The sequence below is a fragment of the Pseudarthrobacter sulfonivorans genome (genome assembly GCF_014712225.1).
Classification (GTDB): Bacteria; Actinomycetota; Actinomycetes; order Actinomycetales; family Micrococcaceae; genus Arthrobacter; species Arthrobacter sulfonivorans.
On sequence record NZ_JACXBW010000024.1, the window covers coordinates 1 to 52,136 of the forward strand.

At 66.3% G+C, this 52,136-nt stretch carries 53 protein-coding genes; 22 read left to right on the forward strand and 31 right to left on the reverse strand.

The genetic code is table 11. From position 1 onward, the window contains the following. The 7 genes from IAQ70_RS21065 to IAQ70_RS21095 all read right to left on the reverse strand — a co-directional run. The coding region (locus IAQ70_RS21065; RefSeq protein ID WP_190991904.1) for a hypothetical protein at positions 1–207 on the reverse strand (207 nt) is incomplete at its 3' end. A gap of 85 nt (positions 208–292) precedes the next feature. Continuing rightward, positions 293–1,609 (reverse strand): ATP-binding protein, encoded by a 1,317-nt coding sequence (locus IAQ70_RS21070; RefSeq protein WP_190991905.1) that lies wholly within the window; start codon positions 1,607–1,609, stop codon positions 293–295. A 165-nt stretch (positions 1,610–1,774) separates the two neighbouring features. Continuing rightward, positions 1,775–2,023: an SCO4226 family nickel-binding protein gene (locus IAQ70_RS21075; RefSeq protein WP_190991906.1), complete on the reverse strand. Its 249-nt coding sequence runs from the start codon at positions 2,021–2,023 to the stop codon at positions 1,775–1,777. Positions 2,024–2,186: 163 nt separating this feature from the next. Next, positions 2,187–3,707 (reverse strand): amino acid permease, encoded by a 1,521-nt coding sequence (locus tag IAQ70_RS21080; RefSeq protein ID WP_190991907.1) that lies wholly within the window; start codon positions 3,705–3,707, stop codon positions 2,187–2,189. Between the two features lie 36 nt (positions 3,708–3,743). Then, the gene (locus tag IAQ70_RS21085; RefSeq protein ID WP_190991908.1) at positions 3,744–5,177 is read right to left on the reverse strand and encodes an aspartate ammonia-lyase; all 1,434 of its coding nucleotides are present in this window, start codon (positions 5,175–5,177) and stop codon (positions 3,744–3,746) included. 64 nt (positions 5,178–5,241) lie between these two features. Further along, entirely contained in the window at positions 5,242–6,354 is a 1,113-nt protein-coding gene (locus IAQ70_RS21090; RefSeq protein ID WP_190991909.1) for an asparaginase, read from the reverse strand. Positions 6,355–6,388: 34 nt separating this feature from the next. After that, positions 6,389–7,147, reverse strand: a complete 759-nt coding sequence (locus IAQ70_RS21095) for a FadR/GntR family transcriptional regulator (RefSeq protein WP_407682608.1) — start codon at positions 7,145–7,147, stop codon at positions 6,389–6,391. Between the two features lie 376 nt (positions 7,148–7,523). On the opposite strand from IAQ70_RS21095, the gene IAQ70_RS21100 reads away from it, so the two are divergent. Both IAQ70_RS21100 and IAQ70_RS21105 read left to right on the forward strand, forming a co-directional pair. Then, positions 7,524–7,823, forward strand: coding sequence for a helix-turn-helix transcriptional regulator (locus IAQ70_RS21100; protein WP_190991910.1), 300 nt, complete (start codon positions 7,524–7,526; stop codon positions 7,821–7,823). Continuing rightward, the gene (locus IAQ70_RS21105; RefSeq protein ID WP_190991911.1) at positions 7,820–9,064 is read left to right on the forward strand and encodes a type II toxin-antitoxin system HipA family toxin; all 1,245 of its coding nucleotides are present in this window, start codon (positions 7,820–7,822) and stop codon (positions 9,062–9,064) included. Before IAQ70_RS21100 ends, IAQ70_RS21105 begins: the two co-directional genes overlap by 4 nt. 104 nt (positions 9,065–9,168) lie before the next feature. On the opposite strand, the gene IAQ70_RS21110 is transcribed toward IAQ70_RS21105, so the two are convergent. Next, positions 9,169–9,786, reverse strand: a complete 618-nt coding sequence (locus tag IAQ70_RS21110) for a uracil-DNA glycosylase (RefSeq protein WP_164204097.1) — start codon at positions 9,784–9,786, stop codon at positions 9,169–9,171. A 120-nt stretch (positions 9,787–9,906) separates the two neighbouring features. On the opposite strand from IAQ70_RS21110, the gene IAQ70_RS21115 reads away from it, so the two are divergent. Then, complete coding sequence (locus tag IAQ70_RS21115; protein ID WP_190991950.1) at positions 9,907–10,413, forward strand: hypothetical protein; 507 nt, start codon at positions 9,907–9,909, stop codon at positions 10,411–10,413. Positions 10,414–10,420: 7 nt separating this feature from the next. Here IAQ70_RS21115 and IAQ70_RS21120 read toward each other — a convergent pair whose 3' ends face one another. The 9 genes from IAQ70_RS21120 to IAQ70_RS21160 form a co-directional block, all read right to left on the reverse strand. Next, a complete protein-coding gene (locus IAQ70_RS21120; protein ID WP_190991912.1) occupies positions 10,421–10,801 on the reverse strand; it encodes an RNA-binding S4 domain-containing protein in 381 nt (126 codons plus the stop codon). Positions 10,802–10,845: 44 nt separating this feature from the next. Then, positions 10,846–11,844, reverse strand: a complete 999-nt coding sequence (locus IAQ70_RS21125; protein ID WP_190991913.1) for a sensor histidine kinase — start codon at positions 11,842–11,844, stop codon at positions 10,846–10,848. Continuing rightward, positions 11,837–12,505, reverse strand: coding sequence for a response regulator transcription factor (locus IAQ70_RS21130; RefSeq protein WP_190991914.1), 669 nt, complete (start codon positions 12,503–12,505; stop codon positions 11,837–11,839). Before IAQ70_RS21130 ends, IAQ70_RS21125 begins: the two co-directional genes overlap by 8 nt. Positions 12,506–12,509: 4 nt before the next feature. After that, entirely contained in the window at positions 12,510–13,220 is a 711-nt protein-coding gene (locus IAQ70_RS21135; RefSeq protein ID WP_190991915.1) for a DedA family protein, read from the reverse strand. Next, positions 13,190–13,951, reverse strand: coding sequence for a phosphatase PAP2 family protein (locus IAQ70_RS21140; RefSeq protein ID WP_190991916.1), 762 nt, complete (start codon positions 13,949–13,951; stop codon positions 13,190–13,192). Before IAQ70_RS21140 ends, IAQ70_RS21135 begins: the two co-directional genes overlap by 31 nt. Before the next feature lie 95 nt (positions 13,952–14,046). After that, the gene (locus IAQ70_RS21145) at positions 14,047–14,706 is read right to left on the reverse strand and encodes a GntR family transcriptional regulator (protein WP_190991917.1); all 660 of its coding nucleotides are present in this window, start codon (positions 14,704–14,706) and stop codon (positions 14,047–14,049) included. A 118-nt stretch (positions 14,707–14,824) separates the two neighbouring features. Next, on the reverse strand, positions 14,825–15,844 hold the full coding sequence (locus tag IAQ70_RS21150) for a transketolase family protein (RefSeq protein ID WP_190991918.1): 1,020 nt from the start codon (positions 15,842–15,844) through the stop codon (positions 14,825–14,827). Continuing rightward, positions 15,841–16,707 (reverse strand): transketolase, encoded by an 867-nt coding sequence (locus IAQ70_RS21155; protein WP_190991951.1) that lies wholly within the window; start codon positions 16,705–16,707, stop codon positions 15,841–15,843. The genes IAQ70_RS21150 and IAQ70_RS21155 overlap by 4 nt, the downstream gene beginning before the upstream one ends. Before the next feature lie 50 nt (positions 16,708–16,757). Continuing rightward, a complete protein-coding gene (locus IAQ70_RS21160) occupies positions 16,758–18,095 on the reverse strand; it encodes an MFS transporter (protein WP_190991919.1) in 1,338 nt (445 codons plus the stop codon). A gap of 188 nt (positions 18,096–18,283) precedes the next feature. On the opposite strand from IAQ70_RS21160, the gene IAQ70_RS21165 reads away from it, so the two are divergent. From IAQ70_RS21165 to IAQ70_RS21180, 4 genes are all read left to right on the forward strand, one after another. Then, positions 18,284–19,108 (forward strand): sugar phosphate isomerase/epimerase family protein, encoded by an 825-nt coding sequence (locus tag IAQ70_RS21165; protein ID WP_190991920.1) that lies wholly within the window; start codon positions 18,284–18,286, stop codon positions 19,106–19,108. 91 nt (positions 19,109–19,199) lie between these two features. Further along, on the forward strand, positions 19,200–19,973 hold the full coding sequence (locus tag IAQ70_RS21170; protein ID WP_190991921.1) for an SDR family NAD(P)-dependent oxidoreductase: 774 nt from the start codon (positions 19,200–19,202) through the stop codon (positions 19,971–19,973). 41 nt (positions 19,974–20,014) lie between these two features. Then, positions 20,015–21,799 carry a dihydroxyacetone kinase family protein gene (locus tag IAQ70_RS21175; RefSeq protein ID WP_190991922.1) on the forward strand — a complete coding sequence of 595 codons (1,785 nt, stop codon included), beginning with the start codon at positions 20,015–20,017 and terminating at the stop codon, positions 21,797–21,799. Beyond that, the gene (locus IAQ70_RS21180) at positions 21,796–22,302 is read left to right on the forward strand and encodes an RpiB/LacA/LacB family sugar-phosphate isomerase (RefSeq protein ID WP_190991923.1); all 507 of its coding nucleotides are present in this window, start codon (positions 21,796–21,798) and stop codon (positions 22,300–22,302) included. The genes IAQ70_RS21175 and IAQ70_RS21180 overlap by 4 nt, the downstream gene beginning before the upstream one ends. A gap of 141 nt (positions 22,303–22,443) precedes the next feature. Here IAQ70_RS21180 and IAQ70_RS21185 read toward each other — a convergent pair whose 3' ends face one another. The 5 genes from IAQ70_RS21185 to IAQ70_RS21205 form a co-directional block, all read right to left on the reverse strand. Beyond that, positions 22,444–22,857, reverse strand: a complete 414-nt coding sequence (locus IAQ70_RS21185; protein ID WP_190991924.1) for a DUF4282 domain-containing protein — start codon at positions 22,855–22,857, stop codon at positions 22,444–22,446. A gap of 185 nt (positions 22,858–23,042) precedes the next feature. After that, positions 23,043–23,903 (reverse strand): SDR family oxidoreductase, encoded by an 861-nt coding sequence (locus IAQ70_RS21190; RefSeq protein WP_190991925.1) that lies wholly within the window; start codon positions 23,901–23,903, stop codon positions 23,043–23,045. Between the two features lie 9 nt (positions 23,904–23,912). Further along, positions 23,913–24,917, reverse strand: a complete 1,005-nt coding sequence (locus tag IAQ70_RS21195) for an aldo/keto reductase family protein (protein WP_190991926.1) — start codon at positions 24,915–24,917, stop codon at positions 23,913–23,915. A gap of 106 nt (positions 24,918–25,023) precedes the next feature. Further along, complete coding sequence (locus tag IAQ70_RS21200; RefSeq protein ID WP_190991927.1) at positions 25,024–26,088, reverse strand: aldo/keto reductase; 1,065 nt, start codon at positions 26,086–26,088, stop codon at positions 25,024–25,026. 177 nt (positions 26,089–26,265) lie between these two features. Next, the gene (locus tag IAQ70_RS21205) at positions 26,266–27,147 is read right to left on the reverse strand and encodes a hypothetical protein (protein ID WP_190991928.1); all 882 of its coding nucleotides are present in this window, start codon (positions 27,145–27,147) and stop codon (positions 26,266–26,268) included. 245 nt (positions 27,148–27,392) lie between these two features. On the opposite strand from IAQ70_RS21205, the gene IAQ70_RS21210 reads away from it, so the two are divergent. Continuing rightward, positions 27,393–27,791: a YchJ family protein gene (locus IAQ70_RS21210; protein ID WP_223860488.1), complete on the forward strand. Its 399-nt coding sequence runs from the start codon at positions 27,393–27,395 to the stop codon at positions 27,789–27,791. On the opposite strand, the gene IAQ70_RS21215 is transcribed toward IAQ70_RS21210, so the two are convergent. The 3 genes from IAQ70_RS21215 to IAQ70_RS21225 form a co-directional block, all read right to left on the reverse strand. Continuing rightward, a complete protein-coding gene (locus IAQ70_RS21215) occupies positions 27,788–28,630 on the reverse strand; it encodes a YIP1 family protein (protein ID WP_190991929.1) in 843 nt (280 codons plus the stop codon). The genes IAQ70_RS21210 and IAQ70_RS21215 overlap by 4 nt on opposite strands. Positions 28,631–28,681: 51 nt before the next feature. Further along, positions 28,682–30,709 (reverse strand): acyl-CoA dehydrogenase family protein, encoded by a 2,028-nt coding sequence (locus IAQ70_RS21220; RefSeq protein WP_190991930.1) that lies wholly within the window; start codon positions 30,707–30,709, stop codon positions 28,682–28,684. A 61-nt stretch (positions 30,710–30,770) separates the two neighbouring features. After that, the gene (locus tag IAQ70_RS21225; RefSeq protein ID WP_190991931.1) at positions 30,771–31,070 is read right to left on the reverse strand and encodes a hypothetical protein; all 300 of its coding nucleotides are present in this window, start codon (positions 31,068–31,070) and stop codon (positions 30,771–30,773) included. 310 nt (positions 31,071–31,380) lie between these two features. Between IAQ70_RS21225 and IAQ70_RS21230 the strand changes: the two genes are divergently transcribed. Genes IAQ70_RS21230 through IAQ70_RS21240 form a run of 3 tightly spaced genes read left to right on the forward strand, consistent with a single transcriptional unit; the run spans position 31,381 to position 37,027 of the window. Then, entirely contained in the window at positions 31,381–32,838 is a 1,458-nt protein-coding gene (locus IAQ70_RS21230; protein WP_190991932.1) for a DUF3375 family protein, read from the forward strand. Then, a complete protein-coding gene (locus tag IAQ70_RS21235; RefSeq protein ID WP_190991933.1) occupies positions 32,835–33,599 on the forward strand; it encodes a DUF4194 domain-containing protein in 765 nt (254 codons plus the stop codon). Before IAQ70_RS21230 ends, IAQ70_RS21235 begins: the two co-directional genes overlap by 4 nt. Then, positions 33,596–37,027: an ATP-binding protein gene (locus tag IAQ70_RS21240; protein ID WP_190991934.1), complete on the forward strand. Its 3,432-nt coding sequence runs from the start codon at positions 33,596–33,598 to the stop codon at positions 37,025–37,027. The genes IAQ70_RS21235 and IAQ70_RS21240 overlap by 4 nt, the downstream gene beginning before the upstream one ends. Before the next feature lie 152 nt (positions 37,028–37,179). Here the strand turns inward: IAQ70_RS21240 and IAQ70_RS21245 are convergent, their stop codons facing one another. After that, entirely contained in the window at positions 37,180–37,728 is a 549-nt protein-coding gene (locus IAQ70_RS21245; RefSeq protein WP_190991935.1) for a TetR/AcrR family transcriptional regulator, read from the reverse strand. After that, complete coding sequence (locus IAQ70_RS21250; RefSeq protein WP_190991936.1) at positions 37,725–39,695, reverse strand: MFS transporter; 1,971 nt, start codon at positions 39,693–39,695, stop codon at positions 37,725–37,727. The genes IAQ70_RS21245 and IAQ70_RS21250 overlap by 4 nt, the downstream gene beginning before the upstream one ends. A 240-nt stretch (positions 39,696–39,935) precedes the next feature. Between IAQ70_RS21250 and IAQ70_RS21255 the strand changes: the two genes are divergently transcribed. From IAQ70_RS21255 to IAQ70_RS21280, 6 genes are all read left to right on the forward strand, one after another. Next, positions 39,936–41,039, forward strand: coding sequence for an ABC transporter substrate-binding protein (locus IAQ70_RS21255; RefSeq protein WP_190991937.1), 1,104 nt, complete (start codon positions 39,936–39,938; stop codon positions 41,037–41,039). A 10-nt stretch (positions 41,040–41,049) separates the two neighbouring features. Then, positions 41,050–42,162 (forward strand): FecCD family ABC transporter permease, encoded by a 1,113-nt coding sequence (locus IAQ70_RS21260; RefSeq protein WP_190991938.1) that lies wholly within the window; start codon positions 41,050–41,052, stop codon positions 42,160–42,162. A gap of 131 nt (positions 42,163–42,293) precedes the next feature. Further along, positions 42,294–43,277, forward strand: coding sequence for a FecCD family ABC transporter permease (locus tag IAQ70_RS21265; RefSeq protein WP_407682610.1), 984 nt, complete (start codon positions 42,294–42,296; stop codon positions 43,275–43,277). A gap of 1 nt (position 43,278) precedes the next feature. After that, positions 43,279–44,094 carry an ABC transporter ATP-binding protein gene (locus IAQ70_RS21270; RefSeq protein WP_190991939.1) on the forward strand — a complete coding sequence of 272 codons (816 nt, stop codon included), beginning with the start codon at positions 43,279–43,281 and terminating at the stop codon, positions 44,092–44,094. Then, entirely contained in the window at positions 44,091–45,131 is a 1,041-nt protein-coding gene (locus tag IAQ70_RS21275; RefSeq protein ID WP_190991940.1) for a siderophore-interacting protein, read from the forward strand. Before IAQ70_RS21270 ends, IAQ70_RS21275 begins: the two co-directional genes overlap by 4 nt. A 134-nt stretch (positions 45,132–45,265) precedes the next feature. Beyond that, positions 45,266–46,108, forward strand: a complete 843-nt coding sequence (locus tag IAQ70_RS21280) for an SGNH/GDSL hydrolase family protein (protein ID WP_317983734.1) — start codon at positions 45,266–45,268, stop codon at positions 46,106–46,108. Here IAQ70_RS21280 and IAQ70_RS21285 read toward each other — a convergent pair. Continuing rightward, positions 46,105–46,392, reverse strand: coding sequence for a YciI family protein (locus tag IAQ70_RS21285; protein ID WP_190991942.1), 288 nt, complete (start codon positions 46,390–46,392; stop codon positions 46,105–46,107). The two genes, IAQ70_RS21280 and IAQ70_RS21285, sit on opposite strands and share 4 nt — an antisense overlap. A 69-nt stretch (positions 46,393–46,461) precedes the next feature. Between IAQ70_RS21285 and IAQ70_RS21290 the strand changes: the two genes are divergently transcribed. Next, positions 46,462–46,941 carry a MarR family winged helix-turn-helix transcriptional regulator gene (locus IAQ70_RS21290; RefSeq protein ID WP_190991943.1) on the forward strand — a complete coding sequence of 160 codons (480 nt, stop codon included), beginning with the start codon at positions 46,462–46,464 and terminating at the stop codon, positions 46,939–46,941. A gap of 39 nt (positions 46,942–46,980) precedes the next feature. Further along, entirely contained in the window at positions 46,981–47,742 is a 762-nt protein-coding gene (locus tag IAQ70_RS21295; protein ID WP_190991944.1) for an SGNH/GDSL hydrolase family protein, read from the forward strand. A 33-nt stretch (positions 47,743–47,775) separates the two neighbouring features. On the opposite strand, the gene IAQ70_RS21300 is transcribed toward IAQ70_RS21295, so the two are convergent. Genes IAQ70_RS21300 through IAQ70_RS21310 form a run of 3 tightly spaced genes read right to left on the reverse strand, consistent with a single transcriptional unit; the run spans position 47,776 to position 50,601 of the window. Continuing rightward, positions 47,776–48,597 (reverse strand): FAD:protein FMN transferase, encoded by an 822-nt coding sequence (locus IAQ70_RS21300; protein ID WP_407682609.1) that lies wholly within the window; start codon positions 48,595–48,597, stop codon positions 47,776–47,778. After that, positions 48,581–49,120, reverse strand: a complete 540-nt coding sequence (locus IAQ70_RS21305) for an FMN-binding protein (protein ID WP_190991945.1) — start codon at positions 49,118–49,120, stop codon at positions 48,581–48,583. Before IAQ70_RS21305 ends, IAQ70_RS21300 begins: the two co-directional genes overlap by 17 nt. After that, entirely contained in the window at positions 49,117–50,601 is a 1,485-nt protein-coding gene (locus IAQ70_RS21310; RefSeq protein ID WP_190991946.1) for a ferredoxin reductase family protein, read from the reverse strand. Before IAQ70_RS21310 ends, IAQ70_RS21305 begins: the two co-directional genes overlap by 4 nt. Positions 50,602–50,928: 327 nt before the next feature. Between IAQ70_RS21310 and rpmB the strand changes: the two genes are divergently transcribed. Genes rpmB through rpsN form a run of 3 tightly spaced genes read left to right on the forward strand, consistent with a single transcriptional unit; the run spans position 50,929 to position 51,642 of the window. Then, on the forward strand, positions 50,929–51,165 hold the full coding sequence (gene rpmB, locus IAQ70_RS21315; protein WP_190991947.1) for a 50S ribosomal protein L28: 237 nt from the start codon (positions 50,929–50,931) through the stop codon (positions 51,163–51,165). After that, the gene (rpmG, locus tag IAQ70_RS21320) at positions 51,165–51,332 is read left to right on the forward strand and encodes a 50S ribosomal protein L33 (protein ID WP_013602737.1); all 168 of its coding nucleotides are present in this window, start codon (positions 51,165–51,167) and stop codon (positions 51,330–51,332) included. Before rpmB ends, rpmG begins: the two co-directional genes overlap by 1 nt. Positions 51,333–51,336: 4 nt before the next feature. Then, entirely contained in the window at positions 51,337–51,642 is a 306-nt protein-coding gene (rpsN, locus tag IAQ70_RS21325; RefSeq protein ID WP_190991948.1) for a 30S ribosomal protein S14, read from the forward strand. Positions 51,643–52,136: the final 494 nt, after the last annotated feature.

Sequence of the window (52,136 nt, forward strand, 5' to 3'; positions counted from 1 at the left end):
GAGCCGGGAGATTACGGCCAGGCGGTCCAGGGAGTTGTCCACACCCCGGCGCAGCGGATCCGGCCCGGCGGGGTCCTCACGCTGACGACGACGGAGCTCGGTCAGTTCGGCAACGCCAGCCACGACGGCCTCAAACGCCGCATCCGCTGACGCCGCGTGGACTGGCACCGCCCCTGGTGACCGCCCGTCCGCTGCTGTGCTTTCCATACCTCCATCATGTCGAGGGGGTACGACATTTAAGGCGCCCGGAAGCTACTCTTCAAAAACTTTGGGAAAGTCTTTGACGCCCTGCCTAGACCCGCCCCAGCGCGTCGATGTCCTCCAGGAAGTCTTCGTGGACCTCGGCGCTGACGGTGGTCCGCGTCTCCCCGATGGCGTCCAGATAATCCTCCGTGGAGGGCCCCTTCCGGACCGCCTCGCGAACCGAAACGCTGCCGCCGGAAGCCGCGCCGCCGTCGTCGTACACTGCCTTCTCCAGCGCACGCTGGGAGGCGCTGCGGGCGGCGTACTCAATGTCCGCTGGCGAGAACCCCTCGGTGCGCTCCACGAGAAGTTCCACATCGACGTCGTCCACCACGGCGGCCGGGATGAAGCGCTGCCACATGGCTTCGCGGGCTTGGCGGTCGGGGAGGCCGATGGGGATGACGTAGTCGAACCGGCCGTGGCGTAGGAAGGCAGTGTCCAGCGCCCGGATGAAGTTGGTGGCGCAGACCAGCAGGCGGCCGGGCTGTTCACGGAATGCCGGGATGATTTTCAGCAGCTCATTGGTGACGCCCTGCAGCGGCGACGGCGGTTCGCCCGAGCGCTGTGAGGCGATCTCCTCCACCTCGTCAATAAACACCACGCAGTGCTCCAGCTCGGCGATCTCCAGGAACGTCTGGCGCAGCGCGCCGGCAAGCCCCTTGGGATCGGAGGCAAGGCGGGACGGGAAAACCTCCACAAACGGCCACTCCAGCCGGGACGCGATCGCCTTCGCAAAGGTGGTTTTGCCGGTTCCCGGAGGACCAAACAGCACCACGGCCCGCGGCGGCACCACACCGTATTCGTCAGCGAGGTCGGCCTCCGCGAGCGGCAGGACCAGGCGCCGTTCCAGGAGCTCCTTCTCCTTGCGCATGCCCGCTACGTTTTCCCACAGGTCCCGTGCGAGGATCCGGCCACCCAGCTGGCCGAGCGCGCCGAGCTCCTGCCGTTGCACAGGGATGGTCCGCTCGAAATACCGCAGGTTCTTTTTCAGCGCGAAACCGCGGCTGAGGAAGGCCTCCACGCGGGTTTCAGCCTCGGGCATCAGCGCGGAAAGTTTGTTAAGGCCGTGCGGTGCCATGCGGTTTTCGACGGCGGCGAGCAGCGAGGTGCCGATGCCCCGGCCGCGGTATTCCGGCAGCGTAGCCAGGAAAACGATCCAGCCCTGGTCGTGGGCGGCCCGTCCGACGGCGGCTCCGACCACCTGCTCGCCCTGCACCGCCACCACTGCGTGGTCCTTCTCGCACGACGCCAGCACTTCCGAGAGGGCATAAACGGGCTCGACGTCAGAAGCTTTGAGGGACTCCCACAGATGCAGGATGCCGTCCAGGTCTGCTGAGTGGAAATCCCTGATCCGCCAGTTGGTCATGCCGTGTCTCCCGGGTGGTTCGTCGTTGAACTGCAGGTCGTAAAGTGCACAGTGCAGCGCGGTGAGGCGCTCTGCTGAGCATAGGCGATCTGCCCGCGACGATGGGTTGCGGGAGCGTTGCATTACAAGGCGGCCCCTGCGTGCCGCGATGGGGGTGGGACCGAATCAGACTTTGATCGGAACGGGGTGGACCTCGTCGGCGGGGTGGCCTGCGCGCTCATGTATACGCCGGACGGCATCCGCTGAAGGGGCCTCCGACAGGCAGTAGACCAAGCCCGACTCGGGATCGGCCCAGGCTGATTTGAAGTCAACTTTCTCGTCGTCCTGGATGGCAAGATCGGCGTTGTGGGCCTCCATCAGGGCTTCCTGGGTGATGCCAACCATGTTGCGATGAACATCCATGAATTCCGGCATGATGCCAATCTCCTTAACTCGGTTTCGCCGTTGAAACAGCAGGATGCGGCCGACGTTAGACCTGCGCCCTTCTGCAGTCAAGAGGATTGTGGAAGCGACGACGGCGGCACCCGGGTTCCGTGGAAACAGAACCCGGGTGCCGCCGTCGGGCGTCACCGGCGCCTTACTTCCTGAACGTGTCCGAAGGCGGGTTGGCGATGACGGGGGCGGTGCCGGTGAAGCCTTCTCGGGTGGCCGCGATTTGTCGGATGCGGGTCCGGCAGGCGTACCAGCCCATCACCATCAGCACCGAGGCGATGGCGGTGACGAGCATGGTGAGCGGTGAGTCGATGAAGACCATGATGAGGACGCCGGCGAGGAAGAGCAGGGAGAGGTAGCCGGTGTAGGGGGCGCCGAACATGCGGAAGGAGGGGCGCTCGAGCCAGCCCTTGTCGGCCCAGCGCTTGAGCTGGATCTGGCACAGGACGATGGTTGCCCAGGTCATGACGATGCCCACGGAGGCCACGTTGAGCACAATTTCGAAGGCCTGGGCGGGGACGAGGTAGTTCAGCGGGACGCCGAGGAGGGAGACGCCGGCGGTGATGGCGATGCCGCCGTAGGGGACGCCGGCCTTGTTCATCCGGGACGCGAACTTCGGCGCCGAGCCGTTCACTGACATGGAGCGAAGGATCCGTCCGGTGGAATACAGGCCGGCGTTCAGCGAGGAGAGCGCGGCGGTGAGGACCACGAGGTTCATGATGACGTCCACGCCCTGGATGCCGATGGAGCCGAAGAACGTCACGAACGGGCTCACGCCCTTCTCGTAGGACGTGTAGGGCAGGAGCAGGGCGAGCAGGATGACGGAGCCGACGTAGAAGACGGCGATGCGGAAGACCACGGAGTTGATGGCTTTGGGCATGATCTTTTCCGGGTTCTCGGTTTCGCCGGCGGCGGTGCCGACGAGTTCGATGGAGGCGTAGGCGAACAGGACGCCCTGCATCAGGATGATCATGGGCAGCAGGCCGTTGGGGAAGACGCCGCCGTTGTCCGAGAGGAGGCTCAGGCCCACCTGCTGGCCGTCCACGGGGGTGCCGAAGATAACGAAGTACGTGCCCACCACGAGGAAGATGACGAGGGCGGCGACTTTGATGAGCGCGAACCAGAACTCGAGTTCGCCGAAGACCTTCACGGAGACGAGGTTCAGGGCGAGGACCACGAGCAGGGCGATCAGGGCCCAGGCCCACTGGGGGACCGCGGCCATCCAGGGGATGTAGTGGCCGAAGAAGTGCATGTAGAGGGCGGCGGCGGTGATGTCCACGATGGTGGTGGTGGCCCAGTTGATCCAGTAGAACCAGCCGGACACGAACGCAGCTTTCTCGCCGAAGAACTCCCGGGCGTAGGAGACGAACGAGCCCGAGGAGGGCCGGTGCAGGACCAGTTCGCCCAGTGCCCGGAGGATGAGGAACGCGAAGAATCCGCAGACCGCGTAGGCGATGACCAGCGACGGGCCGGCGGCGTTGAGCCGGCCGCCGGCACCGAGGAACAGGCCGGTGCCGATGGCGCCGCCGATGGCGATCATCTGGATCTGCCGGGGCTTGAGGTTCTTGTGGTAGCCCTTGTCCTCGGCGTGGAGGGACGATTCGGTGGCGTGCGCGTGGCCGCCGTCAATGATGTGGTCAGGGATGGGAGTGGGGGGATTCGACATTGGGGGTGTCCTTTGAAATCCGGGGGCGGTTGGGGACTACTTGCTGAGGTCGGCCAGGCGTTCGGGGCTGAGGAGTTCCTGGAGTTGGCCGGCCGTGAGCAGGCCGTGTTCCAGCACGAGTTCCGCGACGCCCTTGCCGGTGGCGAGTGCTTCCTGGGCGATGGCGGTGGCAGTGGCGTAGCCCAGCTGGGGATTCAGGGCTGTGACCAGGCCGATGGACTGTTCCACGGTGAGGCGGAGGTGCTCGGTGTTGGCGGTGATGCCCCGGACGCAGCGGGCCGTGAGGGTGCGGCAGGCGGCTTCGAGGTGGGAGATGCTCTTGCGGAGGCTGTGGACAATGATGGGTTCGAAGGCGTTGAGCTGGAGTTGCCCGGCTTCGGCGGCCATGGTGATGGTGACGTCGTTGCCGATGACCTCGTAGGCCACCTGGCTGACCACTTCCGGGATCACCGGATTGATCTTGCCGGGCATGATGGAGGACCCGGACTGCACTGCGGGCAGGTTGATTTCTCCGAAGCCCGCGCGCGGCCCGGAGGAGAGCAGACGGAGGTCGTTGCAGATCTTGGAGAGCTTCACAGCCACCCGCTTGAGGACGCCGGAAAGGTGCACAAAGGCGCCCACGTCCTGGGTGGCTTCGATGAGGTCGACGGCGGTGACCAGGGGAAGTCCGGTGATCTCCGCCAGGTGCCGGCAGGCTGCCTCCGCGTAGCCGGCGGGGGCGTTCAGGCCGGTGCCGATGGCCGTGGCGCCGAGGTTGATTTCGTGGATCAGCAGTTCGGCCTCGGCCAGGCGCAGGCGGTCCTCACCGATGGTGATGGCGTAGGTGCCGAATTCCTGGCCCAGGGTCATGGGGACGGCGTCCTGGAGCTGGGTGCGGCCCATTTTCACCACGGTGCGGAATTCCAGTGCCTTCTCGCCGAAGGCCTCTTCGAGTTCGGCCAGTGCGTCCAGCAGTTCCCGGGCGGCGAAGATGGTGCCCAGCTTCACGGCCGTGGGGTAGACGTCGTTGGTGGACTGGCTGAGGTTCACATGGTCGTTCGGGTGCAGGCGGGAGTAGTCGCCCTTAGGGTGGCCGAGGATCTCGAGCGCCCGGTTGGCGATGACCTCGTTGGCGTTCATGTTCGACGACGTTCCGGCGCCGCCCTGGATCACGTCCACCACAAACTGGTCGCTGAGTTTGCCGTCCATGACGTCCTGGCACGCCTGTCCGATGGCCTCTGTCCGCTCTGCGTCCAGCAGGCCCAGCTCGTGGTTGGTCCGGGCTGCGGCCAGCTTTACGGCGGCGAGGCCACGGACCAGGTGCATGTTGGAGGACAGCGGCTGCCCGGTGATGGGGAAGTTTTCTACGGCGCGCAGTGTGTGGACGCCCCAGTAGGCTCCGGCGGGGATATCGCGGTCGCCGAGGAGGTCGTGCTCGGACCGGGTTTCCGGTACGACCTCAGTAGCATCAATGGTGGTCAGGTTGGTCATAGGGGTCCTCGCGGGGCTTCGTTGACGGGTTTGGACAGCGTTGTTGAGTGCACGGTTGATGGAGTCAGGAAAGTTGAGCCAGAAAATCTGCGTGCTGGACCAGGCCTACTTGGTGGCCGCCACCGAGGACCGGGGCGGTGCCGATGCCGGCCAGCGACGCAGTGTTCACGCCGAGGGACTCGAGCACGTGGACGGTGGCGGGCATCCGGGCGCGGTCGCCGCCGTCGGAAATCTTGACGGCAACGGCGCGGCCGTCCGGCAGGCCCACCAGTTGCACACCTTCAAAACCGTCCTTCGCCACTGCGCCGGGGAGCAGCCGCATCAGCTCGGTGACGTCCCGGCGCTCGCCGGCCACCATGTCCGGGTGCTGCTGCATGGCGAGTCCGACGGCGGCTTCCGCTGCCGGTGTGGCGGTCCCGCCGTCGTCGGGGGTTATTTCTGCGGGATGCGCGGTGGCTGCAGCGGCAGCGATGGTGCCGAAGGCGCGGGCCATGCCACGGAGGGTGAGGGCGAACAGCGGGGTGCCGCAGCCGTCGGTGCTGCGGGCCAGCGGCTGCTCGCCGGTCAGGTCGGTGACGGTGGCCGCGACCAACTGCTGCAGCGGGTGCGAGGGGGTCAGGTAGCCCTTGACCGGCCAGCCGTTGATGACGCAGGTGGCGGCCATGGCGGCGTGTTTGCCGGAGCAGTTCTGCGTGACCTGCGTGGCATGGAGTCCCGAACGCAGCCAGTTTTCGCGCTCGCGGGTGCCGTAGGGGAGGTCGGTGCTGTTCTCGAGGTCGCTGGCAGCGAGTCCGTGCATGGCGAGGATGCGCTGGGTGCCGCCGCGGTGTTTGGCGCCGCCGGAGTGGCTCGCGGACGCCAGGGCCAGGAGGTCCGCCGGGAGTTTCAGGCCGGCGCGGAGCATGGCCACGGCCTGCAGCGGCTTGAGGGAGGAACGCGGGTAGAACGGGGCCAGGGCATCGCCGGCAGCGGCCAGGATGGTGCCGTCCGGAGCCGTCGCGATGGCCGAGCCGTAGTGGACGCTTTCCACGAGGCCGTCGCGGGTGGCGACCACCAGGGGTGCGTGCTGCGGGAGGTTCCCGGCGTCGGTCGCGGTCGGGAATCCTTGTGCGGCGGTGCCGGATGCGCCGGCGCCGGGGGCAGCAGTCTGGTCAGCATGAAGGGCAGGGGAAGGCATGGAGTCCTAGGGGTTGGGGATGCGTGCTGAAGCGTTAGTGATTGAGGATGGAATCCAGGGCGACGCCCACGGCACGCAGATGTTCGGCCATCGCGCTGCTGGCTTCGTCGGCGGAGCCTGCTTCGATGGCCTCGAGGATGCGCTGGTGTTCGGCGTCCGAGGCGTGCTGCCGGTCGGCCACCATGTTCAGCGTCTCGGACTGGAAGGCCAGTGCGCCCCTGATGTCGGCCACCACGCTGGCGAACACTTTGTTGCCGCTGGCCCGGGCGATGGCGGCGTGGAAGCTGGAGTCCAGGGCAACCCAGGACTCGGGGTCGGTTTCCGTGGTCATCGCGGCGACGATGTGCCGCATCGTCTCAAGTTCTTCGTTAGACCTTCGGTGGGCGGCCAGTCCGGCTGCGGGAACCTCGATGTGGGGCCGGGCTTCGGTGAGGTCCCGGGCGGAGTACTGCCCCAGCGTGAGGTCGTTCGCAACCTTGTCGGCGACCACAAACGTGCCCTTGCCGGTTTTCGTAACCGTCAGGCCCAGCGCTGTGCAGGAACGGAGGGCTTCGCGGATCACCGAGCGGCTGACCCCGTACTGCTGCGACAGCATCGCCTCGGAGCTGAGCTTCCCGCCCACCGCCACCTTGCCTGACTCGATGTCAGCGCGGACTGCATTGAATACCGCTTCGGCAGCGCTGAGGCGGGCCAAGGGCTGGGCTCCCCCAATTGCCGCGGGCTGGAGTGCGGGGGACTCCTCGCGGGCGGAATTTGCAGGCTGTCCTGCTGTCCGGCTGTCTGACAGGTTCACGCTTCAAATATGGCACGGGTCACACTCCATGTCAAGCTCGTGCGCACGGGCACGGGCACGGGCTGGGGGAGTGGGTGGGGGTCTGGGTTCGGGCGCGGGGTTCGACGCGCGGGTGGTGCGACGTCGGAATGTGTCGCACGCCCGGCCGGCGTCGTATTTTGCCCTATCATTCCGGCGCGTTGGGTCACGGCCCGCGTATTCACGGGGGCCCGGGATCTCGTCATCGTGAATGATTGAGCAGAACCCGGCACGGTCGCCAAACCCTCAAGGCGCGTTCCGGTACGTTCGTGCCGGACCGCGTCTTTTGATGGCGCCCAATCCGGCGTAGACTCCCCATAAACACGAGAACGGCACGATCGTACCTATTGGAGCTGTCATGACCGAACCCATCACCACCATGTTGGCCGCTAAGGTGCGCTCCCGCCGGGGCGATCTGGGCCTCACGCAGCAGGATCTGGCCGACATGGCAGGCGTCTCCGAGCGTTTTGTCCGTTTCGTGGAGCAGGGCAAGCCGAGCATCCAGTTGGATTCACTGACCGCCGTACTGGAAACTTTGGGCCTTGAGCTTCGCATCGCCCCCCGGACCAGCGAAGCCGCCCGCACTCTCGGCAGCCCGGCGAGTGGGCCGGCCCGAGCCTTCGCCGGCCCTGCCAGCGCCGACAACATCAAGCCGTGAAGCACCGCATCGCGGACATCTACAAGGCCGGTGTCCTGGCTGCCAAACTCGAACGGCACGACGGCGGCACCCGGTTCAGCTATCTCCCGGCCTATCTGCAAAGCGGGGGACCCGCCGTCGCCAGTTCCCTCCCGCTCACCGGCGAGCCGGTGCTTTCCGCCGCCGGAGCGGCGCCGCCCTACTTCACTGGACTGCTGCCGGAGGGGCGCCGGCTCAATGCACTGCGGCGATCCATCAAGACCAGCGCCGATGACGATCTGTCCCTGCTCATCGCCGCCGGCGGGAACCCGGTAGGTGACGTGCAGATTGTGGGCCACGGCGAACCGCTTGACCCGGACGAGCATGCCGTCGAGCTGGACACCAAGCTGCCCATGGACTTCGACCAGCTGCTGGGAGACCCGGATCTGATTGACCCCGTTGCTCTCGCCGGCGTTCAGGACAAGTTGTCCGCCGGGATGATCTCGCTCCCCGTGGCCAGCGCCGGCAAACGGTTCATCCTCAAACTCAACGCGCCGGAGTTTCCGCACGTAGTGGAGAACGAACTGGTGATGTTCCGGTATGCGGCCAAACTGCGCATCCCGTTGAGCCCCGTGCAGCTGATCCGGGACGTCGCGGGCCGGCCGGGCCTGCTCGTGGAGCGCTTCGACCGGATCCCGGTTCCCGGCGGCGGGGCCAACGAGGTTCGGCGGCTGGCGGTGGAGGACGGGGCACAGGTTCTGAAGCTCTACCCGGCGGACAAGTACAACGTGAGCTTCGGGACGGTGTGCCATGCTCTGGCGGAGTACTGCTCGGCGCCGCTTCCGGCCCTGCGCAACCTCGCCATCCAGGGGGCCTTTGCGTGGCTCAGCGGCAACGGGGACCTGCACGCCAAAAACGTCTCCATGGTCCGGCTGCCGCACGGCGAGTGGACCATCGCGCCCGTGTATGACATCCCCTCCACAGTGGTTTACGGCGACAAGACGCTGGCCCTGACGCTGAGCGGGAAGCGGAGCGGGATCTCGAGGCGGCACTTCCTGGCTTGGGCCAAAGACCTTGGACTTACTGACCGGACGGCTACCCAGGTGGTGGAGCTGGCGCTCAAGGCGTCAGGGCCGCTGATCGCCGACCTGGAAGCCGGCACGGCGTTCGCCGCTGTCAATAGTCCGGGCAGGAACGACGACGGCGGCTCGCCGTTTCCGGACATGGTGACCCGTGCATGGGTCAAGGAGCTGAAACACCGGCGGAGGCTGCTGGAGGGGTAAGGCACTCACGGTGAGTGCCGCCGTCGTACGTCCCGAAATGGCACTTCGCGGCAGTCACGTCCGCGCAACTGCCGCGAACTGCCATCTCGCGGGGGAAGAGGAAGCTAGAGGTGCTGGATGCCTGCCCGCTGCATGGCGTCCTTGTAGACTTCCACGCTCTTGGCCAGGAGGTCCTCCTGCTTGGCCTCGGAAACAGCAAAGGCCCGCCCGCCGAGCGCGCTGGCCTTGTAAATCTTGATGCCGCTGTTCTTCAGGGAAGAATGGTAGGTCTTCTCGAAGAGGGTAAGGAACGTGGAGGCATCGGTGCCGTGGGCGATGACTGCGGAGACCCGGCGGTTGATTTTCAGGAACTGCCGGAAGGGCCGCAGCCCGTCGGTCTTTTCCTGGACGTTCAACGCCGACGGCAGTTCCGGATCGCGGACCCACGGGTAGGCGTTCCACGGCATCACGTAGCGGGGATCGAGCTCCGCAAGTTCGTAGATCTGCGTGGCCCGCCGGGCGGCTTCGTCGTCATTGAAATGGGAGACAAACCCGGATTCGGTGCCCTTGCCCGGGCTCACATGGAGGCTGACGATCCGGCATTCATCCTCGTCGTGCACGGGATCGATGTACGGAACAACGGACCCTGGCTTCTTTTCCATCAGTTCGTCGCAAAGCTGCGTTACCGCCGCAATGTTTGGTTCCTGTAGCAGGGCCTTTTTTTCGTCCCAGTCAATCGTCACGATCTCTCCCTCAGCAGCAAGGCGTCCAGAATCAGGCGTCTTATGCCACTCTACGCTTTTGGACGTTTAGGTGCGCAGTGCAGATTCGGGCAGCGGACCAGTGGCGGCCCGGGTATCGTCATCAGGATGGACAGGAAAACGCTCAAGTCTGACGGCTTCGCCGGCTTCAAGTCGTTCGACAGCCTCGAGATCATGCGGGTTCCGCAGGGCACGGGCGTGTTCGCCGTCCTGCGGCCCAACGAGTACGAGCCACACTTCCTGAAGAGAAGCACCGCAGGCGTCTTCAAGAAGAAGATCCCCACCCTGCCGGCGGAAGCGCTGTTCGCTGAATGGGTGGACGGCGCGGACATTCTCTTCATCGGCAAGGCAGGGCCCGGAAGCAAGGGCAACCGGGGCCTCCGCAGCCAGATCAAGGAGTTCCTGGACTTCGGCAGGGGATTGCCGCCGGGACACTGGGACGGCCGGCTGATCTGGCAGCTGACCCACACGGACGAGCTGATTATCGCGTGGAGAGAGCATCCCGTCGACGAAGTGAACCAGGCCGAAGCCGCCTATCACGCTGCCTTCGTGGCGGACCACGGCAAGCTGCCTTTCGCCAACCTCGTGCAGGCCAGGCTCAAAAACTAGCCCGGAACTAGGAGCCCTTAAGCCGTTCCATTTCCCGCCGGTCCTTTTTGGTCGGCCGTCCGGCGCCGCGGTCCCGCTGCGGGAGACCCAGCGCCGGTGCCACAGGCCTGGGCGGGGTGTGGTCCGTGAAACAGTGTGACGCGGCCTCGGCCCCCACGCGTTTGGCAATCAAACGGCGGACTTCAAGCGTGCGTTCATAGCCTGACATGCGTATCGTCACGGTCTCGCCCGTGACGAGCGTGGCCGAAGCCTTCGCGGGGCTGCCGTTCAGCCGCACGTGTCCGGCCCGGCAAGCGGCGGTGGCGGCGGAACGGGTTTTGTAGGCGCGGACGGCCCACAGCCACGCATCAATGCGGACGCTGGCGGGGGAGGCAGGAAGGCTGGTCATGGCTGGCACCGAGTATACGGCGTTGTCTCGTCCGGTCCGGCAGTTCAGGCGGTGGCCAGCGGAAGTGTGATCCGCATGGTGGTTCCGTCCGGGCCCGTGCGGGCGATCTCCACAGTGCCGCCGGCAGCGGTGGCCACATCGCGGACCAGGGCCAGCCCGATGCCGAAGCTGCGCTGCGCCCGCGTTCCGTCCGGACGCGGTGTCCTGACGAAGCGCTCGAAGATCCTGTCACGGTCGACGCCGGATATCCCGCTTCCCGTATCCGTCACCGTGATAATCGCGCTGCGTTGGCTCGCTGCCGCGGCGAGTGTGATGGCCCCGCCGGCCGGTGTGTGCGCCAGGGCATTGTCAGCCAGCGCCAGGATGGCTCGGCGCAAACTGCTTTCGTCGATCCGGGCCAACGGACGCCCGCCCGGAGTGACGGCGACCCTGACATCCTGGTCATGGGCGATGGTCCGGACGCTCTCCGCAACGGACTCCACCACCCCCGCCACATCAATCGGATCCGCAGGGGTTTCCGCTGCGGCTCCCGTTGCGGCCAGGAGCAGTTCGTTGACGATTGCCGTCAGCTCTGAGGTGTCCTGCCGGATCCGCACCAGCGCCTGCCCCTGCTTCGACTCTGAGGGGGTGTCACGCTGGGCCAGCTGGATCCGTGCGTCCAGGATTGCCAGGGGCGTCCGCAGTTCGTGGCTGGCATCCTGGACGAACCGGCGCTGCAGGGCCATCGCGGCACCCAGAGGCTCAATAGCGCTGCGGGCACTGAACCAGCCGACCACCCCGGCGAGGACGATCCCCGCTGCACCGGCGATGATCAGGGCTTTGAGCAGATCCTTGTAGTCAAGGTACGCAAAGTCGGCGGCCGGGCCGGACGGTCCGGGCAGTTCCGGGTGCGACAGCTGGTTGGTCAGGTAGATCGCGGCCCCCGCGAGCAGGCAGAGGACCATCACGGCGCAGGCAACACTGATGCGTACAGCGATCCTCAGCGAGGCCTTGCGGAGGGTGGCCCGGTCCGGGTCTGCGGTGGCGGTGTTTGTGTCATTCATGGCCGTCCCCGATCTGGTAGCCCACGCCGTGGACTGTGCGGATCACGTTCCGGGAAATCTTGCGGCGCAGGTGGTGGACATAGGTGTCGATCACGCTTGGCTGGTCGGTGGAGGGAAAAACGGAGCCGATGAGCTCCTCCCGGCTGAAGACACGGGCCGGGTCCGTGGCGAGGGCCGCCAGCAAGTCGCACTCCTTCGCGGTCAGCGTCACCACAGGCCCGTAAACGGACCGCACGGAACGGCCGACGGCGTTCAGGTCCCAGTCGCCGATGCTCACGCTCGGCTGGGTGTAGCTGCGGGTCAGCGCGCGCAGGCGCGCACCCAGCTCCCCGGCGTCGAACGGTTTGCTCATGTAGTCATTGGCCCCGGCGTCGAGGCCGCGGACCTTCTCGTCCGTCGCGCCCAGCGCGGTCAGGATCAGCACCGGCGTCGAAATCCCTTTCGCCCGCAGGGCGCTGATCAGCGCAATCCCGTCCATTCCGGGAAGACCACGGTCGATCACCATGACATCCCACGGTTCCCCGAGGGCGGTGCTCAGGCCAAGCCTTCCGTCCGTTACCAGGCTGATCCGGTAGTCGCCTTCCAGCAACTCTGCAATCAGCGGGCCCAGGACCGGATCGTCTTCGACCAGAAGCAGGGACGGCCGGGCATCTGTTGTCATGGGGCTATTCTTCCGCGGCCAACTCTTTCACGGGCTGATCCGCGGATTCTTCGGCCGGTTCCTTGGCGTTGCCCTTGTTCCTGCGGCGCTTGAGGTACTCAATGACCCACGGGATGACCGAGACCAGGACCATGGCCACGGCGATCAGGTCGATGTTGTTGGCGATGATTTCGAAGTGACCCAGCCAGGACCCCAACAAAATCACGGACGCGGACCACGCCACGGCGCCCACGATGTTCCAGAGGAGGAACTTCCGGTAGGTGTAGTGGGCGATCCCGGCTGCCAGCGGGGCATAGGTGCGCACTATCGGCACAAAGCGGGCCAGCACCACCGCGCCGCCGCCATGCCGGTGGAAGAACTCCTCGGTCTGGGTCAGGTGCGAGGTCTTCAGGATCCGGGCATCGTCCTTGAACCACCGCCTGCCGAACTTCCGGCCGAGGAAGAAACCCACCTGGTCGCCGGCCACCGCCGCGGCTGACACGACGCCGATCAGGAGCGGAAGGGTGAGGTTCAGCTGCTGGTGAAGCAGGCCCGCCGTGAAGAGGAGCGAGTCCCCGGGCAGGAACGGGAAGAGGACCCCGGATTCGATGAAGACCATCCCGGCGATGACTGCCAGGGCGGACGGTCCCAAACCCTCAAGGAGCCCCGCGGGATCCAGGGGCGACGAAGCAGCGGCGGAGGCGGCTACCGCGGCGAGTGCATGAAATGCCTGCATGATGCCTTTCCGAGGGCAAGAGGTACGAACCTGTTCCACAGACCCGCGAGAAGAACCACCGCCGCGGTGCCGGCCAGCAGCGAACCTGCGACGTCGGAAGGGTAGTGGACACCGATGTACAGCCGGGACCACGCCACGAGGGCAACCACCACCACGCCGGAGACCGCGACGAATTTCGCCCACCGGGTGCCCCGGGCCAGGAAAAACACCGCAAAGGCAAGAGTCACGGCGAAGGTCGCATGGCCGCTGGGAAAACTGTCTGTCCCGGATTCCGGGGCCAGGGGATCGAACAGCAGCGCAGCATCGGGGCGTTGCCTCGCCACCAGGAGCTTGAAGAACTCACTCGCCACCCACCCGGAGGCAGCAACAAGGCCGAACGCCAGGGCACTGACGGGCGCGCGGCGGACCAGCAGCAGAAACGCGGCAATTGCGGCGATCGCCAGCAACCCCGCCACGGGCCCGAACAGCAGGTTCAACGCCACGGCCACGGCCGTGAGCAGTGCAATGTGATGCAGGCTGAGGCCCTGGTCCACGCCCAGTTCGGTTGTGCTGACACCGGGAACATGTGCGACCGTCAGGCCAAGAATGACGACGACGGCGGCGAGCGAAATCCCGAGGAGGAGCCAATGCGGCGCCTGAGGCAGCGCAAGCGGCCGGGTCCTGGCCGCGGGCTGGCTTAAGCCAGGCCGGGTGGTGGCTGTAAGGGTACGGTCGTTACTTGCGTCAGGCATTGAGGCTCCGGCTCGGCACAGGGAGGCCGGCGGGCCGCCCCCATCAACTCTGCCGCGGGGCCATTAAGAAACCCTTAAGAACTGAGTTGGGCGCCCTACGCCACGAGGTTCGCGGCCGCAGTCTCCATGTGCTCGCGGATGGTGTTCCGTGCCAGCGAGGCATCGCCTGTCTCGATGGCGGCGACGATGTCGTAGTGCCGGTCCACGCTCATGTTCATCACACCCTTGTCCTGGCCCGCGAACATGATGGACATCCGGATGGACCCCTCCAGCGACTCCCACGAATGCAGCAGGGTTTCGTTGCCGGTGAGGCGGCACAGGGTCCGGTGGAATTCCAGGTCCGACTCAACCCGGTCCTGCAGGCTGGACTGCTCTGCAGCGGCCATGGCTTCAATGGCGGACCGTAGCGAGCCGATGACGTGCTGCCGGTCGGGGAGTTCGCACAACGTCCGGGCAGCCAGCGACTCCAGCGCAGCCCGGACCGAGTAGATGTCCCGGATTTCCTTGGCGTCCAGGTGCCGGACGGAAAGGCGGCCGCGTGGCCCGGCGGAGAGCAGGCCCTCCTGTTCCAGTTGGCGAAGGGCTTCGCGAAGGGTGCCGCGGCTGATCTGGAGCATCTCGGACAATTCCGTTTCCACCAGGTGCCGGCCGGGTTCAAGTTCCCCGCTGGTGATGGCGGCACGCAAAGCGGCAAGGGCCTGCTCGCGCAGGCTCTTCTTCTGCAGTCCCAGCAGGGGTGCTGTTGCTCCGGCCATCGTGATACTTCCTCAATGTCAGTGGTCGACTGTTTACACTCGATCTGTTAACAGTCGATGGTACGGCAGAAGCGCGACGCCGGGTGGTCCGGCGCCGCGCTTCCGAAAAGAAACGGTCCTACTTCAGTTCGGCGAGGACTTTCGCCACGATCTTTTGGATGCTGAGGCCGTAGCGGTCGTGGAGGGTGGGGAGGGCGCCGGCGTCGAGGAACTCGTCGGGCAGCGCCACGGGCACCACGCGTTTGCCGAGTCCGGCGGTGACGACGGCGGAGGCCACCGTTTCGAAGAGGCCGCCGATCACGCTGTGGTTCTCGAGCGTGACGGCTAGCCGGTCGGTATTGATTTCGGCCAGGACGGTGGCGGCGTCGAACGGCTTGATGGTGGGGGTGTGGACGACGGCGACGTCCACGTTGTGTGCCGCCAGCGCCTTGGCTGCATCCAGGGCGCGCATGGTCATCAGGCCGGAGGAGATGAACACAGCGTCGTTGCCGCCGCGGAGCACCTTGGCTTTGCCGAGTTCGAACGTGTAGTCGTATTCATCAAGGACAGTGGGGACGTTGCCGCGCAGCAGCCGCAGGTAGGTGGGTCCCTCGGAGGCCGCGAGTTGTGGGACGGCCTGTTCGATGTCGATCGAGTCGCAGGGGTCCACGATGGTCAGGTTGGGCATGCCGCGGAAGATCGCCATGTCCTCGGTGGCCTGGTGGCTGGGGCCGTATCCGGTGGTCAGGCCGGGGAGCCCGCCCACGATGTTCACGTTCAGGTTCGGCTCGGCGGCGTCCAGGCACAGGAAGTCGTAGGCGCGGCGGGCAGCGAACACGGAGTACGTGGAGGCGAACGGGACCAGGCCGGTTTCGGCCAGGCCCGCGGCGGCGCCGAAGAGCAGCTGCTCGGCCATGCCCATCTGGAAGAACCGCTCCGGGAAGGCCTTCGCGAAGACGTGCATGTCCGTGTATTTGCCCAGGTCCGCGGTGAGCCCGACGATCTTGTCGTTCTCCTGCGCGGCCTTGACCAGGGCGTGGCCGAACGGCGCGGACGCGGTCTTCTGGCCGGGTTCCGCGAAGGACGCGATCATGGCCGAGGTCTTCAGCTTGGGCCTGGCGGCAGTTGTGGCGTCGGGGGCCTCGGTTGTGGTGCTCATGCTGACGCCTTTCCTTCGTAGCCTGCGGTGAGTTGTTCGCGGCAGGTCTGCCATTCGTGTTCTTCGATGCGCATGAAGTGCGCCTTCTCGCGCTCCTCCAGCAGCGTCACGCCGCGGCCCACCTTCGTGTCGCACAGGATCACGGAAGGACGCCCGACGGCGGCGGCCTGGTTTGCTGCGTTGTCGAACGCTGCGAGCAGCGCACCGACGTCGTTCCCGTCCACCCGCTGGGTGTACCAGCCGAAGGATTCCCACTTCTCGGTCACCGGTTCGGTGCGGAGGACGGTGTCGGTTTTGCCGTCCGCCTGGAGGGCGTTGATGTCCACCATGGCGGTGAGGTTGCCGAGCTGGTGGTGGTGGGCGCCCATGGCGGCTTCCCAGGTGGAGCCCTCGTCGAGTTCGCCGTCGGAGAGGAAGTTGTAGATCCTCGCCGTGGAGTTCTGGTAGCGCAGGCCCAGCGCCATTCCCACGGCGATGGTCAGGCCGTGGCCCAGCGAACCGCCGGAGATTTCCATGCCGGGTGTGTAGGTGGACATCCCGGACATCGGCAGGCGGGAATCGTCGGAGCCGTACGTTTCCAGCTCTTCCACAGGAACAATCCCGGCCTCGGCGAGGGCGGCGTAGTGGCCGATCGCGTAGTGCCCGGTGGAGAGCAGGAACCGGTCTCGTGCCTCCCACTCCGGATCTTCGGCCCGGTAGCGGAGCTGGTCTGAGTACACGGTGGCCAGCATGTCCGCGGCGCCGAGTGCCTGGCCCACGTAACCCTGGCCCTGGACCTCGCCCATGCTCAGGGCGTGGTGGCGGATGCGGTACGCGGCGGCGCTGACGCGGTCGAGGCGGTCGGAGGCAGTTTCCTGGATCATTCGTTCCTTATGCGGGAGTTCGTGCGTGTGCAGTTCGTGGGTGGCAGTCATCAGGCGCTCACCGACTGGGGGGTGCTTTTGGTGGCCTCATCGGCCAGCTGGCGTTCGCGCTTGCCCCAGGTTTCCCGGGTGGCGAGGGCGGCCCACAGCCCGATGGCTGCGTACAGGCCGAAGAGCAGTGCCGGGCCCATCCAGCCGAAGCTGACGAAGAGCAGGGTGGTGATGAACGGTGTGAAGCCGGAGACCATCGCCGAAATCTGGTAGGCCAGGCTGGCACCCGAAGAGCGGGTCTTGGCCTGGAAAAGCTCCGGGAACCAGGCGCCCTGGGCGCCGGCGAGGGAGTTCTGGCAGACGGCGTAGGAGATCACCAGGGTGGCGATGACGAAGAAGAACAGCCCGGTGTTCACCAGCAGGAACATGGGAACGGCGAACAGGACGGCGAAGGCTGTGGACCAGATGTAGAGCGGGCGGCGGCCGATCCGGTCTGTCAGCCGGGCCCAGGCCTGGGTGGCGAAGATGCCGATTGCGGAGGCGATGCACAGGGCGACCAGCGTCTGGGTCTTGTCGGCAAGGTGCTGGCTGTTCAGGTAGGAAATCATGTAGGTGACTGAGACGGCGTAGCCGGCGGTCTCGGCGATGCGGAGGCCGATGCCCTTCACGATGTTGCGCCAGTCGGTCTTGATGACCTCCACGATCGGGGACTTCACGATGGCGCCGCTGTCCTTGACCTCATCGAAAACGGGGGACTCGGGGACCTTGGAACGGATGATCAGGCCGACGACGACCAGCACAATGCTGGCCAGGAACGGGATGCGCCAAGCGAGTTCGCCGCCCAGCTGCACGCTGAAGAGGAAAACGAGGTTCGCCAGGAGCAGGCCCACGGGGAAGCCGGCCTGCACGATGCCGGTGTACTTGCCCTTGGACTTCCACGGCGCGTGCTCGTAGCTCATCAGGATGGCGCCGCCCCATTCAGCGCCGAAGGCCAGGCCCTGGACGATCCGGACGAAGACCAGCAGTGCGGGGGCCAGCAGGCCAACCTGCCCGTAGGTGGGCAGGAGGCCGATGAGGAACGTGGCCACACCCATCAGGATCAGGGAGGCAACCAGGACGGGCTTGCGGCCCACTTTGTCGCCCAGGTGGCCGCCGATGATGCCGCCGATGGGGCGGGCGGCGAACCCGACACCCAGCGTGGCGAACGCTGCGAGCGTGCCTGTCACCGGATCGCCGGTGGGGAAGAACGCCGTGCCGAAGTACAGGGCGGCGGCGGTGCCGAACCCGATGAAGTCGTAGGTCTCGATGACGGCGCCAACACCGGAACCAATGGCGACGCGCCTTGCGTCCTTCGTGCCATGCACGTGGCCGCGCATTTTCAGAGCTTCGTTGCTCATGCTGAATCCCTTTCGAAGAGCGAGGAACGCTTCCGCACCGCCGCTGTCGACTGTTAACAAATGATATGCCCAAGTGTGACCCGCATCATGCTCCAATGTCAACAGTCAATGTTTGAGGTTGACTGTCAACAATGAATTGGCCTACAGTGATTCACATCACCACCCGCTTATCCAGAGGATCAACGACGATGTTCAATTCCCGACTCGGCTGCTCGTCCATCAGCTTCAGGCACCAGGACCTGCCGGCCGCCCTGCGGACCATCGGCGGCCTGGGCTTCGACGAAATCGATCTTGGCGCCCTCCCGGGGGTATGCGACCACGTGCCGTACAACCTGGATGCGGCTGCCGTTGCCGCGGTGACCGCGGACGTCGCGGCCTCCGGGCTGACGGTCCGCTCGGTCAACGGGGATATCGGCGACCTCAACGCAGTGCTCGACGCCGGTCAGCAGGCTGACCGCGAACGGCACCTGGAGGCGCTGCTCACCCTCACCGCCAACACCGGCGCGAAGGCGCTGGTCCTCCCGTGCGGCGCGCTCAGCCGCGAACCCGTTCGGAGCCTCGATGAGGATTTGGACGAAATTGCCGCCCAGCTCACCCACGCCGCACAGCGCGCGGCGGAGTTCGGCGTCGAGCTCTGGACCGAATCCCTGCACTTCCTCAGGTTCTGCTGGAACCTGGAACGCGCGGAACTGCTGGCCCAGCGGCTGGCGGGTACCGGCGTCGGAATTGTTATGGACTTCAGCCACATTGTCGCCGCCGGCGAAGGTCCCCTGGAGTACCTCGAACGCCACCAGGGCCGGATCGCCCACGTCCACCTCCGCGATGCCGTGCCCGGCAACATCAACCTCAGCATCGGCAACGGCCAGGCGGACTTCGCCGCCGGGCTTCGCGCCCTCTCGGCGAGCGGCTACACCGGCCACTTCTCCCTCGAACTCGAAACCCGGGACATCACGCACGACGAACGCCCCGCCGCCGCAGCGAAGGCGGCCAGCTTCATCACCGACCTCATCTGACCATCGATTGCTCCATGGACGCCCTTTTGAACCCTCAAAACGGCGCTTGTGGAGCAATCGATTCAAGAACAACACCCAACCAAGGAGCATCATGACCAGCATCCAGCGCACCGCCGTCCTCACCGGAGCCACCTCGGACCGGGGCATCGGCATCACCACCGCCCGCCGCTACGCCAGCCAAGGCTGGGGTGTGGTGATCCTGGACCTCGACGGCGAGAAGTCCGCCAAGGTCGCCGCCGACATCGGCAATGAGTTCAACGTCCCGGCGTTCGGCCACGAGATCGACGTCGCCAACGAAGGCTCCGTCACCGCCGCGTATGAAGCAGTCAAGAAGGAAACCATCGCCGGCATCCTGCCCCCGGTGGGCGCCCTGGCCAACATCGCCGGCATCACCTCGCCAGTCCCGTTCCTGGAAACCACCCTGGACCTCTGGCACAAGGTGATGGACGTCAACGCCACCGGCACATACCTGGTCACCAAGGCGTTCCTGCCGGACATGATCGAGGCCGGCTGGGGCCGGATCGTCAACATGTCCTCGGTGTCGGCCCAGCGCGGCGGCGGCGTCTTCGGCAAGGTCCCCTACTCCGCCGCGAAGGCCGCGATCCTCGGCCTCACCAAGGCGCTGGCCCGCGAAATCGGCGCCACCGGCGTCACGGTCAACGCCATCACGCCCGGCGCAGTGGACACCAACATCCGTGTGGGCAGCACCGATGAGCAGGAAGCCGCCATCAACGCCGGCATTCCGCTGGGACGCAACGCCACCACCGAGGAGATCGCCGCCGTCATCACCTTCCTGTCCTCCGAGGAATCCGCGTACCTCACCGGCACCACCATCGACATCAACGGCGGAAGCCACATCCACTAACAGCCCGCCCCCAAGACCACGTCCACGTCAGAGAGCCCATCATGACCAAGATTTTCAACGATCCGTCCGAGTTCGCGGAAGAAGCCCTTGCCGGATTCTGCGACGTCCATGCCGGGCTGGTGCGCCAGGTCCCCGGCGGCGCCGTGCGGCGCCACCGCCCTGCCAACCCGAAGGTGGCGGTCCTCGCCGGCGGCGGGTCAGGGCACTACCCGGCTTTTGCCGGACTGATCGGCGCCGGACTGGCCGACGGCGCCGTGGTGGGCAACATCTTCACCTCACCTTCGGCGCAGCAGGCCTACGCCGTGGCCAAGGCCGCGGACTCGGGCGCCGGCGTCGTGTTCACCTACGGCAACTACGCCGGGGACGTGATGAACTTCGGCATGGCCAGCGAACGGCTGGCCGCCGAGGGGATCCAGGTTGAGAATGTCCTGGTGACGGACGACATCGCCAGCGCGCCGCCGTCGGAAGCTGATAAACGCCGCGGCATTGCCGGTGACTTCACGGTTTTCAAGATCATGGGTGCTGCAGCCGAAGCGGGCGCAGACCTCGCAGATGTGGTCCGCCTCGGCCGGAAGGCCAACAGCCTGACCCGCACCATCGGCAGCGCCTTCCACGGCTGCACGTTCCCCGGCGCGGACGCCCCGCTGTTTGCACTCCAGGACAAGCAGATGGGGCTCGGACTGGGAATCCACGGTGAACCCGGCCTGTTCGACACCGATCTGCCGTCCGCAAAAGAACTCGGCCGGGAGTTCGTCTCCCGGCTGCTGGCGGAAACGCCTGAAGGTGCCGGCGACCGGCTCGCTGTCATTCTTAACGGCCTGGGCTCCACCAAGCACGAGGAGCTCTTTGTCCTCTGGCTGACCGTGGCCCCGCTGCTCCGGGACGCCGGCTACACGCTGGTGATGCCCGAGGTGGGCGAACTGGTCACCAGCCTGGACATGTCCGGTGTTTCGCTCACCATCACCTGGCTGGACGACGAGCTGGAGCCGCTCTGGTTGGCGCCTGCCGAAACGCCGGCCTACCGCCGGGGGAACGCCGCGGTTCAGTCAGGCGACGCGTCCGGCGAGGAAATATCCGACGACGGCGACGCGCCCGCCGCTTACGAGGCAACCGACGATTCGCGCGAGTACGCCGCCAACTGCCTCGCGGCATTGGATGCCGCCCGTAGCTGCCTGCACACCGCCGAAACCCGGCTCGGGGACATGGACGCCATCGCCGGGGACGGCGACCACGGCCGCGGCATGGTCCGCGGAATCGACGCCGCAACTGCCGCCGCGGCCGCCGCGGCCGGGCAGGGTGCCGGAGCTGGTTCCGTCCTGATCGCCGCGGGTGATGCCTGGGCGGACAAGGCCGGCGGCACCTCAGGCGTTCTCTGGGGTGCAGGGTTGCGGGCGTTCGGGGAGTCGCTGGGGGACCGGCGGAGCCCTGACGCCGAGGAACTGGCCGCCGGCGTATCCGCGTTTTCGGACAGGATCACCGGGCTCGGCAAAGCGGAACTTGGCGACAAAACCATGGTGGATGCCCTGGTGCCGTTCACGGAAACCTTCACCCGACTGGCGGCGAACGGTGCAGAACCGCGCCAGGCATGGGACGCCGCGGCGCTTGAAGCAACGACGGCGGCCGAGGCCACGGCGTCGCTGCGCCCCCTTAAGGGACGCGCCCGGCCCCTTGCCGAAAAGAGCGTGGGCACGCCGGACCCCGGTGCCACTTCGCTGGCGATGATTTTCACCGTGATGGGCCAGTTCCTGGCAGGTTCCGGCCATCCCGTGACCGACACCGCCGCCGTCACCGCCGCAGATAGCCAGACGGCAGGAGTGCTCTCATGACCACCACGCACGAAACGACCACGCCGGGCACCCCGGGGCTTCGCCTCGTCCTGGGCGCTGATGAAGCCGGCGTTGATTATAAGAACCGCATCCTTGCCGATCTGCAGGCCGATCCCCGGATCAGCGAAATCATCGACATCGGGGTCAACCAGAGCGACGCCCCGGAGGACTTCGTCAGGCCCTACCCCTACGTTGGCATCGCCGCCGGTGAGCTGATCCGCGACGGGCACGCCGACCGCGCCATTCTGTTCTGTGGGACGGGGATCGGGGTGGCCATCGCGGCCAACAAGGTTGACGGAATCCGCGCCACCACAGCCCACGATTCCTTCTCCGTGGAGCGCTCAATCCTGTCCAACGACTGCCAGGTGCTCACCATGGGGCAGCGCGTCGTCGGGGTGGAACTCGCCAGCCGGCTGGCTAAGGAATGGATCGGCTACACGTTCGACCCCGCTTCGGCCTCGGCGGACAAGGTCAAGGTCCTCACGGACTTCGAGGGCTGCTGACAGCTGCAGCCTGACGAGGCGCGCGCCACTACGCGCCGCCGCTCCGCTCCGCCCCACCGGCGCGGAGTTCTTGTCCAGACAATCGGGCTTTTGGTGCGTTTACCGGTCATGCTCTGGACTAAAACTCCGGCGGGGCTGCGGCTACTGCGCCGGTGGCTGGTAGTTCGGCGGGTAATTCGAAGGTGATGCCGGCGGCTGGCCGTAGGTCTGGTTCCAGCCGTTGGGAGGTGTCGGACCACCGGCGCTGCCAACGTGGGCCGACCCCGGAGGGGTGCCTCCTTGGATCCGGAGGAGCTCTGCGGTGTTCTCCGCGGTGCGGATACCGGCCACCAGGGACTCCAGGCCGATCCGTGCCAAGGCCAGGTAGATCAGCACAACCAGTGGTCCGATAATCAGCATGACCAGAATGCCGAGCATCACGTTCCGGGAAGCGAATGACGCGATGACGACCAAAATGTAGCCGAGGCCCAAGGCAACCATGATCAGGATGTAGACGATCCTGGCGATCGATGGCGATACGAATCTCGTGAATGACAGGTCGAACAGGTTTTTCATGGGTCCCCCATTTTTAGTTTCCGCTGTTCAGGCGGCTGTTGCTGACGGTTGCCAGCCTAACCGCTGGGTGCTGATCGCGCGGCGCGGACGCGTCACGCGAAGTTTTTGTCCACACAAAGGGGCTTTTGTTGCGGTTTCCGGCCACTATCTGGACCAAAACTCCGGCGGCTTAACCGAGGGAGCGGCTACAGCTGGGGCTGTGCCAGGAATTCCGCCAGGCTCAACGGGTCCCGGCCGGTCAGTGCGTGGACATCCGGCGAGAGCCCGGCCAGCTCACCTGCGGCGATCGCCGTGTAGGTGCTCACCCAGGCGTCCACCTGCCATGGCGGTGCCCCGTAGGACGCCCGGGAGGCGTAGGCCTCTTCAACTGTTTCCGGGTGATAAGTGATGCTCCGCCCGGTTTCGGCGGTGAGCACCTCCGCCGCCCGGGCGAGGGTAATCTCTTCCGGCCCGGTGAGGTTATAGGTGGCACCCACGTGGAGCGCGGGGTCCCTCAGCACCGCCACAGCGCAACGCGCGATGTCCTCACGGGCCACGGCGGAGACCACGCCGTTGCCGGCCGGCCCGCGGATCACCCCGTCCTCGCCCGTCAGGAGCGGCAGGAAGTCCAGGTAGAAGTTGTCGCGCAGGAACGTGAAGTCCATGCCGGAGGCCCTGATCCTCGCCTCGGTGGCGTAGTGGTCACGGCCCAAGGTGAACACAGAATCCGGCGCCGCACCGTAGAACGATGTGTAGACAACGTGCTGAACCCCGGCTGCAGCAGCGGCATCAATGAAGCTGTAGTGCTGCTGCAGCCTGTCCTCGGCCTCGGCCGCGGACACCATAAACAGGAACTTGACTCCCTCCAGAGCCTGGCGGGCCAGATCGGAGTCCGCATAGCTGAACACCAGCGGGTCCGCGCCCTCAAGCTCCGGTGCGCGGCCGGCGTCGCGCACCAGCAGGCGCTGGGCCTGCCCCACGTCCGCGAGCTGCCGGGCCACCATCCCGCCCAGGCCTCCGGTGGATCCGGTGACGGCGAGATCGGGCAGGATCGGAAGGGAGGTCAAAAGGGCTCCTTACGCTTCGCGGGTAGCAGGCGACTTGGTCTTCGCCGGATCGCGCTCAGCAAGCGAGCCGATGGCGTCGTCGATCTTCTTCAGCACCTCGGGCTCAAGGGTCACACCTGCAGCGGCCACGCTGTCGGCGATCTGTTCCGGGCGGGACGCGCCCACGATGGCCGAAGCGACATTCGGGTTCTGCAGGACCCAGGCCACCGCAAGCTGCGGCATTGAAAGCCCGGCCTCCTCCGCGATGGGCTTGAGGCCCTGGACGCCGGTGAGGACGTCGTCGCGCATCCAGCGCTCAATCATCCTGGCGCCGCCCTTGTCATCGGTGGCACGGCTGCCCTCAGGCGCAGGCTGGCCGGGCAGGTACTTGCCGCTCAGCACGCCCTGTGCCATGGGAGACCAGACGATCTGCGAGACGCCCAGTTCTTCCGACGCCGGCACCACCTCAGCTTCGATGACCCGCCACAGCATGGAGTACTGCGGCTGGTTGGAGATCAGCTGGAAGCCCAGTTCCTTGGACAGTGCGTGGCCGTCGCGGAGCTGCTCCGCCGTCCACTCGCTCACACCGATGTAGAGCGCCTTGCCCTGCCGGACGATGTCCGCGAACGCCTGCATGGTCTCTTCCAGCGGCGTTTCGAAGTCGTAGCGGTGGGCCTGGTAGAGGTCCACGTAGTCCGTCTGCAGCCTGCTCAGCGAGCCGTTGATCGACTCCATGATGTGCTTGCGGGACAGGCCCAGATCGTTCTTGCCCTTGGGCCCGGTGGGGCCGAAGACTTTGGTGAAGATCTCCAGCGATTCGCGGCGCTCGCCCTTCAGCGCCTCGCCGAGGACGGTTTCCGCGGCAGTGTTGGCGTAGACGTCCGCCGTGTCAAAGGTGCTGATGCCGGCGTCGAGTGCTGCCCGGACGCACTGGGTGGCGACGTCGTTCTCCACCTGGGAGCCGTGGGTCAGCCAGTTGCCGAACGTGATTTCCGAGACTTTGAAGCCGCTGTTTCCGAGGTATCTGAATTCCATGGTTTCCACGCTAACGGAGTTGGTTGCTCAGGGTAAGTGCCTGACCGGTTAACGGCGGGGTTGAAGGCCGGGCAGCGGACGACGGCGTTGCGCCGGGTTCCGCCGGTCAGCGGCGGCGGAGTTCCGCGTACTCCAGGGACGGGACGACGGCCCCGGCATCGCGCTCCACGAAGTTGGTCCCAGGCGGCACCAGCTCATCGATGGCATCCAGCACCGGTTCGCTCAGCAGGGTGTCCGCCGCCTTCAGGTAGGCCCGGAGGTGGGCTTCGGTGCGCGGGCCGACGATCACGCTGCTCACCGCCGGGTGGTTCAGTGCGAAGCCGACGGAAAGCTCCACGAGCGAGATCTCCAGCTTGTCCGCCAGCCTGGCCAGCGAGTCCGCCGCCAGGAGCTTGCGCTCACTGGAGGGCCCGGAGATGTCGTACCGGCCCGGGAGGGAATGCACCCGGGTTGGGGGCTTGCCGGCGTCCAGGACAAAGTCGCCGGACAGCCAGCCGCCTGCCAGCGGACCATAGGCGAGCACACCGAGTCCGTACTGCTGGGCGATGGGGAGGACGTCGCGTTCGTTGCCGCGGACCAGCATGGAATAGGGCACCTGGTTGGCCACGGGCGGGATCAGGTGGTTGGTGGTGGCAAGCCACTGCGCCTCCACCAGCTGCGCGGGCGTGAAGACCGAGGTGCCGTAGTAGAGGATCTTGCCCTGCCGGATGAGATCGTTCAGGGCGGTGATGGTCTCCAGGACGTCCGTGTTGTAGTCCGGCCGGTGGGCCTGGTACAGGTCGATCCGGTCGGTCTGGAGCCTGCGGAGGCTGCCCTCCACGGCCTGCATGATCCAGCGCCGGGAGTTGCCGGAGTGGGCGGGGTTGGGGCTCATCTGACCGTGGAATTTTGTGGCGAGGAAGACGTCGTCGCGGCGGCCGCGGAGCGCACGGCCCACCACCTGTTCCGATTCGCCCTGCGAGTAAACGTCGGCCGTGTCCACTGCGGTGATGCCCGCGTCCAAGGCGGACTGGATGATGCGAATGCTTTCGTCCGCGCCGGTGGGGGCGCCGCCTGTGCCGGCGCCGTCCGAAGCGCCGCCCGGGCCCTCGCCGAAGTTCATGGTGCCCAAGGTGAGCGGGCTGATGGGTGTGCCGGACCGGCCGAACACCCGAAGTTCGCTGAGGCTCATCCCCGGCTCCTCACGGTCGTTTCCCACGCGGATTGCTGTGGATCGTCACGACGCTACACAAATTTGACGGGGCGGAAACGATTTGTGCCTTAGTGCTTCGCTTTTCGTAGCGGGACGTAACGCAGCCCGGTGCCGTGACGATTTATGAACATGCCGACAGTGCCTGCCGCCGGAAGTTCAGCCCTTGTTGGCAGGCAGCTTGGCCCTGAGGACCTTCGCGTGGCCGGTCAACGACATGAGGGAGCCAGTGTCCAGCGGGGACAGCGGCGCCCGGGCCGGCGGCTTCGTAAACGAGCGGGCAGCCCCGGGCCCGGGAGCCGTCTTGCCGGTGTCAGTGGATGCGGTGTCATTGGATGCGGTGCCGTTTGATGCGCTGCCGTTGGGTCCGCTGTTGTTGGATCCGGTGTTCCCGGGGCCAGGGATGTCTTCGCGTACCGGAATGTCCTGGTGCAGCGCAGACTCCACCAGCGGGGCCACCGCTGCCACCTTTGCTGCGGGCACGGATGGGGCAGGAAGTTCGCGGACCGTCACCTTGATCTCGGGGGCGGCGGCCCGTGCCCGTGCCATGGCCCGGGCATCGGCGTCTGCGACGGCGGCGGCCCAGTCCCCGGCCAGCACCGGCGGCTCGCGCCGGGCTGCGGTGAGCAGCGGGTGACGCTCCACGGCTTCCTGGAACCGCGGCCCGAGCTCGGATGGTTTCAGGAAGTCCCGGCCGTGGTGCAGAGCCTTGCGCCAGTCGCGGGGAGCAAGCAGCGCACCGCGGAGCATCCGGGCGCGGGGTGGCTTAACGGAGGAGGGGGCGGCAGCAGCGTCGTCGTGCGTTGCCTCACGGGCATCCGACGGATGTCCGGCCCCGCCGGTGAGGCGGACCAGGGGCAGGGTTTCGTTCTTGGGAAGCCGCCCGAACAGGGCCTGCACGGTCAGTACCAGGAACCGCCCGACGCCGGCGAGCACCAGGGTCAGGATGACCAGCAGGAACAGGCCCAGAAACATCAGGAACGCGAGTCCCAGCGTGCCGAAAAACGTCAGGTTGAGAGCGATCGTTGCTGAATCTCCCACGTCATCACTCCAATCTGCCAGCGGCGGAGCCCGTGCCGGCACCCATCACCACGGGCACCAAACCCCTCCACTACCTTACGGACTATTTTTCGGACACACTGCCGGTTGCGGGGGTGCGGACGAGGTTGTTTCGAAGCTGTTACCGGATATGACAACCCGGCGTGCCATCCATATCTGCCGCCTATAGTCGGTAGAGACCATTTGGCCGCCAAGACGCGGCGAAGACCATCGTCAGAGGAGTGCCGTTGCGCGAGGACCCAGGCATTGCCGGCAACTGCGCCTGCCTGTCGGGCGAGGTGTACGGCGAATGCTGCGGGCGTTTCCACAGCGGTGGAGCCGACGCCGCCACGGCTGAGCAACTGATGCGTTCGCGCTACACCGCGTTTGTGCTGCTCAACGTCGAATACCTCCGAAAGACGTGGCATCCGAGCACCGTGCCGGCTGACCTTGAACTGGACCCTGCCATGGACTGGCGCCGCCTGGACATCGTCTCCACATACCGCGGCGGACCGCTGGACGCCGAAGGCATTGTGGAGTTCAAAGCGTATTTCCGGCACGACGGCGAACGCGGAGTCCACCACGAAACCAGCCGCTTTGTCCGCGAAAACCGGCGCTGGTACTACGTGGACGCCGTGCTTGCTTAGCTCTCGGTGTAGGTTTCGTCCGGCGTGAAACCGGCGCGGTCCACCTTGCGGTGGAAGTGCATGCCCGCCAGGCCGCCGAGCACGGCACCCACAAATGCCACCAGGGCAACCACGACGGCGGCGATGATGCTGGTGACTGTCAGGTCGCCCTCGTTGACGGGGATCCGCGGGAAGCTGTTGAGGGTGGCCAGGACGTTGAACTGCTGCCCTGCGATAAGGCCGAGCAGCGCCACAACCACGGCGGCGATCAGGGCCCAGGCCCACACCATCATGCCCTGCTTGGCGCCGTTGAACCGCGCCATCCGGCCGGCCACATAGCCGCCTGAATAGTACGAGACAAACAGGATCACCAGCAGGACGATGATGCCCACTAAGCCCACGGTCCCGTTGGTGGTCATCTGGCCGACGGCCTCGTTGACGTCCGTGTTGTTCGCCAGCCCCACCGCGGTGCCCGCGGCGGCAACGAAGGCCGTCAGCAGGACTGCCATGCCGGTGGCTGCCAGCCAGCCAAAGAAGGCGGAACCCACTTTGACGCCGCCGAATTGTTCCTTCTCCCGGGCGACGGCGGTCTGCCGGTCAGTCAGGTGAGGATCTGCCGCTGGAGCGGCCCCTGCCTGTTCTGCGGTGTAGGGTGTCGCGACAGACGATCCGGCCGGGTATGACGGATCCGCCACATAGGCCGGCTCAGCGTAGGGCCCTTCAGCGTTGGGCCGCGGCTGATCCAAAGCGCGTGTTGGCTCGCCGCCCGCGAAGGTTGCATCACGAGCAGTTTCACTGCGCAGAATTTCCTTCCGGGTGCGCCGCGGAAGTCCGTCCCCTGGTTCCATTTCGTTGCTCATGAATCAACTCAACCACTGGTCAGCAGTGATAACAAGGGTACTTACTATCTGCTAGCGGTAGTTCCGGTGCAGATTTTCCTTGGCAGACGCGCCCGGCGTGGCATCCGCGATCCACGGGCCCGTGCCCTCTGACTGGTCCAGGACACCGGCCTCCAGCCAGGTGTAATCCCCGGCCAGGACCTTTCCGGCGAGAGCGTGATCGGCGTCGTCGGTGTTGCGCCAGAGCTGGTCAAAGTACTCGTCAATGCGCACACGCGACTGCTCGCAGAACGCCTCTGCCAGTTCGTAGGCGCCCGCGGCATGCTCCGGGGTGGTGTGAAGAAGCATCTCGGCCCGTGAGCAGCACGCAGCCATGGCGAAGAGTTCGGCGCCGATGTCCACCACGCGGCCAAGGAACGCCTGCTTGTATTCCAGCTTCGCCTGCCAGCGGCCCATGCCGTAGAACGTTTGCCGGGCCAGCCGCCGTGACGTCCGTTCCACAAAGCGCAGGTGCTTGGCCAGCCGGCCGAAGTCGCTGTAGGAGCGGGGGTCCATCCCGGCGCCGGCGACGAGCTTGGGCAGCCACTTCGCATAAAAGCCTGAGGCCCCGACGGCGGCCCTCGCTTTGTCCTGCAGGCTCGCATCCACGGAGGCAAGGTCGCCGGCCGCGGCAAGGTGCGCGTCCACGGCCTCGCGGGCAATGAGGAGCTTCATGATCTCCGAGGAACCCTCGAAGATGCGGTTGATCCGGAGGTCACGCAGCTGCTGTTCCGCCGGAACCGCGCGTTCGCCGCGGGCCGCCAGCGATTCTGCTGTCTCAAAGCCCCGGCCTCCGCGGATCTGGACCAGCTCATCGGCGATCCTGCAGCTGATTTCCGTGGACCACAGCTTGGCGAGGGCTGCCTCGATTCGGACGTCCTTCTGCCCGGCGTCGGCAAGTTCCGCGGACAACTCAAAGACAGCGTCAAGGGCGAAGGCCGACGCGGCGATGAAAGCGATCTTCTTGCCCACGGCTTCGTGTTTGCCCACCGGCTGGCCCCATTGGGTGCGGGCGTTGGACCATTCCCGCGCGATTTTCAGGCTCCAGCGGCCGGACGCTACACACAGTGCGGGCAGCGAGAGCCGGCCCGTGTTCAGCGTGGTGAGCGCGATCTTCAGGCCCTGCCCCTCACGTCCCAGCCTGTTTGCCGCGGGTACCCGCACCTGGTGGAACCGGGTCACGCCATTTTCAATCCCGCGCAGCCCCATAAAGGAGTTGCGGTTCTCCACGGTGATGCCGGGGGAGTCCATCTCCACGACGAACGCGCTGATGCCGCCCTTGTGTGCAGTGCCGTCCGCGTCGGTGTGTGCCGGCACCAGGGCCATCACCACCACCAGTTCGGCGATCACCCCGTTGGTGGTCCAAAGTTTTACGCCGTCCAGAACGTAGGAGTCGCCGTCGTCCGCGGGAACCGCTGTGCTGCCCATCCGGGCGGGGTCGCTGCCAACGTCCGGTTCCGTCAGCAGGAAGGCGGTAATGGCCCCCGCGGCGCAGCGCGGCAGGTATTCCCGTTTCTGCTCAGCGGTGCCAAAGACCTTCACGGGCTCCGGCACGCCGATGGACTGGTGTGCCGAAATCAGGGCGCCGATGCTCGGATGGACACTGCCCAGCAGCGCAAGCGCCCTGCCGTAGTAGACCAGGGACAGGCCGAGTCCGCCATACTCCTGGGGGATCTTCATGCCGAAGACGCCAAGGTCCGCCAAACCGCGGATGTATTCGTCGGGGATTTTCGCGTCCCGCTCGATCACGCGCCCGGACATGGTGCGGGCGTACTCCGTGAGTCGCTCCATGAAGGCTTCGCCGCGTTCCACATCTTCAGCCTGCGCCTTCGGCCAGGGGTGAATGAGGTCGAGATCAAAGCTTCCCAGGTACAGCCCCTTCGCAAAGCTGGGCCGGTCCCAGCCGATCTCGCGGGAGGCCTCGGCCAGTGCCCGGGCGTCCGCGGCGGTGGCTTCGGGGCCGATGTTGCCCGCGTCCACGGGAACGTCGGCGTCCGGGGCATCGGTGGGAGGCGCCTCAGGGGCAGCTTTGGCGGCGGGACTGTCAGTGGCGGAGCTCATGGGGTATCTCCTTCGCCGGATGGCCGGTTCTAGCCATGGATCCGCCGGGTTGGAGAACCCTTTAGCTGTCTCCCAACATTACCCGCGGGTAGCTTCCGGTGCTAGGGGAGGGCTGCCCTTGGAAATCCCCCGGGGATACGTTGGCGGCCTGACGCACCAGCCGGTCCCAGCCCTGGTTGATGCCGTGGACCACTGCGAGCAGCGACGTTGAGGCGAGGAACCAGGCCAGCTTGCCCACCCCTACCAGGACCAGGGCAAGGAACCCCGCGGTCAGGACGAAGGCCACCAGGACCAGGGCGAACACCATGGTTCCGATGAACACCATGGTGTAGGTCTCCACTGCACTTAAGTCGAACTGCATTCTTCCCCCTGCGCCATTGCCTCGGTTGAGTCAGTAGGACTGAGCGTAGGGGCTGCCCGGTGTCCCAACCAGACGCGGGGCGCGCCGACAGGCGGGTTGATACGGGATCGCAATGCTACCCGGAGGTAGGTCACGGGGCGGTCGCGGAAAGCCTGCCGCTCCCCCCAATCCAACGCGGGGTCACTCCACGCTCAATTTTGCTCCCGGAGCGGGCGTTAAGTGACTGCCGCGTTGGTTGCAAGGGCTCTGCGTTAACCTTGTAGTTGGCAGTTTCCTGCCCAACCATCCCCCAACAGCTCAAGGAGAGTGCGTGCCCCGCTCCGCCAGGTCATCCGCTGACGCGATCAGCGCCCGGCTCCGGGACCTCGAACTCCTCACCAAAGGCCCTGCCTGGGCACTCACGCGCTCCGCGCCGTGGGTCATCGCCGTGCTGCAGGCATCCTTCACCCGCACGCGTCCGCAGCTTCCGCTCGAGGAGTTCCACGCCGACGTCGACTCCTTCCTTGAGCAGCTGCGACACCAGGAGCCGGGCGGGGCCGCCGCCGGGACGTCCACCGGCAGGAACTATGCGGACGAATGGACCCGCAAGAACTTCCTGACCCGCCGCAACCAGTCGGGGCAGATCGTCTACGAAGTCACCGAGCCTGCCGCGCGTGTGCTCGCCTTCCTGGACAGCCTCTCCAGCGAGCGGTCCACACTGAACGGGTCCCGGCTGGGAACCCTGCTCGGCGACGTGGAGAAGCTCGCCAACGAAACCAACCCGGACCAGAGCGCCCGGCTGGAATCCCTCGAGGAGGAGATCGGGGAGCGGCAGCAGCTGATCCAGGACATCAGCACCGGCGACTTTGACGGGCTGCTCGATGACGACGAAGCCGTGGAGGCCGCCGGCAACATCCTGGACCTCGCCGCGAGCCTGCCCGCCGACTACAAAAAGATGCGCGACCGCATTGAAGAACTGGTGGGCGAGCTGCGCAACCAGATCATCGAGGAGTCGCTCAGCAAGGGCGCCACCATGGCCCAGGTGCTGGAGGCGGACAAACGGCTCCGCCAGAGCCCCGAGGGCAGGACCTTCCGTTCCTTCACCGCATTCCTGGACGATCCGCAGCAGCAAATGCGGTTCCGCTCGGCCATCGGCGAAGTCCTGAGCAGGCAGTTCGCCGATGACCTCTCGCCCGAGGACCGCGAGACGCTCAAGAACCTGGTGGCAGAGCTCCGCCACCAGCACGGCCAGATCCAGCGCATCTACGGAAAGCTCAGCGAAAGCCTGAACACCTACGTCCAGAGCGACGACTTCCGCCAGTCGGTCCGGCTCCGGAAGGTCCTGCGCGAGGCGGAGCAGGCCATCAGGTCCCTGACGTACGAACGTGAACGGGCTGGGCTTGTCCGCGGCCCGGTGCTGTTTAATGCCGGCTTCGAATCCCTCGCCATGGTCAAGCTCTATGACCCGGACGAGTTTGCCGTCCCGCCCAAGCTCGCGGACCCCATCGCCTTCAGCGACTCGGACCGTGTGCGCTCGCCGAGGACAGGCAAGGCGCGCCCCGAGGCCATCCGGGCCGCCGTTGCCGGAGCGTCCACCCTGGCCGAGGCCTGGGCCCGGCTGCCCGCGGAAGAGCAGCACATCAACTCCATCCGCGCGCTCCTCTCGCACGCCCTCCAGGAAGGCGCGGCCTTCGACCGCGAAACCTGGGACGGCCTGGACTTCGAACAGATCGACGGCACCACCCGCAAGGCGTACCTGCCGGTGGTCACCCTCAAGAAGGATTCATGATGACTGAAGTTACGAACGATACGAGCTCGGGCGCTGAGCGACCCATTGCGGCAGCCCTCTCGCCCCGGGACACCTTTGTGGACGGCGCGGCGCTCTTCCCTGGCGACACCGGCGTGCTCTCGATGAAGGTGCGCCAGGCCCTGGTGAAGCTGCTGAAGGGCCCGTATGTCGACGGCGGGCGGGACGAGAAACTGTGGACCACCCTGCTGGACAACCAGCTGATCCTGCGCAGCCGCCTGTCCGAGCTCTTCCTGACCTTGCAGCTCGACCACGAACGCAAGGTCGCCGTCCTGCGCCCGGTGGACCCGGAGGCCATCGGAGGCAGCACACGTTCCAGCATCCTGCGCCAGCAGAGGGCGCTCAGCCGGGTGGAGACCATCGTGCTGCTCCGCCTGCGCCTGCTGCTGGACCGCCACGTCACGGCCCAGACCGATCCCACCATTACGCGCGAGGAAATCGCGGACCTCGTGGCCCATTATCAGCCCGCCGGCCAACAGGACGCCCTGCGTGATTCGGACGTGGTCAATAGGGCCATCACCAAGCTTTTGGCCCGCCAGCTGCTCCTCGCCACCGGCCTGGACGACGTCTACGCCATCTCCAACGCCCTCCCCTTGGCCCTCCCGTTTGAAAACATCGGCGACATCCCGGCCCAAATCGAAGCCCTGGTGGCAGCCACAACCGACCCCGCCGGCACAGAACCCCTGCTGGAACTGGACAACGACGCGGAGACTGAAACCGCCGAAACCGAGGAGGACAAGTGAGCGTCGCAACCATGCTCCCCCTCGGCGATCTCACGAACCCCGGCCAGATGCGGCTTGCCTTGGTGCAGGTGGTCAACTGGGGCACGTTCCATGGGGCGCACACCATGCACGTGGACCGCAACGGAACCCTGCTGACGGGCAACTCCGGTGTGGGCAAGTCCACGCTGTTTGATGCCATGCTCCGGGTGTTTGACGCCCGGCCACGCTCCAATGAAGCCGCCGCGCAGCGTGCCGGCGGGGCGGTGGAGGACAAAAGGACCACCTTCACCTACATGCGCGGCAAGGTGGGCGACAAAGCGGTGGGCGAGGGCTCGGCCAGTGCGTTCCAGCGCCCGGGTGCCACCTGGTCCGCCGTCGCACTGACGTTCGATAACGCCGCGGGCACCCGCGTCACCGTGTCGGCATTATTCGATGTGCCCAAAAACGGGACGGAGTCCAGTGTTGGACGTTTCTACCTGATCGACAACAAGCCGCTGGACCTGCCGGCCATTGAGGACATCGCGGAAAAGCGCTTCACGAAGGCCACACTGGAATCGGTCTTTCCGGACGCCCAGATCTTCGATGTGCACAAGGCCTTTGCGGAGCGATTCCGCCGGCTGCTGGGCATCAGTTCGGACCAGGCGCTGCCGCTGCTCCGCGTGATCCAGGCCGGCAAGGGCCTGGGCGGCAGCGTCAACACCTTCTTCCGCGACCAGGTCCTGGACGCCCCGGCAACCCTCTCCGCGGCGGATGCGGTGGTGGAGGAATTCAGCAACCTGATGTCCATCCGGCAGCGGCTCGAGGATGTGCGGCAGCAGCGGGACCAACTGGCCCCCGTGCCCGGCCTGAACAAGGATTACGCGCAGTCGCTGCTGGACGCCAACCGGCTCCGTGAACTGGCGGGCGAGGAGTTTGAGGCCTACAAGCAGCGGCTCGCAGTCACTGTGCACCAGAAAACGCTGGCCCGGTTCAAGGAACTGGCACAGGCCAAGACGAAGGAACTCGGTGCGGAACGCTCGGTCCGGGACGGGCTCGCCAAGGAACTGCGGGAGCTCGAAACCGACTACAACAACCAGGGCGGCAACGCGATCTCCGCGATCGAACAGTCGCTGGAAAACGCCAGGGTTGGGCTGAGGCTCCGCCAGCAGGTGGAGGACGCAGCCCGCAAGGCCCTGTCCGACGCCGGCCTGCAGCTTGACTGGACCGCAGAGGGCTGGGAGCAGGCCCACGAGCAGGCGGCGGCCAGGGCTGCCGAGCTCAAGGACGATTCCCAGGCCCTGCAGGAACTCCGATTCGAGGCCTTCGACGGCCACGCCACGAGAAAACGCGAGCTCGCGGCTGCCCAGCAGGAACTCGTGTCGCTGAAGACGCGCAAGTCCCTGCTGCCGCCGTCGAGCATTGAAAACCGGGCGGCGATCGCCGCGGCCACCGGCGTCCCAGAGGACCGGATGCCGTTCGGTGGCGAGCTGATGGACCTCGCCGACGGTGAGGAGCGGTGGCGGCCGGCCGCTGAGCGCGCACTCCGGAACCTGGCCACCACGCTGCTGGTACCGGGTGAACACTTCGCTGCGGTGACCCGGTACCTGAACGACAACAAGGTGCGCGGCGCCCTGCGCGCCGTGGATGTCTCCAAGCCGCTCGCGGGCGGCGCCCTCGCCGTGGAGGACGTGCGCGACGGCGACCTGCTCACCAAGCTGGACATCCTCGCCAGCGGCGCGGTGGCCGACGCCGGGGAATGGATCCGCGAGCGGATCGCCCTCGATTTCGCGTACCCGTGCGTGGAGGATCCCGACGAGCTGGCGAAGCTGGAGAAGGGCCTGAGCCTGGGCGGTGTGGTCAAACGCAACCGCCACACGGTGGAAAAGGACGACCGCTTCACCGGCCGCCAGGACTACGTGCTCGGGTTCGATAACGCCGCCAAGCTGGAACTCGTGGCTGCCCAGGTGGAGGACCTGCAGCAGGACCTGGCCAAAGCGGCCGAGCTCGCCCAGAGCCGGGAAGAGTCCCACCAGGGCATGAGCCGCCAGCTCGACGCGCTCCGCCGCATCGCCGAGGACCACCGCCCCTGGGAGCAGGTGTCCGCTGCCGTGGCCGCCGAGGAACTCACCAGGATTGAGCAGCGGCTCAAGGACGCCCTTGCGGCGCAGGCGGACCTGGAACCGCTGCGTGCCAACATCGAAACGGCGCGGCAGAAACACCAGGCCAGCACCGAGGCCGCGGCCGTCCTGCAAAGTGAATACAAGGCACTCGACCGCCAGCTGAGCGCCGCCGATTCGCTGCTGGAAGCCGCGCGTGCCCGCCTCGCCCAGGCGCCGCCGTCGGACGCTACCGTCACGGCGCTGGAACCATACTTCGCCGACTTCGGAGACGTCGGCGAGATGCATGAGCTGGACAACCTGGCCAACCGCGTGCGCACGGCACTGCTCGGCGAGCTGCACACCGCCGAGACGCGCGGGCAGGCCACGTCCGAGCGGCTCACCCGGATCTTCGAGGGCTTCGTGCGCGAGTGGGGGTCGGCAATCTCCGCGGACCACGGCACCGCCATCGGCGCGGCAGGGGAATTCGAAGCCCGCTACCACGCCATCGTCAGCGACGGCCTGCCCGCGCAGGAGAGCGAATTCCGGCAGTTCTTCAACCAGCGCACGCACGAATCCTTCAGCACCCTGCTGCACCTGCTGGACGAGGAACGGCGCTCCATCACCAGCCGCATCCTGCCACTTAACGGCATCCTGTCCGAGGTCAACTTCCACGAGGGCAGCTTCCTGGAACTGGACATCAAGCAGACGCTCCCGGCCACGGCGAAGCAGTTCAAGGACGCCATCCAGAACGCGCTGAAGGCCCGGCACACGCGCCCGGCGCGCGCCGCTTCGGACGCCGGCGCGGGCGACGACGCCGAGCTCACCGCGCGCTATAAAACCCTGGAAACCCTGGTGAAGCGGCTCGGATCCCCCACGCCCGAGGACCGGCGCTGGCGCGCCGAAGTGCTGGACGTCCGCGGCCACCTGTTCATCCAGTGCAAGGAACACCGGAAAACCGGCACGCGCACCGACGTCTATATGCACGCCGATACCGGCTCCATGTCCGGCGGCGAGCGGCAGCGCTTCACCGCCTTCATCATGGCCGCGGCGCTGAGTTACCAGCTGGGCATCGCCGAGCAGGGGTTCACCACGTACGGCACGGTGATGATGGATGAGGCGTTTGTGCTGGCGTCCGAGGAGTTCGCGGGCGCCGGCATCAAGGCGCTGCACGAGTTCGGCTTCCAGCTGCTGCTGGCTGCACCGGAAAACGTGATCGACCTGTCCCGGCACCTGGGCTCCGTCACGGAAATCCTCCGCGACAAGCGCACCAACCGCTCCGGCGTGCTCACTGCCCCGGTGGTCCGGCGCCGCCCCGGCTCCGAGGGCGAATGGCGGTCCGAGGCCAACCCGGTGGACATCGTCCTCCGCTGACCCAACCCCGCCTCCAAGACGCTCTCTCACTTAATGCGGGTTTTTCACTGGCCCTCTCTCACTTTCTTGAAGATAGTGAGAGAGGGTGCGCCGAAATGCCGCGTTAGGTGATAGAGCGTTGGGGAATTTCCGACGTTAAGTGATAGAGCGTCTTAGGGGGTGGGGGCCGTGCCGGCGTCGATCTGGGCCTGGATGATGGCGCCGAAGTGGGCGACGAGGTCGTCGAATTCCCAGTGGTCAAACAGGCCCAGCGTGCGGAACGTCTCGCCGAACCCGGTCATCAGGGCGAGCACCGTGGCGGCCGCGCGGCGGTCCGGTGACGTGTCCCCCATGACGCGGGCGACGGCCGCGAGGTAGCGTTCGCGGATCTCGGCGCGGGCAGCTTCGGGATCCGGGGCGTCCCTGACGGCGAACGGGATCATGGCCCACGGCTCCTGCATGCCGCGTTCCCGTCGCATCAGGACGCGGAACACCAGCGCCCTGCCGAGTTCCGACGCCGGGACGTCCAGGTCGGTGAGCAGCGATTCGTCCGGTTGCGCCGCGGCAAAGAGTTTTTCCTTGGAGAGGAACAGCTTCATGACAAGGGCAGCCGAAATGCCGGCATCCGCCGCGATGTCCCGGACCGTCACGCCGCGGTAGCCGCGTTCGCCGAAAAGGCGCCTGGCAGACTGCAGGATGGCGTCGTGGCTGGGGCTGCTCATACCCGCGCGGGCTTCCCCGAGTTTTCCTCCACAGCGGGTGCGGTGAGGTCCAGGGTGACGGAACGGCTGTCCACAGCCAGCTTGCCGGCCAGCGCCTGGTGGGTCACCGGATGCAGCATGGTGACAACGTAGCGGCCGGCAGGAGGCAACGGAAAGGCGTATGTGCCGTCGTCGCTGGTGTGGGTGGTTGCCACATGCTCGCCGGTGCCCTGCAGCAGCGACACCATGGCGCCGGGGACGGTGCGGCCGCCAACACTGACAGCGCCGCTGAGCTCCAGGCGCTTCCCCAGGAGGAAGTTCTGCTGCAGCGTGCGGCCGTCAAAGTCGAAGACCTGGGCCAGCGGTGCCCAGCCGCCCGCATTGGCCACCACCAGGTACTTCCCGGCCCCCGGCAGTGCCACGGAATAGTTGCCTTCCGCATCCACGCGGCTCCAGTCCACCGGCTCGCCGCCGGTCTGCAGAACGGTGACGACGGCGGGCGTCAAGGGGCGGTGGTCTGCTGCCAGGACGCGCCCCTGGACCACGAGTTCGCTGACGGCGCCGCCGGATGCCGCCGGGCGGGGTGCCGCCAACCGCGGGATGAACACCGCGGCAAGGATGGATCCCGCCGAGGCCAGGGCCGCCATCCAGAAAACGTCCTTGAACGCATCGAAGGAAGGAAGGTGGGCGGCGCCCACCGTGAGGGTCACCGAGGTGAGGACGGCGGCGACGGCGGCGCTCGACGTGGACGTTCCGATGGACCTGACCAGGCTGTTCAGTCCGTTGGCCGACGCGGTCTCGGTGATGGGCACGACGCCCATGATCAGGGTGGGCATCGCGGCGTAGGCGATGGCCGTTCCGATGCTGACCACTGTGGAACCGATAATGACCGACGCGATGGAGTCGTAGAAGAAGACGCGGCCCACGTAGCCGGCAATCATGACGGCAGCGCCGGCAATCAGTGCGGTCTTGCCACCAAAAACACGGATCAGGCGTCCGGAAACGGGTGCGAAGATCACCATGGCGAGTCCGGACGGGACCATGCACAGCCCGGCCGTGATGACGCTTAACTCGAAGCCGTAGCCTGTGACAGCGGGCAGTTGGAGTTGCTGGGTGGTGAGCAGCATGTTCGCGAACATGGCGAACCCGATCAGGAGCGAGGCGAGGTTGGTCATCAGCACGGGGCGGCGGGCGGAGGTCCGCAGGTCGACCATTGGCTGGCTGACCTTGAGTTCGTAGGGCACCCACATGGCCAGGAGCACCGCGGCAGTCAGGAACAGCAGCAGGACCGGCTCGGAGCCCCAGCCCCAGGAGCCGCCCTTGGAGATTGCCAGCAGGAGGGCCGCCAGCGCGGCTGACAGCACCACTGCCCCTGCGTAGTCGAAGCGCCCGGGGGTCCGGACCTTGGATTCCGGAACCACCAGCAGCACTGCCAAAAGCAGCAGCGTCCCGGCGGCAGCGGATACCCAGAAAATTGACGCCCAGCCCAGATGTTCGTAGAGCACGCCGGCGAGCGGCAGCCCCATGGCACTGCCGATGCCGAGGGTGGCGCTCATCAGTGCCACCGCCGATCCCATCTTTTCCTTCGGCAGTTCGTCGCGCATGATGCTGATGCCCACGGGGATCAGAGCCGAGGAGAAACCTTGGAGTGCCCGTCCGACGATGAGCCACAGGAATGATCCGCCAACTGCCGCAATGACCGAGCCGGCCACCATGATGGCCAGGCAGACCAGCATCATCCTTCGCTTGCCGTACATGTCCGCGCTGCGGGAAACAATGGGCGTCGCCACCGCGCTGGAAAGCAACGTGGCGGTCACCAGCCAGGAGGCGTCGTCGGCAGTTACGTCCAGGATGCGCGGGAAGTCCGGAAGCAGCGGCACCACCAGCGTCTGCATCAGCGACACCACCGTGCCGCTGAGCGCCAGGACTGCGGTGATGAGCGACGGCGCTGGGTTGCGTTGGGGACGGGCGGCGGTGGTACGGGGCATCTGCTGCTTTCGATGGGAGCGGGGCGTGGGAACCGGCGGCAGGAACGCGGTCGGCAGTACGCGCGGCGCGGTGAACGGGCGTTTACCCTCCTTCCAGTGAACCACCGTTCACCCCCGCGCCGCAATCTCTGGAGTCCGTCTTCTGCGTCACATATCCAATTACGCAAGGCAAAGCTTGCGTAATTTGCATGAGGGTAGGCTAGCCTTACTTAGGTTTCCTTCACTGACCTAAGGAGTTTCGTGACTTCCCCCCTCTTCCGTGGCCCCGGCGCCACCCGCCGGACCCTGTTCAAAACAGCCGGCAAGGCTTCTGCTGTGCTGGCTGCAGCGGCACTCACCCTGTCGGCCTGCTCCACGGGTCCGGCGGCGAATACGCCGAATGCCGGCACCGCCAGCTCAACCACCTCGCAGTTCCCTGTCACCATCAAGCACGTCTTCGGCGAGACCACCATCAAGGAACAGCCCACCCGGGTGGCCACCGTTTCCTGGGTCAATGACGACGTCGCCATTGCCCTCGGCGTTGTGCCCGTGGGCGTGCCCAAGAACGAGTGGGGCGGCAACGAACAGGGCTCCACGCCATGGAAGGACGCCGCCCTCGAAGAACTTGGCGCCGGGTTCGGCACGGACAAGGCGCCGGTCCAGTACTCGGAGGCCGACGGCATCAACTTCACCGAAATCGCCAAGCTCACCCCGGACGTCATCCTGGCCGCGTACTCCGGGCTGAGCGAAGAGGACTACCGGAAGCTCAGCGAGATCGCCCCCGTTGTCGCCCACCCCGAGGTCGCCTACGGAACGTCCTGGCAGGACTCCACCGCCATCATCGGCAAGGCCCTGGGCAAGGACGCAGAAGCCACCAAACGGATCGCGTCCACCGAGGCAACGGTCAAGAACGAGGCCGCCAAGTACCCGCAGATCGCCGGCAAGACATTCATCTACGGCTATGCGAATCCCGCAGATCCAACGGCCACGGGCTTTTACACGGCCAACGACAACCGTCCGAGGTTCCTGTCTGCCATCGGCATGAAGCTCGCCCCGGTCGCCGAGAAGGCCTCCGCGGGCTCCAAGGAATTCTTCCTGCCCTGGTCCGCCGAAAAGGCCAACGAACTGGAGTCCGATATCTTCCTGAGCTCGGTCGAGGACGCCGCCACCGGCGAGGCCGTCAAGAGCGACCCGCTGCTGGGCCAGATCCCGGCGGTCAGGAACGGCGCGTTCGTTGCCGATGCGAACAAGAGCCTGGTGCTGGCCATCTCCGCGTCCTCGCCGCTGAGCCTGCCCTGGGCGCTGGACACGTTCCTGCCGCAGCTCGCCACCGCCGCGGACGCAGCCACCGGCGCAGTGAAGTAAGCACCCCTTCATGACGGAAAGTACGACGGCGGCACGCGCCCGGGAGCGGGATAGCGGCGCTTTGGTGCCCCCAAAGCGCCGATATCTCACCTCTGGGCGCCCTCCCGGCGTCCGCACCCGCTCCCGCTCCCGGGGTGGGCAGGCAGCGTGGCTGCTGGCCGCCGTCGTCGTACTGGCTCTGTTGGCAGCCGCTTCATTGGCCATCGGGGCCCGGGGGCTTCCCCTTGCCACCGTGTGGCAGGGCCTCACACAGTTCGATCCCGCCAACGGGGACCACGCGGTGGTGCACGCCCGCATCCCGCGCACTGTCCTGGGACTGCTTGCCGGCGGTGCGCTCGGCCTGGCGGGCGCGGCCATGCAGGGTGTGGCCCGTAATCCGCTGGCCGACCCCGGCATCATGGGCGTCAACGCCGGAGCGGCGCTGGCTGTGGTCACCGGCATCTATGTCTTCGGGATTTCATCCCTGACCGGCTACATCTGGTTCGCTTTCATCGGCGCCGCAGTGGCCGCCGTCGTGGTTTACGTCATCGCCTCCCTGGGCAGGGACGGCGCGACGCCGGTCAAGCTCGCCCTCGCCGGCGCGGCCCTGAGCGCCGGACTGTTCTCGCTGATGAACGTCATCCTGGTCTCGAGCCAGGACACCCTGGACCGGTTCCGGTTCTGGCAGGTGGGCGGAATCGCGGGCCGCGATTGGTCCGCGGTGCTCCCCGGACTGCCCTTCCTGGCCATCGGAACCGTGATCGTCCTCTGCACCGGCCGCATCCTCAACAGCTTGGCACTGGGTGATGACATCGCCCGCGGCCTCGGCCAGCGCGTCGGCCTGGCCCGGGGCGTCACCGCATTGGGCATCGTGCTGTTGTGCGGCTCCGCCACGGCGCTGGCCGGACCCATCGGTTTCGTCGGGCTGGTCATACCGCACGCTGTCCGCTTCCTCACCGGTCCTGACTACCGCTGGATCCTCCCGTTCTCCCTGGTCCTGGCCCCGGCGCTGCTGCTCGGCGCCGACATCATCGGCCGTGTGGTGCTGCTCCCCGGCGAGGTCCCCGCGGGAATCATAACGGCGCTGGTGGGCGCGCCCGTCTTCGTCTGGCTGATCCGCCGCGGGAAAGGAGCCGGCCTGTGAAGAGCCTCGCACCACCTTCCAAACCGTCCGCCGAGATGGCACTTGACGGCAATAAATCCCGCAAACACTGGCGTGAACTGCCATCCCGCGCACTGAACCGGACCGGACTCCTGGCCGCCGTCGCCGTCCTGATGTTCGCCGTGTACGTCCTGCTGGGCAGCTACACCGTGACCATCCCGGACTTCTTCAAAATCCTCGTCGCGCACCTGACCGGCGGCGAAAGAATCCCCGGTGCCAGCTTCATCGTGATGGAAAACAAGCTTCCCCGTGCGGTGGTCGGCACCCTGATCGGAGCGTCCTTCGGCCTCGCCGGCGGACTGTTCCAAACCATGCTCCGCAACCCGCTGGCCAGCCCTGATGTGATCGGCATCAGCTACGGCGCCAGCGCGGCGGCCGTCACGGCCATTGTGGTCTTCGGTGCCTCCGGGGCGGCGGTCTCCGGCGCAGCCCTCGGGGGAGCGCTCGGAGTGGCCGCTGTCATTTACGCCATCTCCCGCGGCGGATCCCTCGGCTCAGGTGGCGGCAACGGGGGCAACGCCGCCGGGAACCGCCTGATCCTGGCCGGGGTGGGCATCGCCGCAGCCCTGCACGCCGTGGTCAGCTTCCTGATGACCCGGGCCGACATCCGCACCGCCGCCGACGCGCTCGTCTGGCTTAACGGCTCCCTCAACTCCGCCAACTGGGACCGCGCGGGAACGCTCTCACTGGCACTCCTGGTGCTGGTCCCGGCGGTCATCGCCCTCGCCGGCCCGCTGCGCATCCTGGAACTCGGCGACGACGCCGCTGCCGGACTGGGCATCCACGTCGGGGTGACCCGGCTTGCCGTGGTGGTCACCGCGGTGGCGCTGGCAGCGGTGGCGACGGCGGCCGCCGGCCCGGTAGCGTTCGTCGCCTTCCTCGCCGGTCCCATCGCGCGGCGCTTCACTAACAAGGCCAGCCTGCCGGCGTCGGCCTTTGTGGGTGCCCTGATTGTTTTGGCGGCCGATTACTTTGCCGCCAACATAGCCCCCTTGCTGCTGGACGGCACCGTGCTGCCCGTCGGCGTGATCACCGGCGCGCTCGGTGCCCCGTTCCTGCTGTGGCTCCTGGTCACGGCCAACCGAAAGGATGCCTGACATGGCAGTTCTCAGCGCACACGACCTGACGCTGAAATACGACCAGCGCTGCGTGGTGGACGCCCTCACGGCTGAAATTCCGGAGGGCAAGGTGACCATGATCGTAGGCGCCAACGCCTGCGGCAAGTCCACGCTCCTCCGCGGCCTGTCCCGCCTCCTCAAGCCTGCGGCCGGCGTGGTGACCCTGGACGGCAAGGACATCCACGCCCGCCCCGCCCGTGAACTGGCCCGCACCCTGGGCCTCCTCCCGCAGCACCCCACGGCCCCGGACGGCATCACCGTCCGCGACCTGGTGGGACGCGGGCGCTATCCGCACCAGGGCTTCTTCCGCAGCTGGAGCCCGGACGACGACGCGGCGGTGCACCGCGCGCTCGAAACCACGGAAACGCTGGAACTCGCGGACCGGAACGTGGATGAACTGTCCGGCGGCCAGCGCCAGCGCGCCTGGATCGCCATGGCCCTGGCACAGGAAACCGACGTGCTGCTGCTGGACGAACCCACCACCTACCTGGACCTGGCCCACCAGGTGGAAGTCCTGGACCTCGTCACGGACCTGAACCGGAAGCGCGGCACCACGGTTGCCATCGTGCTTCACGACCTGAACCTCGCGGCACGCTACGCGGACCACGTCATCGCCATGAAAGCCGGGGCCATCGTGGCCATCGGCGCCCCCAAGAAAGTGGTTACGGAAAAGCTGGTCCTGGACGTCTTCGGACTCGAGTCCAGGGTCATCGCCGACCCCATTTCAGGAACCCCGCTGATCATCCCGATCGGACGCCACCACACCACCGCCAACGAACTGGAGCTCGTTTCATGAAGACCCGCGAGATCGCCGCCACCGAGCCCATGACCCTTGCCTTCGAGGTCACCGTTTCCTCCGTCCAGGAGCTCAGCCCCAACTTCCGCCGCATCACTTTCGGCGGCTACTCGCTGCGCGACTTCGGCGTTTCCGGAAACACCCTGGACCTGCGGATCAAGCTGATGATCCCCTCGCTCGACGGCGACGGGCAGCAGATCCCGCTGCCCGTCTTCAACATGAACGCCTCCGGCTGGTATCAGGAATGGCTTGCCATGGACCCCGCCGTGCGCGGCTCCATGCGGACCTACACCGTGCGCAGTGAACGCCTGGACGGCGTCTACCCGGAAATCGACGTCGACTTCGTGATGCACTTCGACGCCGATGGACACGGCGGGCCCGCCGCCAACTGGGCGCAGACCGCCAGGCCCGGTGATGCCCTCACCATCATCGGACCCAACAATCGAGCCGCCCAGTGCCGCACCGCCGAAACCTACGGCGGCATCGAATGGCGCCCGGGCCTGGCCCAGAGAGTGCTGCTCGCGGGCGACGAAACCGCCGTTCCCGCCATTTCCGCCATCCTCGAAAGCCTGCCGTCCTACATGAGCGGCCACGCCTTCCTCGAAGTTCCGGAGGCCGGCGACTTCCTGGATCTCAAGACAGACGCCGACGTCGAAATCACCTGGCTTGCCCGCGGCGCGGCGATCGGACGCTCCCGCCCCCACGGGGAGCTGCTGCAGCACGCCGTGCGCAAGGCAGTGCCGGTGCCCGGCTGGGTGGGCATCAAAGCGGCCGACGGCGGCGCAGGCCCCGAGCCCGAGGACGTCAACGTGGACGAGGACATCCTCTGGGAGACTCCCGCGCGGATGGAGACTGCCGCGATCGAAGCCACCAAGAACCCCGACGTCCCCGCAGGTGCCATGCCCTTCTACGCCTGGATCGCCGGCGAAGCCGCCGTCATCAAGGACATGCGCCGGTACCTCGTCCGGGACGTCGGCATCGACCGGAAGCAGGTTGCGTTCATGGGGTACTGGCGTAAGGGGAAAGCGGAGCTCTAGACGCTCTCTCACTTGATGTGGGTTTTTCCGCGACGCTCTCTCACTTAATGTGGGTTTTTCGGCAACGCTCTCGCAGTCCATTCCCGTTGCTCGGTGTTCATCTTGGCTTTTCCTTCGGTGGCTACGGTGGAAGGGTGTGCGCTGATTCTTTGCTTCCTTCGAGTGGCCGGCGCGTTTTTGTTGCTCTGGGGGATTCCTTTACTGAGGGCGTGGGGGACCGGGACGAACGGCTACCCAACGAGGTGCGGGGTTGGGCTGACAGGGTGGCCGAGAAGCTGGCCAAGGCCGAACCGGGCTGGGAGTACGCAAACCTGGCTATCCGGAGCAAACGCCTGCGCCACGTCGTGAGCGAACAGCTGGAGCAGGCGCTGGCCATGAAGCCGGCACTGATCACCCTGTACGCCGGCGGCAACGACATCCTGGATATCGGCACGGACATGGCCGTCCTCATGGATGACTACGAAAAGCTTGTGGCACGGCTGGCCGGGAGCGGAGCAACGGTGGTCCTGTTCACGGGCTTTGACGTCAAGGTGTCGGCCGTGCTGGAGCTGCTGAAGAAGCGGAACACCATCTACAACCAGCGCGTGCGGGACATTGCCGCCAAGTACGGCGCCGTGCTGGTGGACTACTGGTGCCTGGATGCATTCCATGACCAGCGGATGTGGGACTCGGACCGGCTCCACATGTCAAAGGCCGGCCACAAGTACCTTGCGGGGCAGGTTTTGGACCAGCTCGGCGTGCCGCACAAAATCCAGCCCAAAGAATGGGAGCCGCAGCCCAGGCTAAGCCTGCGCGAGTGGGAGCAACGGCAGCGGCGCTGGGTGAACGACTGGGTGTTGCCACTCTTTGGGCGCAAAATCAGGGGCATCACGCTGGGGGACTCGCTGAACCCGCGCTGGCCCGACCCGGTCAAGGTACCGCGCAAGGGCGGCCTCAGGAAGCTGGCGGAAAAGCGCGAGAAGGCCAAAAAGGCCTAGGTGTCCAGCAGGTTCTCGTAGCCCTCAGCCACAGTCGTGGCAGTGAACTCAATGACCTCGAACTCGGCCACACCGTTGCTGTAGAACGGGTCCCGGACCAATGCGGCGTCGAGGGTGGCGCGGTCGGCCTTGGACAACAGCACACCGCCCACCGCCGGAACCAGGCGCCCGGACGCGAGGAACACGCCGTCGTCGAACGCCTGTTTAACCCAGGCCATGTGCGCGGGGCGGTGGTAGTCAACGATGTCTTCGGGCACTTTGTACGTGAGCGACACAACAAACATAGGGCCAGCCTACCGGCGCGCGGACCGGGCACTTGAACTGTCAAGAGTGTGTCCTCCTAGAATGGAGTCATGACCGAACCGCGCTGGCTGAACGCCGACGAACGCCGTGCCTGGCTGGCGATCCTGAGTATCAACACCCTGCTTCCTGCCGCCCTGGACAGCCAGCTCCACAGCGCCGGCAAGGTGTCCCTGTTCGACTACAACGTCATGGCCATGCTGTCGGAGGCCGAGGGGCATTTTCTTCCCATGAGTGAGCTGGCTGCCCGGACCAGTTCCTCGCTGTCCCGGCTCTCGCACGTGGTGTCCAAGCTGGAAAAGCGCGGCTGGCTGGAGCGCCGCCCGCACCCACGCGACGCGCGCGTCACCACCGCGCACCTGTCCGACGACGGGATGGCCACTTTGGTGTCGCTCGCGCCGGGGCACGTGGAAGCCGTCCGCACGAAGTTCCTGGACGCCCTGACGGACCGCGATGTCAACGATCTGGCCCGCATCGGGGAAAAAATAGTGGCCCGGCTGGACGACGACCACTGGATCCTCCGCGAAAACTGATTCTTGGTTGCTCGCGGCAACAGATGACAAACTGGGGCCATGGACTTCTCGACCCGGTATGTAGCCCTCGGCGACTCCTTCACGGAGGGTGTCGGCGATGATGATGCCACCCGTCCCAACGGTGTCCGCGGCTGGGCCGACCGCGTGGCTGAGCAGTTAGGCGCCGCCGATCCTGGCTTCGGCTACGCCAACCTCGCCATCCGCGGCAGGAAACTCCGCCAGATCATGGCGGAACAGGTGGACGCCGCCGTCGAACTTAACCCCACCCTGGTGACCATTTACGCAGGCGCCAACGACATTTTGCGGCCCAGGATTGATATCGACGATTTGCTGCAGGAATACGACGCCGGCATCCGCAAGCTGGCCGCCACCGGAGCCACCGTGGTGATGTTCACCGGCTTCGATGCCCGCGGGTCCAAGGTATTCAGCACCATGCGCGGCCGCACAGCGATCTACAACGAACTGGTCCGTGGCATCGCCGGCGACCACGGGGCGCTGCTGGTGGACTACTGGCGCTTCAACGAGTACTACGACTGGGGAATGTGGGCGCAGGACCGGATGCACATGTCTGCTGCGGGGCACGCCAACATGGCCAGGCGCGTCCTCACGGTCCTCGAACATGACCATTCGATCGACGTCCCGCCCATGACGCCCGTCCCGGAACTCAGCCGGGCCGAAGCGATCCGCGCCAACGCCCGCTGGGTCCGCGAATTCGCCGGGCCGTGGGTGGTCCGCCGGGTCACGGGCAAGTCCTCCGGCGACGGCCTGGCGCCCAAGTACGGCCGGCTCACACACCTCTGAACCGGTCCGCACGGGACCAAGCGGCGGAACGGCTTAGCGGCGGAAGTCCGGGGTCCCCAGCAGCGCCCCGTCCGGGCGAACCGCAAGCACGGCAATGTCCCAGCCGTCCGTAGCCCGGTCCAGCATGGGTATGCCGCCGGCCACGATGGCCGTAGCCAGGACGTCGGCCGTGGTGATGTCCGCAGCGGCAACCGACACCTGGACAAACGCCGGGGCTTCCCCGCGCTGCCGCCAGATGTGGTCCCCCCTCTCAGCCGATCCCGATGTGGCCAGTGCCGAGTGCCGCAGTCGTCCGCCCAGCGGGTAGCCGGCCTGCACGGCCCCGCGGTCAAGTGGATCCATGATGCCGGCGTCCCAGGGCCCGGTGCCGCCCGGGACAGGCGAACCGCTGACCAGCACGTCGCCGCCCGCATTGAGGCACCAGTCTGTGCGCCCCAGCGCCAGCAGCGAAGTCCCGGACTCCTGGATTGCGTAAGCCTTGATGAGGCCGGAAAGGTCCAGCACGCCGTCGGGCCTTTCCGGCGTGAAAGCCCCGTGCGTCCGCAGCCGCCACTCCAGCGCGTCCGAATACCGCTCGCGCATGCCCGGCGACGCATCGCGGAGCGACAGTTCGCCGCGCGCCAGGCTGCTCGCCTCGGAATCCTCCCTGTACAGGCTGAAAGTCCGGTCCAGTTCGAGGAAAACGCATTCGACGACGGCGGCCGCCGCTGCCAGCTCGTCCTCGGCTGGGTGCCCTCCCGGACCGGGGACGGCGGGCATTGTCAGGCTGACGACAGTGCCCATGCAGTGGAAGGTGGCCGCCCTTAGCGGAGCGGACTCCGTGGGAGGTGCAGGGTTCTCAGAGGTTCGCGGCATCGATGGCTGCCTGCAGGGATGAGAGGTACGCATTGCTGGTGACCGTGGCACCGCTGACGGTCTTGACCGCGGCGGACTGCGCGGACAGGACCTCGGTGCGGAGGAGCGGCGCGGCCCGGTTGCTGATCTGGATCGATTTGCGGTCGTCGTCGGTCAGCTGGAGGGCGGTTACCTCGGAAATTTTTCCGGCGCTGACCGTTATCTGGACCTGCACGGCGCCGAACCTCGTCTGCACCACCGATCCCTTGAAGGTCCCCGCCGTGGATGCGCCGCCGGAGCTGCCGGACGTGCCGGAGCTGCCTGCGGAACCCGACGAACCTGAACTGTCGGACGAACCGGAGCTGCCTGCGGAACCCGACGCCGACGCGCCACCGCCGGAGGTTCCGGCACCGCTGGTGCCTGCCGCCGTCGTACTGCCGTTGTTGGTGGTGCTGACCCCCGCGACCTGGGTTCCGGCCTGCCAGCCGGCCAGGAGGATTCCCGCGGAGGCAACTGCTGCGGACAGTGCTCCCCGTGCTTTCACCAGTCAAACCTTTCGTGATGGATCTGGTCGGGCCGGACACCCGCGGCGCGGGCATCGGCGATGACGTTGCCCGCCCAGCGGGCCGGACCGCAGATGTAGACGTCGGCATCCGCAATCTCCGGGACGTAGGACGGGAGGCTATAGCCGCTGCGGACGGCTTCATCGGGAAGCCAGGTGGTGGAGTTCCACTGCGCGCGGGGGCCGGTGAGGTGGAACAGCTTTGCACCGCGCTGCCGGCAGAGCTCCAGGATTTCATCCCTGAGGTAGAGCTCCTGCTCGGTGTGGCCGCGGAGCAGGACCGTGGCCTGGCCGGGGGCAAACGGCGTGGTTTCCAGCAGTGCCCTCAACGGGGTGATGCCGATGCCGGCGCCGACCAACACCACCTTGTCCCGGCCCCTGGCGGCGGTACTGAACAAGCCGTAGGGGCCTTCCAGTGCCACCTTGGTTCCGGGCCGCAACCGGACCAGCCGGGCGGATCCGCGGCCCAGGTTTCGGACCGTGATTCGGAGGGTGCCCTGACCCTCAGGCCCGTATGCGGCAGGCTCGGCGGACAGACTGAACGGGTGGGGATGCCACCACAGCCCGGGTGCCAGGAACCGCCAGACGAAGAACCGGCCGCCCGCCCCGGCCAGCCGGCCGAGGTGCCGGCCGGTCATCTCGATGTTCACGACGCCGGGGGCCACGCCGGTGACCCTGCTGACAGTCAGCCGGTGCCGGAAGGTGGCCACCAGGGGCTGGGCTATCCGGCAATAGAGGAGGGCTGCGCCGGTCGCGATGCAGACGGCGAGCCAGTACCAACGCTGCCACGTGCCTTCAGCAAAGAGCCCGCCCGCACTGAACTGGTGGGGGAGGGAGGTCCCGACGGCGGCGTACGTCAGCAGGTGCACCACGTACCAGAATTCGTACGGGAATCGGCGCCGGACGGCCACCAGTGACGTCACCACCACCGCGACAAAAAGGGCCATGGACACGAACGCGAGCCACATGTCCGGAACCAGCGTCCACAGCGCGATCGACTCGCTGATGGGGTCCAGTCCGTCGGCCATCCCGTAGCCGACGGCGATGAACATCCCGTGTGCCAGGAGGAGATACAGCGAGGGTTTGCCCAGTTTCCGGTGGAATTCCAGGGCCCGGTCGTGGCCTACCGTCCGGTCGATGAACGGTATGCGGGCCACCAGCAGCAGCATCAGCAGGACGAGGTCCATGCCCGCCAGGCCCGCAACAATTCCCGCGGCGGTGAACAATGCGGCCGGCGAAGTGACCGCTGATGTGCCGCCGTCGGCCAACCAGAGAGCCACTGAAGCCGCCACCGAAGTCCACGCGATAACGGTGAGAAGGTCGGCCCGCAGCAGCCGCTGCCGGTGTTGCCTGGCGAAGCGGCCGTGGTCGGTTCGTCCGCGGGGTGCGCGCGGGATGGAAGGGAGCCCGGGTTGGCCGGGGCGGCCTGTCGCCGGAGTGGCCGGCAGGAGCTGTGTCTTCATGCTTCAAAGGTGCGCCTCCAAGCTTTCATTTTGCTGTGTAAAGCAGGGGCTGTGGGCTGTGATCCTAGGGAAAGTGCCACTGGCGCTTATACACCTTTCGCCGGCGGATTGGTCTTTAATTGCCTGAACTCGTAGACTTGGTAGGCGCTAAGTGCGCGGAGCGTGCGCAATTGCTCCGGTGGCCCGGTAAATTTCTCCAGGGTAGCCGGTAGTTAGGGGCTCAAGTTGCGTGACTAACCGTTCACCCTGATCACTTTGGGTCGCTCTTAGACGCATGATCCTGCAGCAGATATGCGGATCATTACATTCAATTCTTGAGGAGAAGTCATGGCAGCACACTGCCAAGTGACCGGAGCCGAGCCGGGCTTTGGGCACAGCATTTCGCACTCGCACCGCCGCAACAAGCGTCGGTTCGATCCGAACATTCAGAAGAAGCGCTACTGGGTTCCGTCCCTGCGCCGTAATGTCACGCTGCAGGTTTCTGCACGTGGCATCAAGACCATCGACGTACGAGGCATCGACTCAGTCGTCGCCGCAATCCTGGCTCGTGGGGTGAAGCTCTAGTGGCTAAGGACAAGGACGTACGTCCGATCATCAAGCTCAAGTCGACCGCGGGCACGGGTTACACCTACGTAACCCGTAAGAACCGTCGTAACGATCCGGACCGCATGGTTCTGAAGAAGTACGACCCCAAGATCCGCCAGCACGTCGAATTCCGAGAGGAGCGCTAAACATATGGCTAAGAAGTCAATGATCGCTAAGAACGAAGAGCGTAAAGTCATTGTTGAGCGTTACGCTGCTAAGCGCCTCGAACTGAAGAAGGCTCTGGTTGATCCCAACTCGACCGACGAAGTTCGCGAAGCTGCACGCCTCGGCCTGCAGAAGCTTCCCCGCAACGCGTCGCCCGTCCGTCTGCGTAACCGCGACATTATCGACGGCCGTCCCCGCGGTACCTTCCAGAAGTTCGGTATCTCCCGTGTTCGCTTCCGCGACATGGCTCACCGCGGTGAGCTTCCGGGCATCACCAAGTCTTCCTGGTAATCCAGCACCGCTGATTCCAGCTGCTTGAGAAGAGCCGGCAACCGTTTGGTTGCCGGCTCTTCTGCATTTAAGGCCTCCGGCAATCGAGCGTGTCGCCGGGGATCGAGCTTGTCGAGATCAGCGCTGTTCAGTCTGCGACTGGGGCTGTGGGACAGCGCACAGAAGGAATGCACGACGGCGGGCGGTCGCCGGGAGTGCCTATGACCGCTTTTCACGCGGAATCACAAGGATCAGGGCCTCCGCCAAGGATGATTTGCCGTAGGGCGCTGAGGGGTGTATTGTTTTCTAAGTCGCCGCGAGGGGAACAGCGAGTAGCTGGTTACCGCGGGCGGCCAAACCCCCAAATTCAAGACCATATTCTGGTAGTTCTTTAGAGCGCCTCGGAATGGGTTGAGATGGTGTTTTCCTTCGGTACGGATCCTGAAAGATGGATTTGCGTCGGGGCGGGAAACCGGGTAAGTTTGAAAAGTTGCTCCGGAGCGATCCACGGCTGA

Bases quoted from the DNA above. Each gene is read 5' to 3' on its own strand.
- IAQ70_RS21310 (WP_190991946.1), bottom strand. From the start codon at position 50,601: ATGAAGACACAGCTCCTGCCGGCCACTCCGGCGACAGGCCGCCCCGGC.
- IAQ70_RS21130 (WP_190991914.1), bottom strand. From the start codon at position 12,505: ATGACAACAGATGCCCGGCCGTCCCTGCTTCTGGTCGAAGACGATCCG.
- IAQ70_RS21140 (WP_190991916.1), bottom strand. From the start codon at position 13,951: ATGCCTGACGCAAGTAACGACCGTACCCTTACAGCCACCACCCGGCCT.
- IAQ70_RS21170 (WP_190991921.1), top strand. From the start codon at position 19,200: ATGACCAGCATCCAGCGCACCGCCGTCCTCACCGGAGCCACCTCGGAC.
- IAQ70_RS21195 (WP_190991926.1), bottom strand. From the start codon at position 24,917: ATGGAATTCAGATACCTCGGAAACAGCGGCTTCAAAGTCTCGGAAATC.
- IAQ70_RS21185 (WP_190991924.1), bottom strand. From the start codon at position 22,857: ATGAAAAACCTGTTCGACCTGTCATTCACGAGATTCGTATCGCCATCG.
- IAQ70_RS21200 (WP_190991927.1), bottom strand. From the start codon at position 26,088: ATGAGCCTCAGCGAACTTCGGGTGTTCGGCCGGTCCGGCACACCCATC.
- IAQ70_RS21220 (WP_190991930.1), bottom strand. From the start codon at position 30,709: ATGAGCTCCGCCACTGACAGTCCCGCCGCCAAAGCTGCCCCTGAGGCG.
- rpsN (WP_190991948.1), top strand. From the start codon at position 51,337: ATGGCTAAGAAGTCAATGATCGCTAAGAACGAAGAGCGTAAAGTCATT.
- IAQ70_RS21275 (WP_190991940.1), top strand. From the start codon at position 44,091: ATGAAGACCCGCGAGATCGCCGCCACCGAGCCCATGACCCTTGCCTTC.
- rpmB (WP_190991947.1), top strand. From the start codon at position 50,929: ATGGCAGCACACTGCCAAGTGACCGGAGCCGAGCCGGGCTTTGGGCAC.
- IAQ70_RS21075 (WP_190991906.1), bottom strand. From the start codon at position 2,023: ATGCCGGAATTCATGGATGTTCATCGCAACATGGTTGGCATCACCCAG.
- IAQ70_RS21270 (WP_190991939.1), top strand. From the start codon at position 43,279: ATGGCAGTTCTCAGCGCACACGACCTGACGCTGAAATACGACCAGCGC.
- IAQ70_RS21135 (WP_190991915.1), bottom strand. From the start codon at position 13,220: ATGCAGGCATTTCATGCACTCGCCGCGGTAGCCGCCTCCGCCGCTGCT.
- IAQ70_RS21250 (WP_190991936.1), bottom strand. From the start codon at position 39,695: ATGCCCCGTACCACCGCCGCCCGTCCCCAACGCAACCCAGCGCCGTCG.
- IAQ70_RS21150 (WP_190991918.1), bottom strand. From the start codon at position 15,844: ATGAGCACCACAACCGAGGCCCCCGACGCCACAACTGCCGCCAGGCCC.
- IAQ70_RS21300 (WP_407682609.1), bottom strand. From the start codon at position 48,597: ATGCCGCGAACCTCTGAGAACCCTGCACCTCCCACGGAGTCCGCTCCG.
- IAQ70_RS21285 (WP_190991942.1), bottom strand. From the start codon at position 46,392: ATGTTTGTTGTGTCGCTCACGTACAAAGTGCCCGAAGACATCGTTGAC.
- IAQ70_RS21125 (WP_190991913.1), bottom strand. From the start codon at position 11,844: ATGAATGACACAAACACCGCCACCGCAGACCCGGACCGGGCCACCCTC.
- IAQ70_RS21225 (WP_190991931.1), bottom strand. From the start codon at position 31,070: ATGCAGTTCGACTTAAGTGCAGTGGAGACCTACACCATGGTGTTCATC.
- IAQ70_RS21100 (WP_190991910.1), top strand. From the start codon at position 7,524: ATGACCGAACCCATCACCACCATGTTGGCCGCTAAGGTGCGCTCCCGC.
- IAQ70_RS21080 (WP_190991907.1), bottom strand. From the start codon at position 3,707: ATGTCGAATCCCCCCACTCCCATCCCTGACCACATCATTGACGGCGGC.
- IAQ70_RS21070 (WP_190991905.1), bottom strand. From the start codon at position 1,609: ATGACCAACTGGCGGATCAGGGATTTCCACTCAGCAGACCTGGACGGC.
- IAQ70_RS21175 (WP_190991922.1), top strand. From the start codon at position 20,015: ATGACCAAGATTTTCAACGATCCGTCCGAGTTCGCGGAAGAAGCCCTT.
- IAQ70_RS21180 (WP_190991923.1), top strand. From the start codon at position 21,796: ATGACCACCACGCACGAAACGACCACGCCGGGCACCCCGGGGCTTCGC.
- IAQ70_RS21265 (WP_407682610.1), top strand. From the start codon at position 42,294: ATGTTCGCCGTGTACGTCCTGCTGGGCAGCTACACCGTGACCATCCCG.
- IAQ70_RS21260 (WP_190991938.1), top strand. From the start codon at position 41,050: ATGACGGAAAGTACGACGGCGGCACGCGCCCGGGAGCGGGATAGCGGC.
- IAQ70_RS21165 (WP_190991920.1), top strand. From the start codon at position 18,284: ATGTTCAATTCCCGACTCGGCTGCTCGTCCATCAGCTTCAGGCACCAG.
- IAQ70_RS21090 (WP_190991909.1), bottom strand. From the start codon at position 6,354: ATGCCTTCCCCTGCCCTTCATGCTGACCAGACTGCTGCCCCCGGCGCC.
- IAQ70_RS21085 (WP_190991908.1), bottom strand. From the start codon at position 5,177: ATGACCAACCTGACCACCATTGATGCTACTGAGGTCGTACCGGAAACC.
- IAQ70_RS21155 (WP_190991951.1), bottom strand. From the start codon at position 16,707: ATGATCCAGGAAACTGCCTCCGACCGCCTCGACCGCGTCAGCGCCGCC.
- IAQ70_RS21160 (WP_190991919.1), bottom strand. From the start codon at position 18,095: ATGAGCAACGAAGCTCTGAAAATGCGCGGCCACGTGCATGGCACGAAG.
- IAQ70_RS21145 (WP_190991917.1), bottom strand. From the start codon at position 14,706: ATGGCCGGAGCAACAGCACCCCTGCTGGGACTGCAGAAGAAGAGCCTG.
- IAQ70_RS21120 (WP_190991912.1), bottom strand. From the start codon at position 10,801: ATGACCAGCCTTCCTGCCTCCCCCGCCAGCGTCCGCATTGATGCGTGG.
- IAQ70_RS21290 (WP_190991943.1), top strand. From the start codon at position 46,462: ATGACCGAACCGCGCTGGCTGAACGCCGACGAACGCCGTGCCTGGCTG.
- IAQ70_RS21245 (WP_190991935.1), bottom strand. From the start codon at position 37,728: ATGAGCAGCCCCAGCCACGACGCCATCCTGCAGTCTGCCAGGCGCCTT.
- IAQ70_RS21215 (WP_190991929.1), bottom strand. From the start codon at position 28,630: ATGAGCAACGAAATGGAACCAGGGGACGGACTTCCGCGGCGCACCCGG.
- IAQ70_RS21295 (WP_190991944.1), top strand. From the start codon at position 46,981: ATGGACTTCTCGACCCGGTATGTAGCCCTCGGCGACTCCTTCACGGAG.
- IAQ70_RS21235 (WP_190991933.1), top strand. From the start codon at position 32,835: ATGATGACTGAAGTTACGAACGATACGAGCTCGGGCGCTGAGCGACCC.